The organism is Chromobacterium phragmitis, assembly GCF_003325475.1.
GTDB lineage: Bacteria > Pseudomonadota > Gammaproteobacteria > Burkholderiales > Chromobacteriaceae > Chromobacterium > Chromobacterium phragmitis.
The window spans coordinates 4,399,323-4,454,063 of record NZ_CP029495.1; the positions used below are offsets into that span (position 1 = coordinate 4,399,323).

61 protein-coding genes (2 of these 61 running past the window's edge) are annotated in these 54,741 nt (G+C 65.1%); 17 read left to right on the top strand and 44 right to left on the bottom strand.

The genetic code is table 11. The annotated features are described in order from the left end of the window. The 18 genes from trpA to leuC all read right to left on the bottom strand — a co-directional run. Window positions 1-563, bottom strand: partial view of a tryptophan synthase subunit alpha gene (gene trpA, locus DK842_RS20725; protein WP_114063167.1) — the 5' portion only. The gene continues 226 nt to the left of window position 1, outside the view; only the first 563 of its 789 coding nucleotides appear in the window; the start codon lies at window positions 561-563; its stop codon lies beyond the left edge, outside the window. An 11-nt stretch (window positions 564-574) separates the two neighbouring features. Beyond that, the gene (trpB, locus tag DK842_RS20730; protein WP_114063168.1) at window positions 575-1,777 is read right to left on the bottom strand and encodes a tryptophan synthase subunit beta; all 1,203 of its coding nucleotides are present in this window, start codon (window positions 1,775-1,777) and stop codon (window positions 575-577) included. Further along, window positions 1,764-2,384, bottom strand: a complete 621-nt coding sequence (locus tag DK842_RS20735) for a phosphoribosylanthranilate isomerase (RefSeq protein WP_114063169.1) — start codon at window positions 2,382-2,384, stop codon at window positions 1,764-1,766. Before DK842_RS20735 ends, trpB begins: the two co-directional genes overlap by 14 nt. 33 nt (window positions 2,385-2,417) lie before the next feature. Next, window positions 2,418-3,206 carry a tRNA pseudouridine(38-40) synthase TruA gene (gene truA, locus DK842_RS20740; RefSeq protein ID WP_114063170.1) on the bottom strand — a complete coding sequence of 263 codons (789 nt, stop codon included), beginning with the start codon at window positions 3,204-3,206 and terminating at the stop codon, window positions 2,418-2,420. Window positions 3,207-3,362: 156 nt separating this feature from the next. Continuing rightward, window positions 3,363-5,927, bottom strand: a complete 2,565-nt coding sequence (locus DK842_RS20745) for a type IV pilus assembly protein FimV (protein WP_114063171.1) — start codon at window positions 5,925-5,927, stop codon at window positions 3,363-3,365. Between the two features lie 404 nt (window positions 5,928-6,331). Then, a complete protein-coding gene (locus DK842_RS20750; protein ID WP_114063172.1) occupies window positions 6,332-8,572 on the bottom strand; it encodes a FimV/HubP family polar landmark protein in 2,241 nt (746 codons plus the stop codon). Between the two features lie 149 nt (window positions 8,573-8,721). Continuing rightward, window positions 8,722-9,732: an aspartate-semialdehyde dehydrogenase gene (locus DK842_RS20755; protein WP_114063173.1), complete on the bottom strand. Its 1,011-nt coding sequence runs from the start codon at window positions 9,730-9,732 to the stop codon at window positions 8,722-8,724. 130 nt (window positions 9,733-9,862) lie between these two features. Beyond that, a complete protein-coding gene (gene asd, locus DK842_RS20760) occupies window positions 9,863-10,969 on the bottom strand; it encodes an aspartate-semialdehyde dehydrogenase (protein WP_114063174.1) in 1,107 nt (368 codons plus the stop codon). Between the two features lie 313 nt (window positions 10,970-11,282). Continuing rightward, complete coding sequence (locus tag DK842_RS20765; RefSeq protein WP_114063175.1) at window positions 11,283-11,528, bottom strand: DUF3955 domain-containing protein; 246 nt, start codon at window positions 11,526-11,528, stop codon at window positions 11,283-11,285. A gap of 154 nt (window positions 11,529-11,682) precedes the next feature. After that, window positions 11,683-12,177 (bottom strand): methyl-accepting chemotaxis protein, encoded by a 495-nt coding sequence (locus DK842_RS20770; RefSeq protein WP_114063176.1) that lies wholly within the window; start codon window positions 12,175-12,177, stop codon window positions 11,683-11,685. Next, entirely contained in the window at window positions 12,155-12,385 is a 231-nt protein-coding gene (locus tag DK842_RS20775) for a hypothetical protein (protein ID WP_114063177.1), read from the bottom strand. The genes DK842_RS20770 and DK842_RS20775 overlap by 23 nt, the downstream gene beginning before the upstream one ends. A gap of 140 nt (window positions 12,386-12,525) precedes the next feature. Beyond that, window positions 12,526-13,602, bottom strand: a complete 1,077-nt coding sequence (gene leuB / locus DK842_RS20780; protein ID WP_114063178.1) for a 3-isopropylmalate dehydrogenase — start codon at window positions 13,600-13,602, stop codon at window positions 12,526-12,528. Window positions 13,603-13,612: 10 nt separating this feature from the next. Then, a complete protein-coding gene (locus tag DK842_RS20785) occupies window positions 13,613-13,912 on the bottom strand; it encodes a hypothetical protein (RefSeq protein WP_114063179.1) in 300 nt (99 codons plus the stop codon). After that, window positions 13,909-14,502, bottom strand: coding sequence for a pyridoxamine 5'-phosphate oxidase family protein (locus tag DK842_RS20790; protein ID WP_114063180.1), 594 nt, complete (start codon window positions 14,500-14,502; stop codon window positions 13,909-13,911). The genes DK842_RS20785 and DK842_RS20790 overlap by 4 nt, the downstream gene beginning before the upstream one ends. Window positions 14,503-14,551: 49 nt before the next feature. Beyond that, window positions 14,552-14,947, bottom strand: coding sequence for a GFA family protein (locus DK842_RS20795; protein WP_114063181.1), 396 nt, complete (start codon window positions 14,945-14,947; stop codon window positions 14,552-14,554). Between the two features lie 75 nt (window positions 14,948-15,022). Beyond that, window positions 15,023-15,661: a 3-isopropylmalate dehydratase small subunit gene (gene leuD / locus DK842_RS20800; RefSeq protein WP_114063182.1), complete on the bottom strand. Its 639-nt coding sequence runs from the start codon at window positions 15,659-15,661 to the stop codon at window positions 15,023-15,025. 30 nt (window positions 15,662-15,691) lie between these two features. Continuing rightward, window positions 15,692-15,877: an entericidin EcnAB gene (locus DK842_RS20805; protein WP_114063183.1), complete on the bottom strand. Its 186-nt coding sequence runs from the start codon at window positions 15,875-15,877 to the stop codon at window positions 15,692-15,694. Between the two features lie 114 nt (window positions 15,878-15,991). Beyond that, window positions 15,992-17,407: a 3-isopropylmalate dehydratase large subunit gene (gene leuC / locus DK842_RS20810; RefSeq protein ID WP_114063184.1), complete on the bottom strand. Its 1,416-nt coding sequence runs from the start codon at window positions 17,405-17,407 to the stop codon at window positions 15,992-15,994. A 101-nt stretch (window positions 17,408-17,508) separates the two neighbouring features. On the opposite strand from leuC, the gene DK842_RS20815 reads away from it, so the two are divergent. Continuing rightward, window positions 17,509-18,285: a helix-turn-helix transcriptional regulator gene (locus DK842_RS20815; RefSeq protein ID WP_114063185.1), complete on the top strand. Its 777-nt coding sequence runs from the start codon at window positions 17,509-17,511 to the stop codon at window positions 18,283-18,285. Here DK842_RS20815 and DK842_RS20820 read toward each other — a convergent pair. The 4 genes from DK842_RS20820 to DK842_RS20835 are packed head-to-tail and all read right to left on the bottom strand — an operon-like array spanning window position 18,280 to window position 20,912. Further along, a complete protein-coding gene (locus tag DK842_RS20820) occupies window positions 18,280-18,663 on the bottom strand; it encodes a nuclear transport factor 2 family protein (RefSeq protein ID WP_114063186.1) in 384 nt (127 codons plus the stop codon). The genes DK842_RS20815 and DK842_RS20820 overlap by 6 nt on opposite strands. Further along, window positions 18,660-19,808 carry an MFS transporter gene (locus tag DK842_RS20825; protein ID WP_114063187.1) on the bottom strand — a complete coding sequence of 383 codons (1,149 nt, stop codon included), beginning with the start codon at window positions 19,806-19,808 and terminating at the stop codon, window positions 18,660-18,662. Before DK842_RS20825 ends, DK842_RS20820 begins: the two co-directional genes overlap by 4 nt. A gap of 49 nt (window positions 19,809-19,857) precedes the next feature. Continuing rightward, window positions 19,858-20,262 carry an RNA-binding S4 domain-containing protein gene (locus DK842_RS20830; RefSeq protein WP_114063188.1) on the bottom strand — a complete coding sequence of 135 codons (405 nt, stop codon included), beginning with the start codon at window positions 20,260-20,262 and terminating at the stop codon, window positions 19,858-19,860. Continuing rightward, a complete protein-coding gene (locus DK842_RS20835; protein WP_114063189.1) occupies window positions 20,262-20,912 on the bottom strand; it encodes a fumarylacetoacetate hydrolase family protein in 651 nt (216 codons plus the stop codon). Before DK842_RS20835 ends, DK842_RS20830 begins: the two co-directional genes overlap by 1 nt. A gap of 329 nt (window positions 20,913-21,241) precedes the next feature. On the opposite strand from DK842_RS20835, the gene DK842_RS20840 reads away from it, so the two are divergent. Both DK842_RS20840 and DK842_RS20845 read left to right on the top strand, forming a co-directional pair. Further along, a complete protein-coding gene (locus DK842_RS20840) occupies window positions 21,242-22,948 on the top strand; it encodes a PHA/PHB synthase family protein (protein ID WP_408608694.1) in 1,707 nt (568 codons plus the stop codon). 93 nt (window positions 22,949-23,041) lie between these two features. Further along, window positions 23,042-24,220, top strand: a complete 1,179-nt coding sequence (locus tag DK842_RS20845) for an acetyl-CoA C-acetyltransferase (RefSeq protein ID WP_114063191.1) — start codon at window positions 23,042-23,044, stop codon at window positions 24,218-24,220. Between the two features lie 69 nt (window positions 24,221-24,289). On the opposite strand, the gene DK842_RS20850 is transcribed toward DK842_RS20845, so the two are convergent. Both DK842_RS20850 and DK842_RS20855 read right to left on the bottom strand, forming a co-directional pair. Further along, window positions 24,290-24,907, bottom strand: a complete 618-nt coding sequence (locus DK842_RS20850; RefSeq protein WP_114063192.1) for an HAD family hydrolase — start codon at window positions 24,905-24,907, stop codon at window positions 24,290-24,292. Beyond that, entirely contained in the window at window positions 24,907-25,704 is a 798-nt protein-coding gene (locus DK842_RS20855) for a PhzF family phenazine biosynthesis protein (protein ID WP_168194946.1), read from the bottom strand. Before DK842_RS20855 ends, DK842_RS20850 begins: the two co-directional genes overlap by 1 nt. 79 nt (window positions 25,705-25,783) lie before the next feature. Here DK842_RS20855 and DK842_RS20860 point away from each other — a divergent pair, with 79 nt between their 5' ends. Then, the gene (locus DK842_RS20860; RefSeq protein ID WP_114063194.1) at window positions 25,784-26,209 is read left to right on the top strand and encodes a GNAT family N-acetyltransferase; all 426 of its coding nucleotides are present in this window, start codon (window positions 25,784-25,786) and stop codon (window positions 26,207-26,209) included. Window positions 26,210-26,211: 2 nt separating this feature from the next. Here the strand turns inward: DK842_RS20860 and soxR are convergent, their stop codons facing one another. Next, the gene (gene soxR, locus DK842_RS20865; RefSeq protein WP_114063195.1) at window positions 26,212-26,655 is read right to left on the bottom strand and encodes a redox-sensitive transcriptional activator SoxR; all 444 of its coding nucleotides are present in this window, start codon (window positions 26,653-26,655) and stop codon (window positions 26,212-26,214) included. Between the two features lie 23 nt (window positions 26,656-26,678). On the opposite strand from soxR, the gene DK842_RS20870 reads away from it, so the two are divergent. Both DK842_RS20870 and DK842_RS20875 read left to right on the top strand, forming a co-directional pair. Next, complete coding sequence (locus DK842_RS20870; protein ID WP_232538547.1) at window positions 26,679-27,308, top strand: flavodoxin family protein; 630 nt, start codon at window positions 26,679-26,681, stop codon at window positions 27,306-27,308. Then, complete coding sequence (locus DK842_RS20875; RefSeq protein ID WP_114063197.1) at window positions 27,305-27,703, top strand: VOC family protein; 399 nt, start codon at window positions 27,305-27,307, stop codon at window positions 27,701-27,703. The genes DK842_RS20870 and DK842_RS20875 overlap by 4 nt, the downstream gene beginning before the upstream one ends. Window positions 27,704-27,828: 125 nt before the next feature. On the opposite strand, the gene DK842_RS24165 is transcribed toward DK842_RS20875, so the two are convergent. After that, the gene (locus tag DK842_RS24165) at window positions 27,829-27,954 is read right to left on the bottom strand and encodes a hypothetical protein (RefSeq protein WP_268877734.1); all 126 of its coding nucleotides are present in this window, start codon (window positions 27,952-27,954) and stop codon (window positions 27,829-27,831) included. 152 nt (window positions 27,955-28,106) lie between these two features. Beyond that, complete coding sequence (locus DK842_RS23180; protein ID WP_145964108.1) at window positions 28,107-28,328, bottom strand: hypothetical protein; 222 nt, start codon at window positions 28,326-28,328, stop codon at window positions 28,107-28,109. 63 nt (window positions 28,329-28,391) lie between these two features. On the opposite strand from DK842_RS23180, the gene DK842_RS20880 reads away from it, so the two are divergent. From DK842_RS20880 to DK842_RS20890, 3 genes are all read left to right on the top strand, one after another. Beyond that, on the top strand, window positions 28,392-30,176 hold the full coding sequence (locus DK842_RS20880) for an aminopeptidase P family protein (RefSeq protein ID WP_198414743.1): 1,785 nt from the start codon (window positions 28,392-28,394) through the stop codon (window positions 30,174-30,176). A 66-nt stretch (window positions 30,177-30,242) separates the two neighbouring features. Then, window positions 30,243-31,136 carry a LysR family transcriptional regulator gene (locus DK842_RS20885; protein ID WP_114063199.1) on the top strand — a complete coding sequence of 298 codons (894 nt, stop codon included), beginning with the start codon at window positions 30,243-30,245 and terminating at the stop codon, window positions 31,134-31,136. A 12-nt stretch (window positions 31,137-31,148) separates the two neighbouring features. Next, the gene (locus tag DK842_RS20890) at window positions 31,149-31,553 is read left to right on the top strand and encodes a nuclear transport factor 2 family protein (RefSeq protein ID WP_168194947.1); all 405 of its coding nucleotides are present in this window, start codon (window positions 31,149-31,151) and stop codon (window positions 31,551-31,553) included. On the opposite strand, the gene DK842_RS20895 is transcribed toward DK842_RS20890, so the two are convergent. Continuing rightward, complete coding sequence (locus DK842_RS20895) at window positions 31,517-32,356, bottom strand: substrate-binding periplasmic protein (protein ID WP_168194948.1); 840 nt, start codon at window positions 32,354-32,356, stop codon at window positions 31,517-31,519. The two genes, DK842_RS20890 and DK842_RS20895, sit on opposite strands and share 37 nt — an antisense overlap. 88 nt (window positions 32,357-32,444) lie before the next feature. Then, window positions 32,445-33,095, bottom strand: a complete 651-nt coding sequence (locus tag DK842_RS20900) for an ArsR/SmtB family transcription factor (RefSeq protein WP_114063202.1) — start codon at window positions 33,093-33,095, stop codon at window positions 32,445-32,447. A 126-nt stretch (window positions 33,096-33,221) separates the two neighbouring features. Between DK842_RS20900 and DK842_RS20905 the strand changes: the two genes are divergently transcribed. After that, the gene (locus DK842_RS20905; protein WP_114063203.1) at window positions 33,222-33,722 is read left to right on the top strand and encodes a DUF2938 domain-containing protein; all 501 of its coding nucleotides are present in this window, start codon (window positions 33,222-33,224) and stop codon (window positions 33,720-33,722) included. A 138-nt stretch (window positions 33,723-33,860) separates the two neighbouring features. After that, window positions 33,861-35,183 carry a D-alanyl-D-alanine-carboxypeptidase/endopeptidase AmpH gene (gene ampH, locus DK842_RS20910; RefSeq protein ID WP_114063204.1) on the top strand — a complete coding sequence of 441 codons (1,323 nt, stop codon included), beginning with the start codon at window positions 33,861-33,863 and terminating at the stop codon, window positions 35,181-35,183. Here the strand turns inward: ampH and DK842_RS20915 are convergent. From DK842_RS20915 to DK842_RS20925, 3 genes are read right to left on the bottom strand one after another with little or no spacing between them, the layout of a single operon-like run. After that, entirely contained in the window at window positions 35,155-36,129 is a 975-nt protein-coding gene (locus tag DK842_RS20915) for a polysaccharide deacetylase family protein (RefSeq protein ID WP_114063205.1), read from the bottom strand. The genes ampH and DK842_RS20915 overlap by 29 nt on opposite strands. A 12-nt stretch (window positions 36,130-36,141) precedes the next feature. Further along, window positions 36,142-36,840, bottom strand: coding sequence for an SDR family oxidoreductase (locus DK842_RS20920; protein ID WP_114063206.1), 699 nt, complete (start codon window positions 36,838-36,840; stop codon window positions 36,142-36,144). Then, window positions 36,837-37,364 carry an ester cyclase gene (locus tag DK842_RS20925; protein WP_114063207.1) on the bottom strand — a complete coding sequence of 176 codons (528 nt, stop codon included), beginning with the start codon at window positions 37,362-37,364 and terminating at the stop codon, window positions 36,837-36,839. Before DK842_RS20925 ends, DK842_RS20920 begins: the two co-directional genes overlap by 4 nt. Before the next feature lie 167 nt (window positions 37,365-37,531). Here DK842_RS20925 and DK842_RS23185 point away from each other — a divergent pair, with 167 nt between their 5' ends. Beyond that, window positions 37,532-37,813: a hypothetical protein gene (locus tag DK842_RS23185; RefSeq protein ID WP_145964109.1), complete on the top strand. Its 282-nt coding sequence runs from the start codon at window positions 37,532-37,534 to the stop codon at window positions 37,811-37,813. A 146-nt stretch (window positions 37,814-37,959) separates the two neighbouring features. Beyond that, window positions 37,960-38,175 (top strand): hypothetical protein, encoded by a 216-nt coding sequence (locus DK842_RS20935; RefSeq protein WP_114063209.1) that lies wholly within the window; start codon window positions 37,960-37,962, stop codon window positions 38,173-38,175. Between the two features lie 60 nt (window positions 38,176-38,235). Here the strand turns inward: DK842_RS20935 and DK842_RS20940 are convergent, their stop codons facing one another. After that, window positions 38,236-38,424 (bottom strand): putative motility protein, encoded by a 189-nt coding sequence (locus DK842_RS20940; protein ID WP_114063210.1) that lies wholly within the window; start codon window positions 38,422-38,424, stop codon window positions 38,236-38,238. Between the two features lie 128 nt (window positions 38,425-38,552). On the opposite strand from DK842_RS20940, the gene trxB reads away from it, so the two are divergent. From trxB to DK842_RS20960, 4 genes are all read left to right on the top strand, one after another. Beyond that, window positions 38,553-39,506 carry a thioredoxin-disulfide reductase gene (trxB, locus tag DK842_RS20945; protein ID WP_114063211.1) on the top strand — a complete coding sequence of 318 codons (954 nt, stop codon included), beginning with the start codon at window positions 38,553-38,555 and terminating at the stop codon, window positions 39,504-39,506. Window positions 39,507-39,522: 16 nt separating this feature from the next. Next, complete coding sequence (locus tag DK842_RS20950) at window positions 39,523-40,158, top strand: Smr/MutS family protein (RefSeq protein ID WP_114063212.1); 636 nt, start codon at window positions 39,523-39,525, stop codon at window positions 40,156-40,158. A 71-nt stretch (window positions 40,159-40,229) separates the two neighbouring features. Then, window positions 40,230-40,685, top strand: coding sequence for a peroxiredoxin (locus tag DK842_RS20955; protein WP_114063213.1), 456 nt, complete (start codon window positions 40,230-40,232; stop codon window positions 40,683-40,685). A 58-nt stretch (window positions 40,686-40,743) separates the two neighbouring features. Beyond that, window positions 40,744-42,147, top strand: coding sequence for a PhoH family protein (locus DK842_RS20960; protein WP_114063214.1), 1,404 nt, complete (start codon window positions 40,744-40,746; stop codon window positions 42,145-42,147). A gap of 84 nt (window positions 42,148-42,231) precedes the next feature. Here the strand turns inward: DK842_RS20960 and DK842_RS20965 are convergent, their stop codons facing one another. The 11 genes from DK842_RS20965 to DK842_RS21015 all read right to left on the bottom strand — a co-directional run. After that, window positions 42,232-42,531 (bottom strand): hypothetical protein, encoded by a 300-nt coding sequence (locus DK842_RS20965; RefSeq protein ID WP_145964110.1) that lies wholly within the window; start codon window positions 42,529-42,531, stop codon window positions 42,232-42,234. Between the two features lie 247 nt (window positions 42,532-42,778). Beyond that, window positions 42,779-43,639: a methionyl-tRNA formyltransferase gene (locus tag DK842_RS20970; RefSeq protein WP_114063216.1), complete on the bottom strand. Its 861-nt coding sequence runs from the start codon at window positions 43,637-43,639 to the stop codon at window positions 42,779-42,781. Window positions 43,640-43,854: 215 nt separating this feature from the next. After that, window positions 43,855-45,216 (bottom strand): aspartate aminotransferase family protein, encoded by a 1,362-nt coding sequence (locus DK842_RS20975; RefSeq protein ID WP_114063841.1) that lies wholly within the window; start codon window positions 45,214-45,216, stop codon window positions 43,855-43,857. A gap of 121 nt (window positions 45,217-45,337) precedes the next feature. Then, entirely contained in the window at window positions 45,338-45,553 is a 216-nt protein-coding gene (locus DK842_RS20980) for a sigma factor-like helix-turn-helix DNA-binding protein (RefSeq protein ID WP_114063217.1), read from the bottom strand. A gap of 614 nt (window positions 45,554-46,167) precedes the next feature. After that, entirely contained in the window at window positions 46,168-47,637 is a 1,470-nt protein-coding gene (locus tag DK842_RS20985; protein WP_114063218.1) for a CHASE3 domain-containing protein, read from the bottom strand. Between the two features lie 57 nt (window positions 47,638-47,694). Further along, on the bottom strand, window positions 47,695-48,081 hold the full coding sequence (locus DK842_RS20990) for a response regulator (protein ID WP_114063219.1): 387 nt from the start codon (window positions 48,079-48,081) through the stop codon (window positions 47,695-47,697). Continuing rightward, window positions 48,056-50,953 (bottom strand): response regulator, encoded by a 2,898-nt coding sequence (locus DK842_RS20995; RefSeq protein WP_114063220.1) that lies wholly within the window; start codon window positions 50,951-50,953, stop codon window positions 48,056-48,058. Before DK842_RS20995 ends, DK842_RS20990 begins: the two co-directional genes overlap by 26 nt. Further along, window positions 50,950-51,993 carry a chemotaxis-specific protein-glutamate methyltransferase CheB gene (gene cheB, locus DK842_RS21000; protein WP_114063221.1) on the bottom strand — a complete coding sequence of 348 codons (1,044 nt, stop codon included), beginning with the start codon at window positions 51,991-51,993 and terminating at the stop codon, window positions 50,950-50,952. Before cheB ends, DK842_RS20995 begins: the two co-directional genes overlap by 4 nt. Beyond that, complete coding sequence (locus DK842_RS21005) at window positions 51,990-53,987, bottom strand: response regulator (RefSeq protein ID WP_114063222.1); 1,998 nt, start codon at window positions 53,985-53,987, stop codon at window positions 51,990-51,992. The genes cheB and DK842_RS21005 overlap by 4 nt, the downstream gene beginning before the upstream one ends. A 42-nt stretch (window positions 53,988-54,029) precedes the next feature. Further along, a complete protein-coding gene (locus DK842_RS21010) occupies window positions 54,030-54,554 on the bottom strand; it encodes a chemotaxis protein CheW (RefSeq protein ID WP_114063223.1) in 525 nt (174 codons plus the stop codon). A 2-nt stretch (window positions 54,555-54,556) separates the two neighbouring features. Beyond that, window positions 54,557-54,741 carry the final stretch of a CheR family methyltransferase gene (locus DK842_RS21015; protein ID WP_114063224.1) on the bottom strand. The gene runs 1,309 nt beyond the window's last position, so 185 of the gene's 1,494 nt are visible here — the last part of the coding sequence; its start codon lies beyond the right edge, outside the window — the gene reads right to left on this strand; the stop codon is at window positions 54,557-54,559.

Here is a 54,741-nt window from a genome sequence, read left to right on the forward strand (position 1 = left end):
ATGTCCAGATGTCCGGCGCCGGTTACCCCCTTCAACGACACATAATAGACGTATCCGCGGGCCAATTTGGCGATTTCCGCCACACGGGAAGGCGGCGTGGTGGGCGCGATCAGGAAAACAGTGTCCAGCCCCTGGGCATCCAGCGCGGATTGAAGCTCGGCGGCCTCTTCCGGCGGGCAGTCCACCGTCAGCGCGCCATCCACGCCGGCCGCTTTGGCCCGGGCGGCAAATTCGGTATAGCCCATCGCGCACAGCGGATTGAGGTAGCCCATCAGCACCACCGGCGTCGTTGCGTTGTCGCGACGGAATTCGGCCACCATCTCCAACACATGGCGCAAACCCACCTTGTGCTTGAGCGCGCGCTCGGACGCGCGCTGGATCACTGGACCATCTGCCATCGGATCGGAAAACGGCACCCCCAGTTCAATGATGTCGGCGCCGCCCTCCACCAGTCCGTGCATCAGCGACACGGTCAGGCCGGGATGCGGGTCGCCGGCGGTGATGAACGGAATCAGGGCCTTCTTGCCCGCCAGCTCGGCGAATCGTTTTTCTATGCGTGACATGCGGCTTCTCCTTACAGCGTAATGCCGGAGAGGCCGGCAACGGTATTGATGTCCTTGTCGCCGCGGCCGGACAGGTTGACCAGAATGACCTGGTCCTTGCCCATCGTCGGCGCCACCTTGGCGGCCCAGGCCAGCGCGTGGCTGGACTCCAGCGCCGGAATGATGCCTTCCAGATGGCAACAGTCGTGGAAGGCGCGCAAGGCCTCGCCGTCGTCGATCGACACATACTCGGCGCGGCCGATGTCCTTCAGATGGCAATGCTCCGGCCCCACGCCCGGGTAGTCCAGACCGGCCGAGACGGAGTGGGTCTCGATGATCTGGCCGTCCGCGTCCTGCATCAGATAGCTCTTGGAGCCGTGCAGCACGCCCACCGGCGCGCCGGAGGAGATCGGCGCCGCGTGCTTGCCGCTGGCTACGCCGTGGCCGCCCGCCTCCACGCCCACCATGCGTACGCCCGGCACGTCGATATAAGGGTGGAACATCCCTATCGCATTGGAGCCGCCGCCCACGCAGGCCACCACGACATCCGGCTGGCGGCCTATCACTTCCGGCATCTGCACCTTGGCCTCCTGGCCGATCACCGATACGAAATCGCGCACCAGCATCGGGTACGGGTGCGGGCCGGCCGCCGTCCCCAGGATATAGAAAGTGGAATCGACATTGGTCACCCAGTCGCGCATCGCTTCGTTCAACGCGTCCTTCAGCGTCTTGGAGCCGGACTCCACCGGCACCACGGTGGCGCCCAGGAGCTTCATGCGGAACACATTGGGCGACTGGCGCTTAACATCCTCCGCGCCCATGTACACCACGCACTCCATGCCGTAGCGCGCGGCGACGGTGGCGGTGGCCACGCCGTGCTGGCCGGCGCCGGTCTCGGCGATCACGCGCTTCTTGCCCATGCGGCGGGCCAGCAAAGCCTGGCCGATGGCGTTGTTGATCTTGTGGGCGCCGGTGTGGTTCAGGTCTTCGCGCTTGAGCCAGATCTGCGCGCCGCCCAGTTGCTCGGACCAGCGCTTGGCGTGATACACCGGGCTGGGACGGCCGACGTAATGCTTGAGCTCGTGGTGGAACTCCTGCCAGAAGGAAGGATCGGCCTTCACGCGAGCGTATTCTGCTTTCAACTGATCCAACGCCACCATCAAGGTTTCGGCGACGTACACGCCGCCGTAAGGGCCGAAGTGGCCCTGCGCATCGGGGAAATCATACCGATCCATGTTTTGCTCCTGATATGAAGGCCGCCATCCTGGCGGCGTCTTTGATTCCTTTGTCCGCCTCCACGCCGCTGGAGACATCCACCGCCGCCGGCCTCACCCGGCGCACGGCTTCCTCTATGTTCTTTTCGTCCAGGCCGCCCGACAGAATCAACGGCAAGGACAGATCGTCCGGCAACAACGTCCAGTCAAACGTCGCGCCGGTACCGCCGTGCGCGCCTTCGACGAAGGCGTCGGTCAGCAAGCCGCGCGCGTCCGGATAAGCCTCGGCCAGTTGCCGCAGATCGACACGGGGCTTCATCCGCACCGCCTTCAGATATGGACGATGGAAAGATCGGCAGAATTCCGCGCTCTCCTCGCCGTGGAACTGAAGCAGGTCAATGGCGCAGCCCGCCAACACCTGCTCCACCCACTCGCGAGTCGGATTGACGAACAAAGCCGCCACCGTGACGAAAGGCGGCAGGGCCGCGATCACCGAACGCGCCTGTTCAATGGACACATTGCGCGGGCTCTTGTCGTAAAAGACCAGGCCGATGGCGTCGGCGCCGAGGCGAGCGGCTTCAACGCCGTCGCCAGGCCGGGTAATTCCGCAGATTTTTATTCTAACCATCGCCGCTGCCCATAAAATAATGACAAATAAATATTATCGCAACTTTAATCTTGCCTCGTTACAAGCCGAAGGTAGGCGGAAAATTTCCGGATAGCCCACCCCGGTCAAATACAGCCCGTCAGGCATGAAGGTGGGCGGCGCGCTGGTGCGATCGCGCGCGTGCATCAGCGCTTGCAGGTCGGCCGGACTCAGGGCTCCCTTGCCCACATACAACAACGCGCCGACGATATTGCGCACCATGTGATGCAGGAAGGCATCGGCGTGAAGATCGAAACGCAGCAGGCCATCGGCCTCTGCAATGTCCAGCCGCTGCAAATCCTTGACCGGGGACTTGGCCTGGCACTCAGAGGCGCGGAAGCTGGAGAAATCATGCCGCCCCAGCAGGCGCGAGGCGGCCTCGCGCATCGCGCCCACGTCCAGCGACTGGTGGTACCAACCCACCTTGCCCGCCAGCAGGCAAGAACGCACAGGATGCGTCAGCAGGAAGTAACTGTAACTGCGGGAAAAAGCGGAAAACCTGGCGTGAAACTCGTCGCTTACCTCGCGCGCCCACACCACGGCCACCTCGGGGGGCAACAGCGCGTTGACGCCTCTTACCCAAGCATTCATCGGGCGCGCCGCATCGGTATCGAAGTGCGCCACCTGCATCGCGGCATGCACGCCAGCATCGGTGCGGCCGGCGGCATGGGTGACGACCTGCCGGTTGCCGGCGATCTGGCCCAGCGCCTGATTCAACCTGTCCTGTACCGTATTGCCGTGCGGCTGACTCTGCCAGCCGGCGAACGCCCGACCGTCATACTCGATGCCGAGCGCGATTCTCATAACTGCCCATCCATTCATGCCGATTCCAAGCCCTTCGGCCTGGAACGATAAAACACTCACTTTATCCTATCCTGCCTGTTTTGCGCCATGTCTTGTCGCAATGCAAAAACAAATGGCACCGGCCTGGACCGGTGCCACTCTCCTCGCCCCAGGGGGTCACCTGCCCTGCTGAGCCTCGCGCATCAGCAATTCCGCGGTTTCCTTGTCGCCCATTTCCATATAGAGCTTGGCCAATTCCATTTTCTCCGCATCCTCGGCGCCAGCCCCGGCAGGGGTAACGGAAGGCGGCGCGGAGCGAGGCGCCGGTTCGAAACTCGGGGAAGGCTCCGCCGCAGCCTTGGGTGTGTCAGGAAGAGCTGGCGCCGGCTCCGCCGCAGCGAACAAAGGATGGTCCGGCAGTTCCGCCCGCCCCAATTCGCAAATACGCAGCCACATGGTGCTGTCCTTGCTGAACATGCCTTTGGCCGCGGTGGCCTCCTCGATGAATGCCTTCTTGTCCGGCTGGGACGCCAGCACTTCCAGCAGCTTGTGGCGCAAATCCTGCCGCAGCGGCTCCTTTTCCAGACCGTCGCGCAATATCAGCAAGGCTTGGTCATCGCGGCCATAAGCCAGATAAACCTCGGCTTCCGCCATCACGTCCACGGAATCCAGATCAATGCCGTCGTCCCTCTTCAACGAGCTCATTAGCGAGGTCAAAGGCTTCAACCGCATCTTGGCAGCCTGATCCGCCGCGCTTTCGTCCGCCGGCGCATCCGCCCCCCCCGCCCTCTTGCGCCGCATCAGCAATAGGGCGACCAGCCCCAACGCGGCAGCCGCTCCACCCAGCTTGATCAGCACATCCTTGTCGCTGAGCGCCGCCATAGCCTCGTCGACCATGCCGCTAGCCGGCAGGGACTTCGCTTCGCGGGGCATCATCGCCTCCGGCTTGTGCCCGGCCACCTGCGGAGCGGAGTGCGGCACCGAGGCCACAGGCTTGGCCGCGGCTGTCGCGGCAGGGTGCTCCTCCTTCCTGGCAACCTGCGGAGCAGCCTTGGCCGGCGTCTTCTCAGGCTCGCTCTGCGCAGGTTTGGCAACCTCCTGGCTGGGCGGCATGGACTTGGCGGATTCGCTGATGCCCAGCTTGCTGGCCAACGCCGCCACCGATGAGCTCGCGGAGGCCTCCTTGGCGGAATGCTCCAAAACAGGCGGCGGGACGGGCGGCGGGCTGGGCGCTTTGGCCTGTTCCTTCTCTTGCGCAGGGACGGCGGGCGCGTTCTGAGCGATCAATGGCATCGGGACTGGAGCGGGAGTCGGAGCAGGTTTGCTCTTCGCCTGCTGTATCGCCCGAATCTGCTCTTCAAGCGCCTTCGCCCGCTGCTCGGTCTGCTGCAATGCCTGATCCTGCTTCTGCAACATGTCCCGCATGCGGCGCTCCGCCGCCAGCGCCTCTGGCGAAGAAGCCGCTGAAGCCGCTTTGGCTGGAGCTTGATGTTTAGGCTCGGGCTTGATCTCGACCTTGGCTGCCGCCTTGCTCTCAGCCCGCGCCTCGGCCTTCGGCGCGGCCGCAACGCCTGCCTTGACATCAGCGTTGCGCCCCTCTTCCAGCAACTTTGCCATGCCGACCGGCTTCATCGCCTTCGACTCCGAGGACGCCGGCGCTTTGGCTGCGGTCTCCGTCCGCATCGTCCAGCTGGATGGGTAGCGCAATTCCGCTCCGGCCAGCAATCGGTTGGCGTCGCCGTTGATGAAAGCGTCCGGGTTGTCTAGCAGCAGTTTTCCCGACACGCTCTCGCCGCGAGCATGCCCGCTCATGCCCAGCGCGATGGCTGACAGCGTATCGCCCTTCTTCACTTTGTAAGACTTGAAACCCTCGGCCGCAGACGGCTTTTTCGCGTCTTGAGGGATAGGTCGGGCGGTTTCGTTTTTGGCCTGCTGCGCCAGTCCATCCAGTTGCAGGCTGTATGTCTTTTGCGCCTTGATGCTGCCGGCGGCGACCTCAAGACGGAATGAGAGCTTGGGCTGCGTCATCGGCTGCGACGACGACAAACGCAAAATGCGCCGCCCATCGATGGCGCGATCGATCTGATGGGAAATGGAAGCCAGCAACGGCAATTGTTCCTTGGCCAAGCCTCCCGAAATGGCATCCGGCAAGATGGCGACGTGCAATTGCTCTGTTTTGTCGAATGCGCCGCCCAATAGCGGCAACTCCGCCATTAACGGCTCTCCCAGCCGGGAACTGACACGGATGTCGCCCAACCCTGCGCCATCCAGCCTCGACCCCTGGTCTGGTCCCGCCGCATGGCGTTTGCCGTCATCTCCGCCGGCAGGAGCGGGCGCCTTGCGGCGCGGCCCGTCCCGCTTGTAGTCCACCTCGAATTCCCTGACCAGGCTGCCTGCCGGCCAACGCACTTCCACCGCGAATCGAAGCAAGGGCTCGGCGAAGCTGGCCGGACCTTTCACCAGCACCTTGCTGATATGGCCATCGCTGCCGCGGACAAGACTGAAATGTAAAATCGGAGCCGATCCGCTGTAGGGGGACAGCAAAGGATAGTCGTTGCGGTTGGCCAGATTCACCTGCGCGAGGTCTTCTATATTCTCCTTGACCACTGGAATTTCAGCGGAGAACGTGTCCCCATCCGCAGACAGCACCCGGATGGGGCCCAGTCCGGCATACGCCGCATACATGCTTCCCATTCCCGCCAGCAGCAGCGCCAAACCCGTCTTGCGAAAATTTGCAGCCATCGTCGATGTTCCCAATCTTCTTGCATGCATGATGCAGCCGGCTCGCATTAGAACCGCGCCCGTCCCGCCGCGCCCACGTTCTGAACGCCCCTATTCATCAAGACGAACCGCATTTTTGAAAATCGTATAATTAAACCTTATAGCACTTTCGTCTGGCAATCCCATGCCAAACGCAATCTGAGAGCCAGACGATTTCAAAACAGCCTGAAAGATTGAACTGACAATCTCCCGCCCCGCTCCAACCATCCGAAATATGAATTGCTGTTTGGCCCCGAATCCGGATCTCGCTCCCTCCCGATCAAGCGAGATTCGCTCCTTTCCAATAAACCGCGAAAGAGATTCGCGCCATGAAAAAAGCCGCCATCGCATCAAACGACAAGCGGCTCTCATCACTCAGCCCGAGTCTATGCGCTGATTTTGTCGAACAGCGCCTGGGCCTCTTCTTTGAGCGCGCCCTTCGCCTCGCTCAGCAAATCCTGCAAGACCTCTCGAGCGCCCTCCCTATCCCCCATGTCCAGATAGACCTTGGCCAGATCCAGCTTGGTGGATAGAGGATCGTCCATGACCGACACGCCCTCGGCTTCAGGCCCAACCGCTGCGCTCTCCGCAACCGGCTCTTCCACCTCCATATCTTGGTACAAGGACTCCAGGCCGCCGGCATCAGTCGTTTCCGGCGCTTCCGCCGCTGGGGGCGCCTCGACCGCCGCGTCGTCCAGCTTGAAATCGAAGTCAAGCATGTCGGCATCCGCCTCAGGGGCCTTATCTTCCGCGGCCGGCGCTTCCGTCGGCAGCATGGCATCCAGATCAAAATCCAGCGCGGGCTCTTGAGCCGGCGCCGGCGCGCCGGCAGGCTCCTCGAACAAGGCGGCCAACGGGTCCGCCACTTCCTCCATGGCGGCGGGCGGCTCGGAAGCCGGCTCCGATTGCGTGGCCGCAGGAACGTCCTCGCCGAACAACTCCTGATCCAGGTCGATGACAGCCTCTCCGGACGTCGCCGGCGCGAATTCCTGCTCGCCTTCTTCCATCTGGTACAGCGGATTCGGCGGGTCAATGGCGCGGCCCAACGCGGCCGCCTTCGCCCACATCACGCCCTTGCCATCGAAAGCGGCATGCATCTCTTTGGCCAGCCGCTCGAAGCTGGCGGCATCCGGACGTGCGGCATATACCTCCATCAGCTTCATCCTGACTTCATGGCGAGAGGGGTCTTTTTGCAGCGCGTCCTTCAGTATCTCCTCCGCTTGCTGATCTCGGCCGTAAGCGATGTAAACCTCGGCCTCGGCCACTGGATCCACTTCCGCCGCATCGATGGCCCCTGCCGCCTGGGTAAAGTTGCTCATGAAGGAATGGCTGCCGCCCGCGGTGCTGGGTCCGTGTCCGGTAACCGTGCTGCGGCCAAGAGTGGCGCTGCCGGAGTCATCCGCCGCGCCCTTGCGTCGCCGCGCCACCACGATGCCGAGCAAGCCAAGCAGACCGACACCTGCGATGCCGCCGCCGATCAAAGGCAAGTTGTCCAACACCTTATCCATCAGCGACGGCGCCGGCGGCGGCGGCATGGGATGAGGCGCCGGCTTGGCATGCGGTTTTTCCACCGGTTTGGCCAATGGCGCGCTGGCGGCGATGGCTGCATGCGAAGCGCTGGAGGCCTCCGGCGCGCTAGCCGGCATAGCCTGCTCAGGCTGCAACGGCTTGGCGCCGGAGGCCTGCAAGCTGCCCTGCAGGGCTTTCAGCTGTTGCTCCAGCGCCGCGATGCGCGCGGTGGCATCCTGCAGCGCCCTCTCCCGAGCGTTGATCTGTTGCTGCAGGTCTCCCAGCTTGGCGTTGTCCGCGGCGTCTCCCGGCACCAGCTTGAGCACATCGCCCCCCTTGCCGCCTGCCGCGGGAGGCTGGCCGCCAGGCGCTGCCGGAGCCTCTGGCGCTGGTTCGCCGAGTATGCTGGCCACCTGGGCGGCCGACAATGCCCGCATCTTCCGCGCTGAAGGCAATTGCAAGGTCGAACCCGCCTTGGGATGATTGACGTCGCCTTCGGCGAAGGCATCGGGATTGGCCTGCACCAGCGCCGCCATCGTCTGGCGCAGCGACGCGCCCTTTGGTTTGGCCTTCGCGGCCAAAGCCCGCAGCGTCGCGCCCTCTCTTACCTTCAGCGTGCGGGGAATGGCGGGAGCCGCCTTGATCGGAGAGGCCGGCTTGTAGCGCCCCGCCTGGTCGTTGTCGGCATAACTGGGCGCATCCTGGACAATGTTCTGCGAGGTGTAGTTGATAGGGTCCAGCAACACCGTGTATTCGCGGATCGAGCGGCCGGACGGCGCCTTGGCCTCAACCACGAAACGGAGATAAGGGTCATTGATGGGCTGGGTGGAGCTGACGCGTATCGTCGCGCCGCGGGTATTGGGATTCAGCGCGAAGCGCAACAGTGACAGCGAGCTGGAGTAATCTACGTTCAAAGCCTGGAAAGTATCGATGCCGGCCAGCCCCACCCTGACCGCGTCCAGCTCCGTCGGCTGCACCCCGGTCATTTCGATGTCGGCCTTCAGCAGCTCGCCCAGATTGGAGCGAACATGGATCCTCCCCAAACCGGCCCAGGCGCACGCGGAGCACGCCAGGCCGATCAACAACACGCCAAGCTTGAGTTTTCCCTGATTTCTCACTGTCTACCTTCCGACACTGTCGCATTATGTGATGTTATCGGCACCCATGCCGTTGGGCATGAGTGTGCAACTGTTGCAATCTTAGGCCTTGACGCGTCTTTTAGCCAGATTTCACAACCGTTGCAGGCTTGACATGCCGTGCGCGTCGCTTACATCATCGCGCCCTGTCCAGCCAGGATCTCGGCGATGCGCACGCAATGCAGCGCGGCGCCGGCCTTGACGTTGTCCGCCGACAGCCACAGGCCAAGCACATTGCCGTGCTTGCGCAGTCGGCTGACCCACACCATCTCGTTGCCGGTAGCCTCCATCGGCGTCACGTAGCCGCCATGCTGATCGCGGCCCACCACCTGCAATCCTGCGGCCTTGAGGCGTTTTCGCACTTGTTCGAGGTCAAACTCATTATGCAATTCGACTTGAACTGCCCAGGAATGGCCGAAAAACACCGGCACCCGCGCGCAGGTGGCTTCCAGCTGCTCCGGCTTCAGCCCCAGCAGGCGAGCGGTTTCGTCGCGCATCGAGCGCTCCTCTTCCGAATCGCCGTTGTCATCCACGTCGCCGATCTGCGGCAGCACGTTGAAGGCGATGCGCTTGGCGTAGACGCCGACCTCCGCGTCGCGCTGCGAAAACAGCGCGGTTGTCTGATCCGCCATTTCCTCCATCGCCTTCTGGCCGCTGCCTGACACCGCCTGGTAGGTAGCCACGGTCACGCGGGCGATGCCCAGCGGCGCGAGCGGCGCCAGCGCCAGCGCCAGCGGGGTCACCGTGCAGTTGGGCACGGACACCAGCGGCGCGCGGCCCAGTTCTTCCAGCTCGGAGGCATTGATGGCCGGGACCACCAGCGGCACGCCGGCGGCGTCGCGGAAGGCGGAGCTGAAATCCACCACCGCCGCGCCGGCGTCGCGCGCCTGGGGGACATATTGGCGAGAGAGGTCTCCGCCGGCGGCGAAAATGGCCAGGCCGACGTTCTCGAAGTTGAAATCGTCCACCGGATGCACGTCCAGCTCCAGATTGCCCAGCGACACGGTGCTGCCGTCTTGCTCGGCGCTGTCCACCGCGAATACGCGGGCGGCCGGAAATTTGCGTTCGGCCAGCAGCTCCAGCACGGCCTGGCCCACCAGGCTGGTGGCGCCCACTACGGCGATTTGCAGAGAAGTCGACATATCTTGTTCCTATCGTTACCGCCGGCGGCGGCGTTCGCGCCGGCATTGCAATGCGAAAAGGGCACCGAAGTGCCCTTGAATTCTACGGCGGCCGGTCAAACCGGCCGCAGGCTCCCGCCTATTCTACCCTTCAGCGCTCGATCAGGATACGCAGCATGCGGCGCAGCGGCTCGGCCGCGCCCCACAGCAGCTGGTCGCCGATCACGAAGGCGGACAGATACTCGCCGCCCATATTCATCTTGCGCACGCGGCCGACCCCCACCTCCAGCCCGCCGGTGATGGCGGCCGGCGTCAGCTCCTTGACCGAAATCTCGCGATCGTTCGGCACCCACTTCACCCAGTCGTTGCCAGACTTGATGATGGATTCGATCTCGGACAGCGGCAGGTCTTTCTTCAACTTCACGGTCAGCGCCAGGCTATGGCAGCGCATCGCGCCGATGCGCACGCACAGCCCGTCCACCGGCACCACGCTGGAAGTGCCCAGAATCTTGTTGACCTCGGCCTGGCCTTTCCACTCTTCCTTGGACTGGCCGTTGTCCAACTGCTTGTCGATCCAGGGGATCAGGCCGCCGGCCAGCGGCGCGCCGAAGTATTCGGTCGGCACGTCCTCGCGGATGGCCTTGGCCACCTTGCGGTCGATTTCCAGGATGGCGGACGACGGCGTGGCCAGCTCGTCGGCCACGGTGGAGTGGATCGCGCCCATGCCCTTCAGCAATTCGCGCATGTGGTTGGCGCCGCCGCCGGAAGCCGCCTGGTAGGTCATCGAGGACACCCAGTCGACCAGGCCTTCGCGGAACAGGCCGTTCATGCCCATCAGCATGATGGAGTTGGTGCAGTTGCCGCCGATGTAATCCTTGACGCCGTTAGCCACGCCCTTGTCGATCAGATCGCGGTTGACCGGGTCCAGCACGATGATGGAGTCTTCCTGCATGCGCAGCGTGGAGGCCGCGTCGATCCAGTAGCCCTTCCAGCCGGCGGCGCGCAGCTTGCCGTACACCTCGGTGGTGTAGTCGCCGCCCTGGCAAGTGACGATCACGTCCATCGCCTTCAGTTCGTCCACGCTGCCCGCGTCTTTCAACGCCGGCACGTCGCGACCGATGTCCGGCGCTTTGCCGCCGACGTTGGAGGTGGTGAAGAACACCGGCTCGTCAATGACGGCGAAATCGTTTTCCTCGCGCATGCGCTGCATCAGCACGGAACCCACCATGCCGCGCCAACCTACAAAGCCTACTCTCACTGTGAATCTCCCAGTCTGTCCTAAGTCCGAATCGTGGCCGCGGCGCAAGCAGACGCCGGCGCTGCGGTTAAATTTTTGTTACCTCATTGTGCAGCGCGCCAAGACGGCAGGCAATGGGGCAAATCGTTTTTATTGTGAAGTTCTGCAGAACAAATGATTAAGCGACGATGAACGGCTTACCGCTCTGATCCGAAGCTCTTGAAAACCCCTGCAAGCCAAGGCATCACCCATCGAGAGCGGGACAGCTCGGAAACCGCGATTGGACTTTGGGAAGCCTCGCTCAAGCGCGTCAAACGAGACCGCGGCATGCGACTCAGCCATAACGACTGCGCTTGCGGGCACAACAGGCCGCCAACCCTTTCCACAACAGGCAAGCGGCAGCGGCAACCGCGCTGGCGACCATCAGCAGGCTGCCGCCGGCGATCAGCGCGAAGGGCTCGCGCAGCACGCCGTTCGCGTCGACATGCGAGCCGATCAAACCTGCGGCGCCCAGGCAAGCCAAGCCGGCGGCAGCCAGCGGCGAGACCACTATCAGAAAAAACTTCAACGAGCGGGACATTGCGTATCCAAACCAGAGTCGCGGATACATCCTCTGGCCGGTTTTCCCGCTTCGAGTTCCATGATGAAAACGGCGAATCCCGTCGCATCTTTACGATGCCGCGCGCCGGCAAGCCAGCAGTCTTTAACTGCACGAAAGCCGAATCCTGTAGCAATCAGCTGGAGATTTTTCGGCTGCCAGAGTCTGGCGATGAGAGCGTGCTGGCTCGAGAAACGCCTTGCAGCCTTTCCAGCAGCTCGCTGGATTGGTTGGAGGCCTCCTTGCTGGACTGGGCCAGCCGCCTCGCATCGTCCGCCGCAACGGCGAAACGCTCCCCGCGCCGCCCAGCTTTCGCGGCCTCGATGGCGATATTGAGCGCCAGCAGATTCGCCTGGTCGGCGATATCTTTCATGGAGGCCACCACGCGGCGGATCTCGGCGTCGGAGGATGGCTCCGCAAAGAGCCGCATTTCGGCGCGCATCGCGCCAGGCTGGCCAGGGCCTGCGCCGCAGCCGGCTCCGCCCAATGCGTCCCGCTCCAGCCGCGCTCTGGCTCGAAACGCTAAGAATACCGCGGCAACCGCGACAAGCGCGGCCACTCCGGCAACCCCAAGAACAACAGCCCAGTAAACATTCATGGCATCCATCTCATCCACCTCGACCGGGCGCACGCGGGAAATCAATGAAATTATATAGCAAACAAATGCTTACCAACTCCAACAACAGATAAAACAGAAGGGCGCAAGCGGCATACGCCCCCCAGATGGCCGGAATCGTTTTCCCGTCAATCACATTCTTTGCTAAAGGAGCAATAGTAGCCGCCAACACCGCCAACGCCAGGTTGTCCATGACCTTAACGCCATGCTTGATAAATTCCATGCTTGCCCCTGCCGAACGTCGATTGCATCCATGATAAATCACGCCCCCATCAATGGAGCGCGAAGCCATACCCCCTGCTCATGAAAAAACGGCGCCAACCCAAAGGGTTCGCGCCGTTCGGCGGCAAAGCGTAACCGCGGCTAGAGAGGGGCTGACATCGCCGCCGCCACCGCGTCGCCCATGCCTGTGCAGCTGACTTTCTCGCAACCGGCCTCGTAGATGTCGGCGGTGCGGTAGCCTTGGGCCAGCACCTTCTTCACCGCGCCCTCGACGCGCAGGGCGGCTTCCTCCTGGCCGAAGCTGTAGCGCAGCATCATGGCGGCGGACAGGATGGTGGCCAGCGGGTTGGCCAGGTTCTGGCCGGCGATGTCCGGCGCTGAGCCGTGGCTGGGCTCGTACAGGCCCTTGTTGTTCTGGTCCAGCGAGGCGGACGGCAGCATGCCGATGGAGCCGGTCAGCATGGAGGCCTCGTCGGACAGGATGTCGCCGAAGATGTTGCCGGTGACCATCACGTCGAATTGCTTCGGGTTGCGCACCAGCTGCATCGCCGCGTTGTCGACGTACATGTGGCTGAGCTCCACTTGCGGATACTCCTTGGCCACCTCGATCATGATTTCTTTCCAGAATTCGGTGGTTTCCAGCACATTGGCCTTGTCCACCGAACAGAGCTTCTTATTGCGCTTCATCGCGATGCCGAAGGCGACATGGGCGATGCGGCGCACTTCGCTCTCGCTGTAGCGCATGGTGTTGAAGGCCTCGCGCTCGCCCTGGGCATTGACGCCCAATCCACGCGGCTGGCCGAAGTAGATGTCGCCGGTCAGCTCGCGGACGATCATGATGTCCAGCCCGGCCACCACTTCCGGCTTCAGCGTGGAGGCGTTGGCCAGCTCCGGGTAGAGAATGGCCGGCCGCAGGTTGGCGAACAGGTTCAAGTCCTTGCGGATGGCCAGCAAACCGCGCTCGGGACGCAACGGCCGGTCCAGCTTGTCGTATTGCGGACCGCCCACCGCGCCCAGCAGCACGGCGTCGGCTTCGCGCGCCAGCTTCTGCGTGGCCTCGGGATACGGCGCGCCGTACTGGTCGTAGGCGGCGCCGCCCAGCGGCGCATGCTCGGTTTCGATCTTCAAGCCGTCGCGGCGGAGCACGTCCAGCACGCGCTCGGCTTGGGCGATGATTTCCGGGCCGATGCCGTCACCGGGCAAAATGGCGATTTTCATGACTTATTCCTTATTTCCGTTTGTCTTCTTCGCGCCGGGTCAACCACTCCACCAGCGCCTTTTCGCAACATTTGAATATGATATAGGCCGCCATCGCGGCATAGCCGGACAGCAGCAACTCGCCCAACTGGCGCAAAGCGCCGTCCATCGCCGCCTGCCAGCCCGCCTCCAACCACAGTTTCAGGTTGAGTTGCAGCAACAGGGCCAAATTGATGGTGCCCAGCCCAAACAACAGGAAGCTCAGCCCCAGCAGCAGGAAGGCCGCCAGCGGGTGGCGATACAGCCAGGCCATCCAGCCGCGCGCGCTCATGGCATGTCCGCTTTCATTCCCGCCCCGGCCAGCGGGGCCAGCCCGCTTTTCTCCGCGATGCCTGTCGGCCGGCCATCCAGGCTCGCGTCGTTCCGGTTTCGCCAGTAATCCCGAATGCCCGGCTCGCCTTTGGCGCGGGCCCAGTCGTTCAACTGCTCCCGCTCTCCAAGGTATTGAAAGTACGGCACCGACATGCCGCAGGAAGCCTGCGCCAGCTCCACGTCCAGCACGAAGATCTGGCGCGCGCCCGGCAAGGGATCGAACAGACCATAGCAGTTCTCCCAATCCTCATCGCCGCGGTGCACCGCCCTCGCCTGGCCATACAGGCGCAGGATCAGCGGCTTGCCTTCAAAGGCGCAGAACATCAAGGTCATGCGCGGATCATGCTCGACATGGCTGGCCGTCTCATTGCCGCTGCCGGTGACGTTCAGCCAGGCCACCCGGTTCGGCCCCAGCACCCTTAGCGTGTCCATTCCCTTGGGCGACAAGTTGACATGGCCATCCGCCATGGCGGTGGCGACGAAGAACAGCTTTTGTTCGGCGATGAACGTTCGGTGCGAGTCCTGCAATTCCTGATAGCGCTGCCCCATGCCGCCCCTCCCTCAACAATGATTGTGGCTTCCCGGATGCCGGCTCTCCTCAGGCAAAATGCTCCGCCTCTTCCGGCACCGCCACCCACCCATGCTTTCTCTCCTCATAAACCGACACGCTAGGCGGCGGGAAGCCTGGGTCGGCGAATGCGCCCACCGGTATCGCCACAAACGCTTCCAGCCCTTCCGGCTCGTAGTACACGGTGGCGCCGCAAACCGGGCAGAAGTGGAATGCGACGCGCGAGCCTTCGTCGCCCACCCGGACGTAGACGGTGGACTGGCCGGCGATAGCGACGTCCTTGCGGTAGAACCGGGCCTGCTGGCCAAAGACGCTGCCGGTGCGGCGCTGGCAGGCCAGGCAATGGCAGATGGAGACGCGCACCGGCTCGCCTGCGACTTGAGCGGTGAGCTGGCCGCAGCTGCATGCGGCAAGACGGTTTGGCATGGAGTGGCTCTCCCAAACGTTCACGCGGGGTTGAACGGGGGCCGTCGCCAGGCGCAGCCCCGCAGCGATATCGCCTCAGGCAAACAACCAGGGTTGTTCGGCGCGGCGCTTGGCTTCGAAAGCCTTGATCTCGTCCGCGTGCCGCAGGGTCAGGCCGATCTCGTCCAGGCCGCCCAGCAGGCAGTGCTTGCGATGTTCGGTGATGTCGAACCCAAAGGTCTGGCCGGACGGGGTGGACACGGTCTGCGCCGCCAGGTCCACCGTCAGGCTGTAGCCCGGCGCCGCTTCGCACTCGCGGAACAGTTGATCGACGATGTCGGCCGCCAGCACGATGGGCAGCAGGCCGTTCTTGTAGCAGTTGTTGAAGAAGATGTCGGCGAAGCTGGGCGCGATCACCACGCGGAAGCCCTGGTCGTCCAGCGCCCACGGCGCGTGCTCGCGGCTGGAGCCGCAGCCGAAGTTCTCGCGCGCCAGTAGGATTTGCGCGCCCTGATAGCGCGGTTGGTTCAGCACAAAGTCCGGGTTCAGCGGACGCCGGCTGTTGTCCATGCCCGGCTCGCCATGGTCCAGGTAGCGCCATTCGTCGAACAGATTGGGGCCGAAGCCGGACCGCTTGATCGACTTCAGAAACTGCTTCGGGATAATGGCGTCGGTATCGACGTTGGCCCGGTCCAGCGGACAGACCAAGCCCTGCAAAGTGGTGAATGCTTTCATGCTGCGCTCCTTGTTCAGGATGGCGCGGGGTTACTCGGCGGTGCGCTTGATCGCTTCGCCGCCTTTTTCCACCGCGTTGCCGATCGCTTGTCCAGCCTTTTGCAAACCGTGGCCCACCGCCTGCCCGCCTTCCCTGGCGTCGGTTTTGATGCCTTGCACGGTGTTGCAGCCCCCCAGCAGCAGGGCCAGGCTCAGACAAACCATCTCTTTTTTCATGTGATGCGCTCCAGTGGGCGGCAACCGGGCCGCAGGTCTGACGAAAGGGACATTCTAAGCAATCCCCGCGTTTTCGTCAGACCCTCCGCGCCCGGATTGGCTCCACGCCGGCGTTCAGTTGGCGGCCAGGCCGCGCACGTCGACGAAATGGCCGGCCACCGCAGCCGCCGCCGCCATCGCCGGGCTCACCAGGTGGGTGCGCCCGCCCTGGCCCTGGCGGCCTTCGAAGTTGCGATTCGACGTGGAGGCGCAACGCTCGCCCGGCAGCAGCCGGTCGGCGTTCATCGCCAGACACATCGAACAGCCGGGCTCGCGCCACTCGAAACCGGCGGCGACGAAGATCTTGTCCAGCCCTTCGGCCTCGGCCTGCGCCTTGACCAAGCCGGAGCCCGGCACCACCAGCACCTGCTTGACGCTGGCGGCCTTGCTGCGGCCCTTGGCCACGGCGGCGGCTTCGCGCAGGTCTTCGATGCGGCTGTTGGTACAGGAGCCGATGAACACCACGTCCACCGCGATCTGGTCGATAGGCGTATCCGCCTGAAGGCCCATATAGGCCAGCGCGCGCTCGATGCCGGCTTTCTTCACCGGATCGTTCTCATTGGCCGGATTCGGCACCTTGCCGCCCACCGCCGTCACCATCTCCGGCGACGTGCCCCAAGTGACTTGCGGCTGGATGCCGGCGGCGTCCAGGACGATCACTTCGTCGAAATGCGCGCCATCGTCGGAATGCAGCGTGCGCCAGTAGGCGACGGCCTGCTCCCACTGCTCGGCCTTGGGCGCGTACGGCCGGCCCTTGACGTAGGCTATGGTCTTGTCGTCCACCGCCACCAGGCCGGAGCGCGCGCCGCCTTCGATCGCCATATTGCACAAGGTCATGCGGCCTTCCATGCTCAGGCCGCGAATGGCCTCGCCGCCAAACTCGATGGCGTAGCCGGTGCCGCCGGCGGTGCCGATCTTTCCAATGATCGCCAGCGCCACATCCTTGGCGGTTACGCCCGCCCCCAGCTGTCCATCGACGCGCACCAGCATGTTCCTGGACTTCTTGGCTACCAGGCATTGCGTGGCCATCACGTGTTCGACTTCGGAAGTGCCGATGCCATGCGCCAGCGCGCCGAACGCGCCGTGGGTGGAGGTGTGGCTGTCGCCGCACACCACGGTCATCCCCGGCAAGGTGGCGCCCTGCTCCGGCCCCATCACGTGGACGATGCCCTGGCCCTTGTCCTTGAACGGGAAGTAGGCCAGCGCGCCGAAGGCCTTGATGTTGGCGTCCAGCGTCTCCACCTGCTGGCGCGAGATCGGGTCCTGGATGCCTTGATCCCAATGGTCGGTCGGCGTGTTGTGGTCCGCGGTGGAGACTACGGAATCCACCCGCCACAGCTTGCGGCCGGCCAGCTTCAGGCCTTCGAAAGCCTGCGGGCTGGTCACTTCATGCACCAGGTGGCGGTCGATGTACAAAAGCGCGGTGCCGTCCGTCTCTTGGCGCACCACATGGCTGTTCCACAGTTTGTCGTACAAGGTTTGCGCGGTCATGTTGCGGTTCCTCGGGTCGTCGTTGAATGCATCTTCGACCAGCTTTGATCCTGTTACAAGATAAGCCGTTATACTGGTATGAAAACCAATAGGATCAGAACATGGAGTCCAGCGCTTCCACCCCGCTCGGCGCCTTTCTGCGCGCCCACCGCGAACGGCTGACGCCGCAGCAGGCCGGCCTGCCGTCAGGCACGCGCCGCCGCGCCAAGGGCCTGCGCCGCGAAGAAGTCGCGCAACTGGCCGGCATCAGCCCCACTTGGCTGACTTGGCTGGAGCAAGGGCGGACGGAGTCGGTATCGGCCCACACGCTGAGCCGCCTGGCTGCCGCGCTACAGCTGTCCGGCGCGGAAACCGATTATCTGTTTGATCTGGCGGGCCTGAAGAACCCCAAAGACAAGCGCGTCGAGGACAACCCTCAAGCGCGGGACATTCTGGCGGAAATGCTGCCGCACATCGCCATTCCAGCCTATGTGCTGGACCGCCATTGGCGGGCGGCGGCCTGGAACGAGGCCGCGGCGGAATTGTTTTGCGATTGGCTGGGCAAGCCTGACGCCAGCCGCAGCCAACTCGATTTCATTTTCCTGACGCCCGAGGCTCGGACTTTCATCGACAACTGGCCCGAGCGGGCGCGGCGCATCGTGGCGGAGTTGCGCGCCGACTTAGGCCAGCAACTGGACGATGCGGAAACGGCGGAGATGCTGGAACGGCTGCGCCGCGACAGCGCGGAATTCGACCGGCTGTGGAGACAGCAGGATGTGTTGGAGCGCGAAGGCGGCGAGCGCGCCTTCCATCATCCGGCCCTCGGCCAGATCAATAAACGGCAGATCACGCTCCGGCCGGCCAATGCGCCGGAATTCAAACTGGTGATGCTGCTATGACTCGGCCGGCGGTCCCAGGTGCTCCTGCAGCAACCGCCAGCCCCGCTCATCCTTGATCAGCGCGCAACTGCCGCGGCCGCGGCCCTCCGCCGGCTGGCCATCGACAAGCCCGCGCCAGGCAAACGCATAGACGCATGCCGCAAACGCGTCGCCGATATGAGTCCAGTGCAAATCGTCGATGCGGTAGTCCTCGCCGCGTATCGCTTCAAAAGTCTGGCGGATGGCCTCGCACACCGCCGGCTTGCCCTTGAAGGTGCCATCGGAGAACACAAAACAGGCGTCTTCGTGCAGCCAGGGCGCCACCTGGCGCCAGTCATGCGTGGCCAGCGCCAGCTTGTAGCCATCGAGCGCCTGCCGCGGCGTATCTGCGCGGATCATGCCCGCTCGCCCGGCGCGCGGCGCAGCCACCGCAGGCAAACGAATACGCCGATCAACGCCGCCGCGGCCGACATGGCGAAAGTCGGCATCACGCCGCCATGCGGCCACACCAGCCCGCCTATCAGACCGCCGCCGCTGCCGCCGATGCCAAAGGACGCGACGATGTACAGCCCCTGCGCGCGGCCGTGGTGCTGTTCTGCGAACATGCGGTTGATCAGGCCGATGGCCGACGCGTGGTGCAGCGCGTAAGTGAGCGCGTGCAGCGCCTGGGCGAAAGCTGCCACCGCCGGCGACGCCAGACTGACTGCGATCAGGCCGAAACGCAGCACCGCCGCCAGCAAGGACGCCAGCATCAGCGCTTCCAGGCCGAAGCGGCGCATGATGCGCGGCATCAGCATGAACACGCCCACCTCGAACACCACGCCCAGCGCCCACAACACGCCGACCGCCGCCTTGTCGTAGCCGAAGGCCTTCAGGCCCAGCGAATAGAAGGTGTAATAAGGCCCATGGGCGAAAGCTTGCAAAAAGCAGCAAGCGAACAACGCCATCACCGCCGGCTTCTTCAGCGTGTCCCAGATCGGCCCCGCAGGCTTGGTTTTGCCCTGCGGCGCCACTTCCGGCACCTTGAACGCCGCCAGCGCCACGCCTATCAGCAGCGCCGACACGATCCACGGCGTGGCGGCGATGCCCAGCCAGTCCAGCAGATAGCCGCCGGTCATCGCCAGGCAGACGAAGCCTATCGAGCCCCATACCCGCACCCGGCTGTAGCGGCCGGGGTTTTCGCGCGTCAGGTACGCGGTGCTGGCCTCGACCAGCGGCAGCGCCGCGGCCCAGAAGAAGTGCGACACCGCCAGGCTGACGAATATCCACCAGAAGCCGTTGTGCAGGCCTACCAGGCAGAAACTGGCGGCGGACAAGATGGACGTGGTGACGATGATATTGCGGCGGCGGCCGCTGCGGTCGGCGAGCCAGCCCCAGAAGCCGGGCGCGACGATCCGCGCCAGCGTGGACAGCGCCATCAGCACCGATATCTGCCAGGCACTGAACGACAGCGATTGCAGGTACAGGCCCCAGAACGGGCTGAACATGCCCTGGAAGGTGAAATAGGTGAAGTAGAACGAAGCGAACGGCAACAGCGACTGCATGATTCTCTTTCTTCTGAAGATAGGCTGGGCCCGGCGCCGCGCGGCCAGGCTAGAACGAGGACTTGAAGCGGGAAATCTCGCGCCTGGCCTTCTTGGTGGGCCGCCCCTCGCCGTGCGGGAAGCTGGCGTGCTCCGCCTTCAGCAGTAACGCCCTTTCCTCGCGCGCAGCGATGGACGCCTCGTCCTCGCGGTACATCAGCACCGCCTCCTTGGCAGGGCGGCGCTGGGTGGCCAGCTGCAGCACCTCCACGTTGTACTCCAGTTGATTGAGGCGCAAAAACAGCTTGTCGCCCGCCTTCACCACCCGCGACGCCTTGACCCGGTCGCCGTTGACCAGCACCCGGCCCAGTTCCAGCGCCTCATGCGCCAGCTGGCGCGTCTTGAAGAAGCGCGCCGCCCACAGCCACTTGTCCAGACGCACCTTGCCGTCGTCCTGCTCGTCCATTTTCGCCATCACGCCACCTCCCAATGCGCGGCCGCCAGCCCATGCAGGCTGAGGTCCAGCCGATCGCCCGAAGCCAGCCGCGCCACGCCTTCCGGCGTGCCGGTGAAGATCAGGTCGCCGTCGGACAGGCCATAAATCCGGGACAGATAACTGATCTGATCGGCCAGCGAGAACAGCATCAAGCCGGCGTCGCCTTGCTGGCGCAGCTGGCCGTTGACGCGCAGTTCGAATGTCAGCCGCTGGGGATCGGCCACGCTCGCCGCCGGCGCCAGCGCCGACACGCAGGCCGCGCCGCGGAACCCTTTGGCCTTGGTCCAGGGATGGCCGTTGCGCTTGGCGTCGGCCTGCACGTCGCGCGCGGTCAAGTCCAGGCCGACGCCGTAGCCGGCCACATGGCTCAGCGCCCTCTCCAGCGGAATATCGTTGCCACCCTTGCCTATCAGCGCCACCAACTCGCATTCGTGGTGCACATCGCGGGAGTAGTCCGGCAAGCGGATGGGCTCGCTCTCGTCAAGCAGCGCCGACGTGGGCTTGAGAAACACCAGCGGCTCCGTCTCCACCCGGTTGCCCAGCTCCGCCGCGTGAGCGGCATAATTACGCCCGATGCAGAAAATATTGCCGACCCTGATGGCATGTAAGCCCAGTTTTACACTCGACATTGCAATTCCCCTTGAATTTCAGGGTCGATTATCCCACAAGCGATGCCAAACCCATACCAACCCGGATTTGGCGCATAATCATGGTTTGTGCGTTGCAGCAACAAAACGCCGGCCCATCCCCGCCTTCCGGCGGATTTGAGCCCGGACCGCGTGAAAATGTCATGCAAGCCTGTTACAGTCGCAGGTACATTCGCTTGACCATGCAGTCCAGACATTCAGACAGGCTTCGACAACGATTTGCACGTTTCAGGAGATTCATCTTGTCCCAGAATAGTACCGCCGCGCTGGAAGGCTTCTTCGCCAGCCTCTCCGAGGCCAACCAGCAATGGATGCAGCAGTTCGTCAATTCCCTGTCGCAGGCGCCCGCCCCCGACGCCGCCAGCCATCCTCTCGCCGGCGCCTGGACCCAGCTGATGAACCAGACCAACCAGCTGTTCTCGCTCCAATCCAGCCTCTACCAGCAACAGCTGAACTTGTGGTCGCAATTCCTGGGCCACGCCTCCGGCGACCAGCCCGCCGCCGCGCCGGGCGCCAAGCCGGCCGACCGGCGCTTCGCCTCGCCGGAGTGGAGCGAGCATCCGTTCTACAGTTTCCTCAAGCAGAGCTACCTGCAAACCTCCAAGTGGATGCTGGAACTGGTGGACAAGACCCAGATCGACGAAGAGGCCAAAGACAAGCTGGCCTTCGCCACCCGCCAGTACCTGGACGCGATGTCGCCCAGCAACTTCATGCTGACCAATCCGGACGTGGTCAAGCGCGCGATCGAGACCAAGGGTGAGAGCCTGGTCGAAGGCATGAAGAACATGCTGGACGACATCCAGAAGGGCCACATCTCGATGTCGGACGAAAGCAAGTTCGAAATCGGCCAGAACCTGGTGGTCACGCCGGGCCAAGTGGTGTTCCGCAACGAGCTGATCGAGCTGATCCAGTACACCCCCACCACCGACAAGGTATACGAAAAGCCCCTGCTGTTCGTGCCGCCCTGCATCAACAAGTACTATCTGATGGACCTGCAGCCGGACAACTCCATGGTGCGCCACTTCGTCGCGCAGGGTTACCGCGTGTTCTTGATCAGCTGGCGCTCTGCGGTGGCCGAGATGAAGCATTTCACCTGGGAAACCTATATCGAGAAGGGCGTGTTCGAAGCGGCGGAAGCGGTGCAGAAAATCACCAAGCAGCCGACGATGAACGCGCTGGGCTTCTGCGTGGGCGGCGTCATCCTCACCACCGCGCTGTGCGTGGCCCAGGCCAAGGGGTTGAAATACTTCGACTCCGCCACCTTCATGACCTCGCTGATCGACCATGCCGAGCCGGGCGAGATCTCCTTCTTCATCGATGAGAACGTGGTGGCCGGCCGCGAGGCCAAAATGGCAGCCGGCGGCATCATCAGCGGCAAGGAAATCGGCCGCACCTTCGCCAGCCTGCGCGCCAACGACCTGGTGTGGAACTACGTGGTCAACAACTATCTGCTGGGCAAAACGCCGGCGCCGTTCGACCTCCTGTTCTGGAACAACGACGCGGTGGACCTGCCGCTGCCGATGCATACCTTCCTGCTGCGCCAGTTCTACATGAACAACGCGCTGGTGCGTCCGGGCGCCATCACGCTGTGCGGCGTGCCCATCGACATCTCCAGGATCGACGTGCCGGTCTACATGTTCGCCGCGCGGGACGACCACATCGTGCTGTGGGACTCCGCATTTTCCGGCCTGAAATACCTGAGCGGCGCGCCCAGCCGCCGCTTCGTGCTGGGCGCGTCCGGCCATATCGCCGGCTCGATCAACCCAGTCACCAAGGACAAGCGCAATTACTGGGTCAACGACAAGCTGCCGCTGCAGGCGGACGAATGGCTGGAAGGCGCGGAAAGCCTGCCCGGCAGCTGGTGGAAGGACTGGGACGCCTGGCTGGCGCCGCAATCCGGCAAGCAGGTGGCCACGCCCAAGAGCCTGGGCAGCAAGGAGTTCCCGCCGCTGTTGCCGGCCCCGGGCAGCTACGTGCTGGCCAAGGCGATGCCCAGCGTCGCCGCCAGCCTGCAATAAGATTCAGGACGATAGGCCACTGACAGGTTCACTCGCCCGTACAGGGCGGCATGGCCCGCCGCCGCGCGGGCCGCAAGCAAAAGGAGAAGAAACATGGAAGTCGCAATCGTAGCGGCGCAACGCACCGCCATCGGCAGTTTCGGCGGCGCGCTGGCCAAGGTGCCGGCGCCGGAGCTGGGCGCCACCGTGATCAAGGCGCTGCTGGAAAAAACCGGCGTCAAACCCGAAGACGTCAGCGAAGTGATCCTGGGCCAGGTTCTGACCGCCGGCAGCGGCCAGAATCCGGCGCGCCAGGCGCTGATCAAGGCCGGCCTGCCGGTCGCCACCCCGGCCTCCACTTTGAACGTGGTATGCGGCTCCGGGCTGCGCGCCGTCCACCTGGGCGTGCAAGCGATTCTGGCCGGCGACGCCGACATCGTCATCGCCGGCGGCCAGGAAAGCATGTCGCTGTCGCCGCACATCCTGCCCGGCTCACGCGACGGTTTCCGCATGGGCAATGCCCAACTGGTGGACACCATGGTCAACGACGGCCTGACCGACGCCTACAACGCCTACCACATGGGCATCACCGCCGAAAACGTGGCGGCCAAGTACGGCATCGGCCGCGAAGAGCAGGACGCGCTGGCGCTGCAATCGCAGCAGCGCGCCGCCGCCGCCCAGAAAGCCGGCAAGTTCAAGGACGAGATCGTCCCAGTGCTGGTGCCGCAGCGAAAAGGCGATCCGCTGGCTTTCGACGCCGACGAGTTCATCAAGCATGACGCCAGCGCGGAAGGCATGGCCAAGCTGCGCGCGGCCTTCAAGAAGGACGGCACCGTCACCGCCGGCAATGCCTCCGGCATCAACGACGGCGCCGCCGCCGTGCTCTTGATGTCCACGCAAAAGGCTGACCAGTTGGGCCTGAAGCCGCTGGCCATCGTCAAAGGCTACGCGCTGACCGGCTGCGAACCGGAAATCATGGGCATCGGCCCCGTGTCCGCCACCCGCAAGGCGCTGTCCAAGGCCGGCTGGAAGCTGGAAGACCTGGACCTGGTGGAGGCCAACGAAGCCTTCGCCGCCCAGGCGCTGGGCGTGGCCAAGGAGCTCGGCTGGGGCCCGGACAAGGTCAACGTCAACGGCGGCGCCATCGCGCTGGGCCACCCCATCGGCGCGTCCGGCTGCCGCGTGCTGGTGACTCTGCTGCACGAAATGCAGCGCCGCGGCTCGAAGAAGGGCCTGGCCACGCTGTGCATCGGCGGCGGCATGGGCGTGGCGCTGGCGGTCGAGCGCCCGTAAGCGCGCATCCCGCCAAGAAAAACCCGCCGGCGCGCCGGCGGGTTTTGTTTTGTCCCATGCCGGCGGGCATCAAGCCAACCAGCTCGCGCCCAGCCTCCGCTCAAGCGCTCCCCGCAACGCGGCCATATCGTTGCGCGCGTCGTCGTGGCACAGCGTCGCCAGGCCCGCGGCGGCGGCCGTATCCAGATTGCGCCGGCTGTTGTCGATGAGCAGGCACTGCGCCGGCCGCAAGCCCGCCAGCCGGCAAGCATGCTCGAAAATAGCCGCGCCCGCCTTGCTCACGCCCGCCTCCGCCGACACCACGATGGGGTCGAACCATGCATCCAGCCCATGCATCCGGCGCAGGCAATCCATGCGGTCCGCCTTGTTGTCGGTGATGATGCCCAGCCGGACGCGGACACGCAGCCGCCGCGCCAGCGCCAGCACGCCTTTGTTCATCGGCGTGCTGCGGAAAGCGGCGTCCAGCAAACCATAATCGATATCCTGCCCCAGTTCGCGGCACACCTCCGGCCACACGTCCGCATGCGTCAGCCGTCCCAACAATAGGGCATCGTTATGCCGCTCCAGTGCCTGATCGACGTGCGCGAATCCCAGCCCGGTCGCCTCTCCCAAATAACGGTTGGTGGTGTCGGAGCCGTGCTTGTCGGTGGTCAACACGCCATCGAAGTCGAAAAACACTGCCTCCATCACGCCGCCTCCCGGCACACCCCGCCTACCGCCACCCATTGTTCCGCCCAGCGCGCGCTCAACTCGCAGGGGTTGCCCAATGGGCCCCCTTGCAACAGGAGCAAGTCTCGACGCAAATGCAGGCTCAGCGCCGCCGCGGCGACGCCGGTGGCAGCATCCTCCAGCGCCGGATCCAGATGGTTGAAGTTGCGCCCCTGATAACGGCCTTCGCCAAGCCGCGCGTAGACATAGCAGCCGTTGACGCCCGTCGAGCGTCCCCATTCGACGATGCGGGCCAGATTCGGCGACAAGCGGTTCAAATCCTCTGTCGCGGCCAGCTCGACCAGCAGCTTGGGGCTGCCCGCCGACGCCAACGCCGGCGGCGAGACGATGCGCTCCGCTTCGCAACCCAGCGCGCCGGCGAGCCAATCGCGCGGCGGCGCGGCCGCCAAAACGGCTTGCGCCTGAAGATGGAACAGGATGCGCCCCTCTTCCCTCTCCAATTTCAGCCTTTGCCCGCCGGCGGTCCGAAGCGAGGCTGGCAACACGCCGTCGCGCTTCTCCAGCCAGGCCGCGGCAGCCAGCGAGGCATGCAGGCACAGCGCGCTGCGGGCGTGGGGATAGTAATAGTCCAGCGTCGCCGCCTCGTCCGGCGTGGATCCGGGCCCGACGAACACGCAGGCCGGCGCGCCCAACTCCCGCGCCGCCTGCTGCCTTTGCGCCACGCTTAGCCTCTCCGCCGCCTTGCCATGGCATACCAAAGCCAGATTGCCGCTATCCGGCCCGGTTCCGAAACAACGAAATGCCTGAATCTCCAACGCGATGCCCTCTCCTGCCCATTGCCGACAACCTGCCGGCCAGTCAAAATGTCAAGATCATAAAAAACCCAAGCATGCCATGTCCGTCCCGGAAATCATCGTCTGCGATCGCGCGCATCCGGAAGCCGAGGCGGCTATCGCCGCCGGCCTCAATCAATACAACGACCAGCAAGCCGGCTACGCCGATCGCCAGCCGCTGTCGGTGCTGGTGCGGGACCCCGCCAGCGGCGAAGTGCTGGGCGGCGCGTACGGCCGTTCCTCGTTGGGATTGCTGTTTCTGGAGTTGTTCCATCTGCCGCCAGCGTTGCGCGGCCAGGGGCTGGGCAGCCGCGTCCTCCAGGCTTTCGAAGCCGAAGGCCGCAAGCGCGGGTGCCGCCACGCGGTGCTGTACACCATGCGCCTGCAGGCGCCGGGCTTTTACCAAAGCCGCGGCTGGCAGGTGTTCGGCGAAATTCCGTGCGAGCCGCCCGGCAACAGCAGAGTCTTCCTGCGCAAGGCCCTGTAGCCTCAACCGCCATCCAGCAGAAAACGGGGCCCGCTGCCGCGCTCGCCCGCCGCATCCTCCGGGTTGTACAGCCGGCAACGCTCCAGGGATAGACAGCCGCAGCCGATGCAACTGTCCAGCTGATCGCGCAGGCGGCACAGCGCGTCTATGCGCGCCTGCAATAAAGGCCGCCAGTTCCGGGATATCCGCGCCCAATCATCCGCGGTGGGCGTGCGTTGCTGCGGCAGCCCCGCCAACGCCGCGCCGATGTCCTGCAGACTCATCCCCATCGCCTGCGCCACGCGGATGAAAGACACCCTGCGCATCGCGTCGCGCCGGTAGCGGCGGGTCTTGCCCGCCTCTCCGACGCTATGGATCAATCCTTTCGACTCGTAAAAACGCAATGCGCTGGCCGCCACGCCGGTGCGCTTGGCCAGCCGGCCTATGCTGATGGTGAACGTTTCCATTTGCTCATTGACTTCAAGTTCACTTGAACTTTGATACTAACATCGCCACCACTCATTACGCGAACGACATGAGCCATATCCAGATCGTCTATTACTCCAGCAACGAAAGCACCCACCTGTTGGCCGAGGCCATCCAGCAAGGCGCCGCCGAACATGGCCGCGCCCGCCTGCTGCGCATACTGCCTCAACACATCCAGCACGGCCGCTACCCGATCCAGGCCTTCTCCGACGAGTTGCAAGACGCCAGCGCCATCATTTTCGGCAGCCCCACCTTCATGGGCGGCCCCGCCGCTCAGTTCAAGGCCTTCGCCGACGCCAGCAGCGCCGGCTGGTGCCGACAGGCCTGGGCCGACAAAGTCGCCGCCGGCTTCACCATCGGCGGCAACCTCAACGGCGATCAGCAATGCACGCTGGCCTACTTCGCCACCTTGGCCGCGCAGCACGGCATGCTGTGGTGCGGACTGGACATCGCCGCCGGCCATCATCCGGACGGCTTGAATCGCCTGGGATGCCAATTGGGCGCCACGGCGCACAGCCCCGACGGCAAGCTGCATCCGGCCGATCTGGCCACCGCCCGCCATTTGGGCCAACGCGTCGCCAAGCTGGCGCGACGCATGCAAGTCCCTTCGCAGACACAGGAGAAAACGACATGACGCCAGATATCCAAGGCGTGGACCACATCCACGTCTACGCGCGCGACCGCGCCGCCGCCGAAGCCTGGTACCGCCGCGTGCTCGGCCTCGTCCGCGTGCCCGAGCTGGCGTTCTGGAGCCCCGGCCGCGGACCGCTGACGCTGGCCAATGCCGCCGGCACGCTCAAGCTGGCGCTGTTCGAACGCGCCGACGCCGCCGCCGGCTCCGTGATCGCGCTGGGCGTGGACGCGGCCGGCTTCCTGCGCTGGCGCGAACATCTGGGGCTTGAACTGGGCAAATGCCCGGACGCGGTCGACCACGACGTTTCCTGGTCCATGTATTTCACCGACCCCGACGGCAACGGCTACGAGATCACCAGCCATGATTACGCCGAACTAGCGAAAAGTCTGCCCTAAAGAAACGGCCGCGCATGAAAAAACCTCCTGTCCGTGCCTGGCAGGAGGTTTTTCGCCTCTCCGACCCGATGGCCGGCAGTCTCGGCCTCGCGGGCCGCGGTTGGGAGCGTCAGCGCGAGCGACGCCTAGTGGGGCACGATGATGGGCGCTTCCGGCGCATGCTTCTTCTGATGCTTGGCCGCCCGTTTTTCCTTCGGCGTCAACAACGGCTGTTTTTTCGACTCCTTGTTGCTGTGTCTGGATTTACTCATGATTCGCTCCTGATTGGTCGAGCGTCGGCATGACCGACACCGGTCTCAGTATAGGTAGGAATCGATGGGGATGCCGCGGGCGCAACAAAAATGCCCTGGACATGGCGATTCAATGGAGAAAAGTTGCCAAATCAATAAATGCCATTATCATGTCAATTCCACGCTTGCCTCCATGCCGGCAAGACGATAAAACGACAAGGAAAACCACGATGAAGCATTTTTTGATCACTTTCGCCCAGCTGTGCAATGTCGCCGGCCGCCCCGGCCATCGCCGCGCCAAGCATCGCTGAAGCCGCACGTTCCACGCCAGGCCGCGCCAGCGGATGAGCATGCCAGCCATGAGCGGCGCTCATCCACTTGCGCGGCTTTTCCATTGCTTACAGAATGCATGGAATCACCCCACCGGAGCCGGCATGAATACCCTAGCATCCCCGCAACTGGACACCATTCCGCAACGCATCGCCTCGCTGCGCGCCGCCATGGCGCGCGCCGGCGCGGACGCCTGTCTGGTGCCTTCGTCCGATCCACATCTTTCCGAATACCTTCCCCATCGCTGGCAGGCCCGCCAGTGGCTGTCCGGCTTCACGGGATCGATGGGCACGCTGATCGTCACCGCCGGCTTCGCCGGCGTCTGGGCCGACAGCCGTTATTGGGTGCAGGCGGAGCAAGAGCTGGCCGGCAGCGGCGTGCAGCTGATGAAGATAGACACCGCCGCCAGCAGCCTGCATCTGCAATGGCTGGCCGACAACCTTCAACCCGGCCAGACCCTGGCCGTGGACGGCGATGTGCTGGGACTGGCCGCGGCCAAGGCGCTGCAGGCCGCCCTGGAGCCGCGCGGCGTCGCGATCCGCTCCGACATCGACCTGATCGACGCGGTCTACCCCGGCCGGCCGGCGCTTCCCGCGGCCGCCGTTTACCCGCATGGCGCGGCCCACGCGCCGGAAAGCCGCGCCGCCAAGCTCGCCCGCGTGCGCGAAGACATGGCCAAAGCCGGCGCCGAGCGCCACTTCATTTCCACGCTGGACGACATCGCCTGGCTGTTCAATCTGCGCGGCGCCGATGTCAGCTACAACCCGGTGTTCATCGCCCACGCGCTGATCGAAGCCGACCAGACCACGCTATTCGTAGCGCCGGGCAAGATTGACGCCGCGTTGGCCGCCCAGCTGGCGGCCGACGGCGTCAAGGTGGCCGACTACGCCGCCGCCAAGCCGGCCCTCGCCGCGCTGCCCGCCGGCGCCTTGCTGATCGATCCGCGCCGCGTCACGCTGGGTCTGCGCCAGGCCGTGGCCGAAACCGTGCGCGTCATCGAGGCGATCAATCCCAGCACGCTGATGAAGTCGCGCAAATCCGCGGCCGAAGCCGAGCACGTGCGCCGCGCCATGGAACAGGACGGCGCGGCCCTGGCCGAGTTCTTCGCCTGGTTCGAAGCCAACGTCAACCAGAGCCGCATCACCGAGCTGACCATAGACGAACAGATCACCGCCGCCCGCGCGCGCCGCCCCGGCTTCGTCTCGCCCAGCTTCGGCACCATCGCCGGCTTCAACGCCAACGGGGCGCTGCCCCACTACCACGCCACGCCCGAAGCGCACAGCGAGATCCAGGGCGACGGCCTGCTGCTGATCGACTCCGGCGGCCAATACCTGGGCGGCACCACCGACATTACCCGCGTACTGGCTGTCGGCAGCCCATCCGCCGAACAGAAGCGCGACTTCACCCTGGTGCTGAAAGGCACGCTGGCCTTGTCCATGGCCCATTTTCCGCGCGGCACCCTGTCGCCGATGCTGGACGCGCTGGCCCGCGCGCCGCTGTGGCAGCAGGACATCGACTTCGGCCACGGCACCGGCCACGGCGTAGGCTATTTCCTCAACGTGCATGAAGGTCCGCAAAGCATCTCGCGCGCGGTGCCGGAGCCGCACATGGCGATGCAGGAAGGCATGATCACGTCCATCGAGCCCGGCGTGTACCGCGCCGGCCAATGGGGCGTGCGCATCGAAAACCTGGTGCTGAATGTGGCGTCGGATAAAAACCAGTTCGGCGACTTCCTGAAGTTTGAAACGCTGACGCTGTGTCCGATAGACCGGCGCTGCATCGACATGTCCCTGCTCGCCCAGCCGGAAATCGACTGGCTGAACGGTTATCACGCCGAGGTGCGCGCCCGCCTGCTGCCGCTGGTGGACGGCGCGGCGCGAGATTGGCTGCTGGCCAATACCGAAGCGCTGTAAACTGCGGCTTTGCTGACCACAGGCCATGCTGCGCGGCATGGCCTGTTTGTTTTCAAGGAAGCACCCATGCCGTTCGACCGCCTGAATGATCTGCGCCTGTTCCAGGACGCCGCGCAGCTAGGCAGCTTCTCCGCCGCCGGCCGCAAGCACGGCCTGTCGCCGGCGGCCGCCAGCGCCTGCATCCTGCGCATGGAAGACGCGCTGCGCGTCCGCCTGTTCGAGCGCACCACCCGCAAGCTGCGGCTCACCGAATCCGGCGAAACCTATCTCGCCTACTGCCGCCAGGCGCTCGACTTGCTGGAGGAAGGAGAGCACAGACTGCAGCAGGCGCAGCGCGAACTCAGCGGCCTGATCCGCCTGTCGGCGCCATCCGACCTGGGGCGAAACCGGCTGCTGGAATGCCTGGACGGCTTCGCCGCGGAATATCCCGGCGTGCATTTCTCGCTGGCGCTCAACGATACGCCGGCCAACTTGATCGGCGACGACATCGACCTGGCCATCCGCTACGGCCAACCGGCCGACAGCAGCCTGGTCGCGCGGCAATTGGCCGCCAGTCGCCGCGTGGTGTGCGCCGCGCCGTCTCTGCTGGAGAGAATGGGCGCGCCCGTCCATCCGCAAGATCTCGCGCAGTTGCCTACGCTGACGCTGACCACCGGCCTCGGTCCGATGAACGAATGGCGCTACCGCGAACGCGGAGAACACAAAACGCTGCGGCTGGAGCGCGCGCGGCAGAGCAACGACGGCGAGGTGCTGCGCCGCTGGGCGATCCAGGGGCACGGCTTCGCCTACAAGTCGCAGCTGGACATCGCGGCCGACCTCGCCGCCGGCCGGCTGGCCACGGTGCTGGACGATTACTTCACCGAGCCGGCCCCGCTGCATCTGCTCTTCCCCGGCCACCGGCTGCAGCCGGCCCGCATTCGCCGCCTGATTGATTATCTGCTGGATCACTTCACCCGCTAGGAAAGGATGGACATGGCTGAAACCCGCCAGTCGGATGGCCTGTTAACGCTGCTGCGCGGCAAGGAAGCCGCGCTGCATCGATTCGATGTCCGCCGCGATCCCGACCTGCTCGACGCGCTGCTGAACGACGGTTTCCATGAAATCGGCCGTTCCGGCCGGGAGTACGGGAAACAGTCCATCATCGCGTCTTTGTTGCAAGAATCCGCGGACGACGCGCCAGAAATCCGCTCGCAGGACTACCGACTCACGCTGCTGGCGGACAATGTCGCCCTGTTGAATTACCGCTCCGCCCACCTCCATGCCGACGGCCGTGTGGAAAATCACGCGCTGCGCGCATCCATCTGGAAGAAAACGAACGGCGTGTGGCGGCTGGCGCATCATCAAGGCACGCCAACCGACCGCTTCCCGGTCGCCTGAGCCGCCGCAGGCTCGCCCTGGGCCGCCCCGCGCAGTCCATATCCAAGCAGGATCGCGTCAAACTCTCCGGAACGGGCGAGGCGCTGGATGCCCTTGTCGAAAATGCCTATCCACTTGGGCGTCTGCGGGTTCTTCTTCGAAAATCCGGTGTACTGAGGCAGCCTTCCCAGCACGCCGGCGGCGGAAAATCTGCCGCGCAAATGGCGCTGGCCGACCATGTAATCGACGGTGAACGCATCCTCGTTGAAGACATCCACGCGCCCGGCGTCTATCAATTTGAGCATGTTCAGCACGGAGTCGCCGGAGGCGATGGATACCACGGATCCGTCGCTCGCCTGTTTCCCGGCCACCAGATAGTTTTCGTATTCCGGCGACACGCTGCCGTAGTTGTAGCCTGCGATGGTGCCGACCACCCGTCCGTGAAGGGAATCGAGGCCTCGATACCGCCAGCGCTTGCCGCGCTTCACGTAAAAGGTTTGAACCAGGCTGATCCATGACTCGCCCGACAAGGCTATGCTCCTGGAGTTGTTCGGGTTCAGCATCGGAATCACGTCGAATGAGCCTTCCTCCACGCTGAGCAAAGCACGCTTGAAATTCGAGCGGCGGAAAGACAATTTGTAGCCCAACGGCTGGTAAATCGCCTTCAGCACTTCCACCGCGATGCCCTGTTTGCCTCCTTCTGCCGCCGGGTCGCATACATAGGGACAGTAATCGAACAACGCCACCCGAATCTCGCCGCCGGCCTCCGCTTGCGCGCCGAAACTTCCCAACAGGAAAAGCGCGAACACAGCATGTCGTCTCATGGGAAAGCATCCTCTCGGCCGACCGCGGACCGCCCGCGCCGTCCCGCCGCGTTTTGCATGATAGCCATCGCAGCGCCGTCCGCGTCCCTCATCCCGCCGCGGCCGCCCCTCCCAGGGCAACCGGCAAGCCCGCCGCCTTCCAGTCTGGATAGCCATTCACCAGATGGCGCGCGCGACGCCCTGCCGCATGCAGCATGGCGGCCGCCTGCGCCGACAGCGCGCAATACGGCCCGCGGCAGTAGGCGACGATCTCCAAGTCGGCCGGCAAGCACCCCAGCCCGCTCTCCAATTGCTCCAGCGTCAGATTCACCGCGCCAGGCAGATGGCCTTGGGCATACTCCTCGCTCGGGCGCACATCCAGCAGCAGCACATCGCCGACACGCATGCGCGCCAGCAACTCCTCGCGGGAGATGCTTTCCGCCCCGCCCGCTCCCGCCAAGCCCGCCGCCAAACTGGCCAGCTCCGCGCGCCGATGCTCGACGCATTGCCGCAAGGCCGCCAGCAACGGGATCACCGGACCGCCGCCCAACCGGTAACGCACATGCTTGCCATCCCGCCGCGACTGCACGAAACCCGAACGCTTCAGTTGCTGCAGATGCTGGGACGCGTTGGCCACGCTCAGCGCCGCCTGCTCGGCCAGCGCCTCCACGCTCCACTCGCCCTGCGCCGCCAACTCCAGCAGCAGCAAGCGATGCGGACTGCCCAGCGTGCGGGCCAGCTCGGCGAACTCATCCAGCATTCCATGCGATCGAATATCCGTCCGCATTGACAGTCGCCCCTTTATCATATCATCATTCAAATAATAAATTGAATGTTAGTTTAGCAAACCCCATCCTCATCCGCGAGCGGAAAGAAAGGAATCCAGATGAACCTTAACTGGCAACTGCTGATTTTCGCTGTGCCGCTGGGCACAGGCGCCACGCTGGCCATGGATCTGTGGGCGCTGCTGCTGAAAAAGGCTTGCGGCATTCCTTCCCTGGATTACGCGATGGTCGGCCGCTGGCTGGGGCATTTGCCGCGCGGCCGCTTCCGCCATGCCGGCATAGGCCGCGCCGAACCCATCGCCGGCGAGAAGGCGCTGGGCTGGTTCGCCCACTACCTGACAGGCATAGCTTTCGCGGCAGCGCTGCTGGCCTTGCAGGGGCATGCATGGCTAGCCCGCCCCACGCTCGGTCCTGCGCTGATTTTCGGACTGGCCAGCGTGGCCGCGCCCTTTTTGATATTGCAGCCCGGCATGGGCGCCGGCCTCGCCGCTCGCAACACGCCCAATCCTGGCGGCGCCCGCCTGCGCAGCCTGTCCGCCCACGCGTCCTTCGGCCTGGGGCTGTATCTGGCCGCCTGGCCGCTGGCGCTTTGCCTGCGCTGACAACGGGGAAACCCGTCCCGAAGTCCGCCGTTAGCGGTTATTAGCAATCTTTCCGTACCGCTCGCGCCCAAGCGGCAATACAATGCAGCCGAAATGCTTCATCGGCGCGACGCGCGCCCAACGCGACACGGAACAATAATGAGAATTCTCCCCCTGCTCAGCCTCGGCCTGCCCCTGTTTTCCACCCTGGCCCGGGCAGCCGAGCCCGCGGCCGAATCCCCGATAGACCGCTATGGTCAGCAGATATTCAAAAGCAGCAGAGCCATCGGCATGACCATGGTGGTGATAGACAAACATCAGACCCAGATGCGTTTCTACGGCGAGACCCGATCCGGCAGCCGCCAGCCGCCCAACGCCGATTCCTTGGTCCGCATCGCCAGCATCAGCAAGGCCATGACCGGCGAAGTGCTCACTTCATTGGCGCTGGAGCGCAAAGTGAGGCTGGACGACCCGTTGCAGAAATACGCGCCGGCCGGCTTGGCGCTGCCCGCCGCGGCCCAGCCCATCACCCTGCTGAACCTGGCCACCCACACCAGCGGCGTGCCGCGCGAAATGCCGGGCGAAAAGCCGCAGGACACGCCGGTTTTCGTCTGGCCCAATGTCCAGCAACGCTGGAGCTGGCTGGCCGGCACCAAGAACAAGCTCGCTCCCGGCCAGCGCGCGCAATACTCCAATCTCGGCTTCGACCTGCTGGCCGACGCGCTGTCCCGCGCCGCCGGCAAGCCCTATCCCATGCTGTTCCAGGAAAAGATCACCACCCCGCTGGGCATGAAGGACACCACCTTCCACCCGAGCGCCGCCCAATGCGCGCGGTTGATGGAGGGCTACGGCGCCAGTCCCTGCGTCGACACCACGGCCGCGATAGGCAGCGGCGGCATCTACTCCACCCCGCGCGACATGCAGCGCTGGCTGCAGGAGCTGCTCTACCCGCAAAACGAGGCCCGCCGCCAGCTGCGCGACCAGACCCTGCGCATGCATATCCAACGCGCCGCCCTCGGCAGCCTGCGCGGCATGGACGTGGCAGGCCAGGCCGACCAGCTAGGCCTGGCCTGGATACGGATGGAGCCCAGCCCCGACTCGCCGGAAATCATCCAGAAAACGGCTGGCGGCGGCGGCTTCCTGGGCTATGCCGCGCTGGCGCCGCGCAACGAAGTGGCGGTATGGGTGGGCCTCACCCGCAGCGGCGGCACCCGCTACCAGCACCTGAGCAACGGCGTGAACCGGCTGGTGGCGGAACTGAGCGGCTACAAGCCGGCGGCCGCTCCCGTCCCCGCGCCCAAACCTGTCTCCGCCAAAGTCAAATCCGCCCGCGCCAAGACGGCGGCCGCCCACGCCAAACCCGCGGCAGCCCATGCGAAAAAGGACGCGCGGAAAACCGCCGGCCCCAAAGCCGACGCGGCCAAGGCCGGCGGCAAACAGAAGACGCACACCGTCAAGACGTCGGCACATCGGCCGCAGTGAGCGCGAAGCGCGCGATCTCGTCCTTGCGCATGAAATGCACGCCCGGATGGCTCTGGGCGTAACGGATGAAGGTCTCCAGCGCCCGCACCCGCGCCGGCGTGCCGGAAATGCGGTCGTGGGTGCTGATCGACATCATCCGCCGGCGATGGCCGGCCTCCTGGTACAGCAGGTCGAATTCCGCCTTCAGATCGGCCAGGTAGGCATCCACCGTCAATGCCGGCGCATCGTAACGGACAATGTCATTGTTGCGCAGCGTGTACGGCACCACCATGAAGGGCTTGCCGTTCACCGGCACCGTGAACGGCTCGTCGCGGCTGATGTCGTCGATGTGGTAGACGAAGCCAAGTTCCTGCAGGATGCCCAGCGTGTTGGGCGTGCCCCGCAGCCAGAAGGCGTTGAAGCCTGTCGGCCGCGTGCCGGTGGCGCGCTCGATGCTGGCGATGCTGGCCAGGTAGCCGGCCCGCTCCTGCGCCGGCGTCATCGAGAACTGCGGCTCCCAGGTCTGGCCGTGCCCGGCCGCCTCGTGCCCGCGTTCGACGATCTCGCGCGCCAGTTGCGGATGGCGGTCCACCGCCTGGCCCACCATGTGCGAGGTCACCTTAACGCCGGTGCGCTCCCACAAGTCCAGCATCCGGGGAATGCCCTCCTTCACGCCGTAGTCGTACCAAGTCTGCATCGGCAGGTCCGGATACTTCGGATCCAGCGGCGAGAATGGGCCGCTGGCGCCGCGCTCCGGCTGCGCGCCGGCTTCGAACTGCATGGAAATGGAAATCACCAGCCGGGCATCGCCTGGCCAGAACCCGGTGCGCTCAAGCTTGCCGTTCGCCATCTGTCCCGCTCCCTGCTTGGCCGCCCAGGCCGGCCCCTGCGCCATCGCCAGGCTGGCGCCGCCTGCCGTAGCGCCTGCCAGAAACTGGCGGCGGTTGATCGGTAAGGTTTTCTTCATCTCATCCTCCGGCTACAACAGGCCGCCGCCATCCACGTCCAGCACCGCGCCGGTGAGAAAAACGTTGCCCATCGCAAACAAATACGCCTGGGCCAGATCCTGCGGCCGGCCCACCCGGCCCAGCGGCAAGCCTGAAGCGATGCGCGCCATCGCCGCCTTGCGGCTTTCTGCGTCCGCCTCGCCCCACAGCTCGGTATCCACCACGCCCGGGCTCACCGCGTTGACGCGGCGCGGCGCCAGCTCCTTGGCCAGATTCCGGGCAGCCGCTTCCAGCGCGGCGTTGACCGTGCTCTTGAGCAGGCCGCCCGCGCCATACTTGCGCGAGAGCAGGCCGGTGGTGAAGGTGATGGATGCGTCGGCGGACAAGTAAGGCAGCGCTTGCTGAACCGCCAGCAAGTTGCCGAACAGCTTCACGTCGAAAGCATGGCGAAGATCGTCGCGGGTCGCGTCCGCCAGTTTGGGCGAACCCACCCGCGCCCCTGCGGTCAGCACCAAGTGGTCGACCTGGCCGATGCTGGCGAAGGCGTTGCACAAGCTGTACAGGTCGGTGACATCGGCGTGCACGCTCTGCCACGGACCAGGCTGAGCCGACGAGCGGCCCAGCACGTAAACCTGCGCCCCCGCTTCGGCGGCCGCCAACGCCACCGCCCTGCCGATGCCGGAGGTGCCGCCCAGCACCGCCACCGTCTTTTGTCGCAGAAACCCGCTCATGGCTTCAACGCTCCTAATTGCTTCAGCAAGGTCAGGTTGTCTTCCAGATGCCAGTTTTCGGCGATGCGCCCGTTCTTCACCCGGTACAGGTCGAAAGCCTGGAAATCCACCGACTGGCCATTGCCCTGGATATCGCCGAACTTGCCGCTGAAGTGGCCGGTGAAATGCAGGCGTAGCGCCACCCGGTCGGCGGCCAGCACCATATCGGTGACCTCCACCTTCAGATCCGGCACCGCGGCGCGGAAAGTCTGCGAGGCCTGCAGCGGGCCGGCCGTGCCCTGGCGACGGCCTTCCGGCAGGGTCCGATCGAGAAAGTCCGGATCCAGCGCCAATTCGGCGTAGCGCGGATCGCCGGTATTCCAGAACGCGGCGTAACGCAAGGCGGCCAACTTCACCGCCGCGGCGCTTCCGCCGTTGCGCTCGGAAAACACCCGAGCCGGTTGCGGCAGCGCATCGGCGGCCATCGCGGCGCCGGCGGCAAAAGCCAGCAGACCGGCGGAGATCAGATGGGAAAGACGGTTCATGTCGACTCCTGTTGGTGTGTGGGAGTCGATTATCGAGCCGGTCTAGCTGATTGATAATTGGCCAATCAATTGGATAATTATCTTGTTGAATTTGAAAATAACACCCAAATCGCTTCCATGGCGACCCATCGCGCTACACTTCCGGCCATTCCCTCCAGGCAAACGCCATGCCCTCACTCGACACCGCCCTGGAACACGTCTATCAGGTTTTCTCCGCTGCCGGCAAACCGCGCGCCATTCCGGCCTGCCCCTGTTGTCTGAGCCTTGACGAAACGCGGGCCTTGCTTGCCATGCCGCTGAAAACGCGGACGCCGGCGCAACTATCGGGCTATGCGAAAAAGTCTTTCTCGCCTGCGGCGGACAGGACGATTACCGCAACCTGCTGCCCCGCATTCTGGATATCGCCGTTTGTGACGGCGAATGGTGGCCGGATCGGGAAATCGTCTTGAGAAGTCTGGGACTCGCCAACTGGCAATCGTGGGAAAGCGAAGAAATACAGGCCATTGAAGCGCTGCTCCATGCAGCTTTCGACCGCTTGCCAAGTGACCGGGAAAAACAGGGACGACGGATCGATGCATGGATTTGCGGGCTAGCCATGGCGGGAATCGATGTCCAACCCTATCTGCGCAAACTGAACGCGCCTGCCGCCGCCGAAGCGCTGCTGGCCTATTTCGAACACAACGCCCAGCAACTGGCCAAAGGCAGGCTGGCCAATAGCGATGGGAAGAGCGGCGCCGGCCAATCCGTCATCGCCTGGCTCGAATCCGCCGAGATCCAGGACAGAATCTGGCGCCATTACGGCTCAGCCTGAGCGCAAATGCAAAAGGCGACCGCGGGGTCGCCTTTCCAGAGGGTGACGCGATGCGCGAACTCAGGCGCGCACGTCTATGTTCCGCCCCAGATGGGCGGGATTGGAAGCCTGAATCTGCTGGGCGGACTGCTCCGCCCCCTGCAGCAGCGTCAGCGTAGACTGCGCATCCGCCTGCATGGCTTTCTTCAATGCGAACACCTGAGCGCCGCCGCTGACATTTTGCGCGTTGACTTGACTTACCGCATTCATATCCCCACCTCCTGCAAAAGCTGCAAAGTGCATCACTAATCCGCAGTTTAGCGCCATGCCCGTCAGCGGCAAAGCAAAACTGTTAGAATGTGATCCAATTCCCACTTCTTGACGACAGGAAAACACACATGAGCGCACCCCGTCACAGCCCTCTGCTGATTCTTGGCTCCGGCCCGGCCGGCTACACCGCAGCCGTCTACGCCGCGCGCGCGAACCTGAATCCGGTAGTCATCACCGGCATGGCTCAGGGCGGCCAGCTGATGACCACCACCGACGTCGACAACTGGCCTGCCGACGCGGAAGGCGTGCAGGGTCCGGAGCTGATGCAGCGCTTCCAGCAGCACGCCGAGCGCTTCGGCACTGAAATCCTGTTCGACCACATCCACACCACCCACCTGAGCGAGAAGCCGATCCGCCTGGTGGGCGACGCCGGCGAATACACCTGCGACGCGCTGATCATCGCCACCGGTGCCTCCGCCCAGTACTTGGGCCTGCCGTCGGAAGAGGCCTTCTCCGGCAAAGGCGTGTCCGCCTGCGCCACCTGCGATGGCTTCTTCTACCGCAACCAGGATGTGGCGGTGGTCGGCGGCGGCAACACCGCGGTCGAGGAAGCGCTGTACCTGGCCAACATCGCCAAGCATGTCACCCTGATTCACCGCCGCGACACCTTCCGCGCCGAGAAAATCCTGGTAGACAAGCTGATGAGCCGCGTCGCCGAAGGCAAGATCAGCCTGAAGCTGAACGCCACGCTGGACGAAGTGCTCGGCGACAACACCGGCGTGACCGGCGTGCGCGTCAAGCTGAACGACGGCGGCAGCGAAAACCTGGCGCTGACCGGCGTATTCATCGCCATCGGCCACAAGCCCAACACCGACATCTTCAAGGGTCAGCTGGAAATGGACGCCACCGGCTACCTGATCACCAAGGGCGGCCGCGACGGCAACGCCACGCTGACCAGCATCGACGGCGTCTTCGCCGCCGGCGACGTGCAGGACCACATCTACCGCCAGGCCGTGACCAGCGCCGCCTCCGGCTGCCAGGCCGCCCTGGACGCCGAGCGCTACCTCGACAGCCTGAAGTAAACGCCGGCCCTGCATCATGAAGACCTTCAAGGACTCTCTGAAGGGCCTTCGCCAGACGCTGCGCCAGGCCACCCCGCCGCGGGCGGCCTGGCCGCAGCCTGCAGTGCCCGAGGAAGCCGATTTCCGCCAATCGGTCGGCAAGGTCAAGCCGCTGAAGCCTGACGACCGTCACCATCCTCAGACCCCCAAGCCCAGTCCCCGTCCGCGCAAGCCCAGCCAGGGCCCGGCGCTGCACGCCGCCGCCTGCCAGGAAATCCTGCAGCATCAGATAGGCTGGTTCGAACCCACCCACCAGCTGCAACAGTACGCCCGCCCGGGCATGCCGTCGGCCACGCTGAAGCGGCTGCGCCAAGGCAATTGGCCGGTCTGCGCCCAGCTGGACCTGCACGGCTACACCCGCCATCAGGCGCAAGACGCGCTGGCGCTGTTCATCCACCGCGCCCGCCACCGCGGCCAATGCGTGAAGGTGATACACGGCAAGGGCTTCGGCTCCCCGCAGGGAGAGCCGGTGCTGAAAAAGCTGGTGCGCAGTTGGCTTCAGCACCACCCCGACGTCCTGGCTTTTTGCGAGGCGGAAGCCGGCAGCGGCGCGGGCTCCTTGCTGGTGCTGCTGCGCCGCCCTCCGCCCGGAGACATCGGCGATCAAGGATAACGTGACAACCGCCAGGCGAATCCGCTAAGCTCAAACCAAGGCGGACCCCTGCACACTACCAGGAGTTATGCATGACAGGCACACCCTGCCCCGACTTCACCCTGCCCGGCACCGCCGGCGCCGACTTCCAACTCTCTTCCAGCCGCAAGCCGCTGGTGATCTACTTCTACCCCAAGGACAACACGCCCGGCTGCACCAACGAAAGCATGGCCTTCCGCGACCTGCATCCGGAATTCGCCGCGCTGGACGCCGAAGTCGTCGGCATCTCCCGCGACAGCCTGAAGTCCCACCACAACTTCAAGGCCAAGCTGGAGCTGCCGTTCGAGCTGCTGTCCGACGCCGAGGAAACCGCCTGCAACCTGTTCGGCGTCATCAAGATGAAAAACATGTACGGCAAACAGGTAAGGGGCATCGAGCGCAGCACTTTCGTCATCGATGCCGCCGGCAAGGTGTCGCGCGAATGGCGCGGCGTGAAAGTGCCCGGTCACGCAGAGGAGGTGCTGGCGTACGTCAAGACGCTGAAGTAGCAAGCCGTATCCGCCCGGCCGCCCGGCCGGGCCAGAACATGAACAAGGGGACTCCATCATGGCCGGCCGCAAAAAGACCACCGCGTGCAAGGTGTTCGTACTGGACACCAACGTACTGTTGCACGACCCCACCTGTCTGTACCGCTTCGAAGAACACGATGTGTTCATCCCCATCATCACGCTGGAAGAGCTGGACACCCACAAGAAGGGCATGTCCGAAGTGGCGCGCAACGCCCGCCAGGCCAGCCGCTTCCTTGACGACATCATCAGCGGCAACGAGCTGAACATCTCCGAAGGCATCCCGCTCAAACACGCCAGCCGCGACGCCGCCAGCGGCAAGCTGATCCTGCAAACCCAGGCCATCAACGGCGTGCTGCCCTCGTCCCTGCCCATGGGCAAAGCGGACAATCAGATCCTCGGCATCGTGATGGCGCTGAAAGGCCATTACCAGGGCCGCTCCGTCATTCTGGTGTCCAAAGACATCAATATGCGCATCAAGGCCCGCGCGCTGGGCCTGGAGGCGGAAGACTACTTCAACGACAAGGTGCTGGAAGACACCGACGTGCTGTACACCGGCACGCGCGAAATCGACCAGAATTTCTGGGAGCGCAACAGCAAGGACATCAAGTCCTGGCAGGATCACGGCCGCAGCTACTACCAGCTGTCCGGCTCGGACTGCGCCAACCTGTACGTCAACCAGTTGCTGTGGCAAGAAGGCGAGAAGCCGTTCCAGGCCCGGGTGATCAAGGTGGAAGGCAAGACCGCGGTCCTGGAAACGCTGAAAGACTACAGCCACAACAAGAACAACGTCTGGGGCATCACCGCGCGCAACCGCGAACAGAATTTCGCGCTGAACATGCTGATGGATCCCAACGTCGACTTCATCACCCTGCTGGGCCAGGCCGGCACCGGCAAGACGCTGCTGACGCTGGCCGCAGGATTGGCGATGACGCTGGAGCAGAAGATCTACAGCGAAATCATCATGACCCGCGTCACCGTGCCGGTGGGCGAGGACATCGGCTTCCTGCCCGGCACCGAAGAAGAAAAGATGGCGCCGTGGATGGGCGCGCTGGAAGACAACCTGGACGTGCTGAACAAGAGCGACGACGACGGCGGAGACTGGGGGCGCGCCGCCACCCGCGACCTGATCCGCAGCCGCATCAAGGTGAAAAGCCTCAATTTCATGCGCGGCCGCACCTTCCTCAACAAGTACCTGATCATCGACGAGGCGCAGAACCTGACGCCGAAACAGATGAAGACGCTGATCACCCGCGCCGGCCCGGGCACCAAGGTGGTGTGCCTGGGCAACGTCAGCCAGATCGACACCCCTTACCTGACCGAGGGCAGCTCCGGCCTGACCTACGTGGTGGACCGCTTCAAGGGCTGGGGCCACTCCGCCCACATCACGCTGCAGCGCGGCGAGCGCTCCAGGCTGGCGGATTACGCCGGCGAAGTGCTGTAAACGCGAAAAAGCGCGGCGGAGCCTGTCGCCCCGCCGCGCTTTCATGCCTCGCACGCCCGCGTGCCAACGCCAGGCCCCGGCCGCCTATAACTCTTCCTGCTCGCGCATCCTGCGAAGATAGCCAAGCAGGCATAGCACCGCCGCGCCCAGGACCAACAAATCCAGCGCGAACCATTTTTTCGCGTCACGCATGCTCTCGCTGCGCGACATCAGCTCCGCCGCCAACGCCAGCCGCTCCACGCCGTCCCGCGGCTCCCGCGCAGGCAGCGCCTCGGCAGACGACTTCACGCATACCACGCAGGCGCGGGGGGGCGGCGGCTCGCTCTCCAGCTCATGCCAACTTGCCGCCAGCACCGCGGCGCAGAACGCGCCAAACAATAACAAAAACCTGATCATTCCTGCCCGGCGGCATCACACCCCCGGCCTCATCCACGCGTACACAAAAACAATCGCCGCCAGGCGCATGCCCGTGCGGCGATTTCCGGCAAACGCCTCGCGCTCCGCCAGTCACTTCCTGCAACTGTTCACATTTTTTAACACTGCGGCATCACGGTCAATTCCCTGCCGGTCGCCAGGACAATCCCGCAACATTCGCGCCACAAAAATGCAAAAAACATACAGCCACCCCACATCAACGCCGCGCCCGCCCGGTCACCGCGTCCGGCCCGTACAGGCTCCATTCGCTGATCAGCAGCATGCCGTCCGCCGTGGCCACCAGCAACTGCTCGGACTGGGAATAGATCAGGCTGCCCGGCGCGAAATTGTGCGTCTCGGTCCAGCCCTCGGCGCGGTGGACAAAGAAGGTGATCTTGTTGACCACCGCCGCGCACTCGAAGTCGCCGAAGGCCCGCACCTGGCGCAGCAGCTCCGCCGTGGTGCGGCTGAAATCCAGCATCCGGTCGTGATCGGTCCACAACGGCCAGTAGCTGCCGCCCTCGCCCTGCGGCCTGGCCTCGCGCCACAGCCGATCGAAATCATGCGCCAGCCTGTGGCTCAGCCGGTGCAGGGCCAGCTGCAGCTTGATGTCCAGCACCTGGAGGCTGTCGGCCTCGCCCAGCGGAAACCGCTCCTGATCCAGGATGTCCCCGGCGTCGAAATCCGGCCCCACCTTGTGGCAGGTGCAGGCCCACTCCCTATGCCCGTCCAGCAGCGCGCGCACCTGCGGATACGGCCCGCGGCCCAGCGGCAATGGCGAAGGATGGAAATTGACCGCGTACTTCAGGTAGGGCGTCCAATCGGGAATGCGCCAGTTGTAGCTGCCCACCAGCAGCGCCTCGCAGCCCTGTTCGGCCAGCTCGGCCAGATCATGTGTCCGCAGCGGCGACAGCTGCAGCGGCAGCTTGCGCTGCTCGGCAAAGGCCACCGACAGCTTGTTGTGATGCATCCGGTGGTCAACCGGGGTGCAGAACACCTTCAGCGGCTGCCAGCCGGCCTGCAGGAACACGTCCAGCACCGGTTTGAAACGATCGGAAAGCGTAATCGCGAAACGCATGGCATCCACTCGCGGCAAGCGGGCCCTCCCGGCCCGGTGCCTTGTTTATACCATCCGCGCCTGCCGCCTCCGCGGCGATGACACGCAAATTAACAGAAGGCGCCATCCTCTCACACACTCGGGCAAAGCAGCTGAGCCCAGGCGCGCCGACGCAGACAGCGCAAGCCGCGCGGCAAGGAGGCGCAACGCAGGACCAGGGGTTTTCTCAGCGGCGCTCAGGCCCTCGCCTGCTCCAGCCACTCGCCGAATACCTCCAGCAGGCGCTGCGCGTCGGCATCCTCGGTATGCGGGCTGAGCAGCAGCATATTGTGGAAGGGCGTGATCAGCAGGCCGCGGTTCAGCAAGTAAAGATGAATATAGCGCTCCAGCTCCACGTCCTGCCCCGCGCCGGCCTCGCTGCCGTTGCGCGGCGGCCTGGCGGCGAACTGGAACTCGCAGCGCGCGCCCAGCTGCGTCACGCACCAGGGCAAGGCGAAGCGGGCGAACAGCTCGCGCAGGCCCTGCGCCAGCCGGCCGGCGCGCTCCAGCATGATGCGGTAGTTGTCGTCCGTCATCACCTGGGACAGGTTGGCGCGCATCGCCGCGCAGGCCAGCCGGTTGGCGCTCAGCGTGGTGCCGATGCCGGAATGGCCGGGCGGCGCGGCGCGCTTGGCCTGCTGCGCCCGCGCAGCCAGATCGGCGCTGAAGCCGTAGGCGGCGGCCGGCAAGCCGCCGGCCAATGGCTTGCCCAGCACCAGCATGTCCGGCCGCAAGCCGTGCGCGGCGGCGTAACCGCCCGGGCCGCAGCTGATGGTATGGGTTTCGTCCAGCAGCAACAGGCTGCCGTGGCGGCGGATGATGGCCTGCGCCTGCTCCCAGTAGCCCGGATCGGGCAGCACCATGCCGATATTGGTCATCGCCGGCTCGGCCAGCACGCAGGCGACGCGGCCATCGGCCAGCGCCGCCTCCAGCCCCGCCAGGTCGTTGAACTCCGCCACCCGGGTATGCTCGGTCAGATCGTAGACCTGGCCCAGCAGGCTGGCGCGCGGCCTCGCCTCCCCGTCCGCCAGGTCGACGAAGACATCGTCCACCGTGCCGTGGTAGCAGCCGTTGAACACCAGGATGCGGTCGCGGCCGGTGACCGCCCGCGCCCAGCGGATGGCGAAGCGGTTGGCGTCGCTGGCCGACAGCGCGAACTGCCACACCGGCAGGCCGAAGCGCTTGGCCAGCTCCCCCGCCACCCACAGCGCGTCCTCGCCCGGCAGCATCGCCGTCATGCCGCGCGCCGCCTCGCGGGCGATAGCCTCCGCCACCGGCGCCGGCGAGTGGCCGAACATCGCGCCCGTATCGCCCAGGCAAAAGTCCGCGTAGACATGGCCGTCGACATCGGTCAACCGCGCGCCGCAGGCCTCCGCCAGATACAAAGAGGCTGGCGTCGGCCAATCATCCATCCAGTGCAGCGGCACCCCGAACAACAGGTGCTCGTCCGCCCGCTGCGCCAGCGACAGCGAGCGCGGGCGCGACGCCAAAAAGTCCGCCGTCTCGCGCGCATGCAGCGCGCGCGCCTTGTCCAGATCGATGCCATGCCGAGTCGCCATGCTCGCCGCTCCGCCTGTGATGGGATGCGGCCAGTATGCCAAAGCCGACGGCCGGCGATCCACCATGACAAAAGGCCCGGGGGAAAACCCTCCGGGCCAATGTGCTGCAATGAACGGTTATTCAGCGCAGGGGCAGATGCCCCGACAAAGTATTGAGCTGGCTCACCGCGCGCCGGAAGCGCGCGTGGGCGCGGGATACGGTGGACTCGCTGATGTCCATCTGCTGAGCGGCGAAGTAGCCTGTCATGCCTTCCACCTCCATCAGCCACACCGCTTCACGCGAACGTTTCTTCATGCCGATCAGGTCAGCCACCACATTGAAATCGTCCAACTTCATATTATGCCTCCCCATGCAGTCTCGATTCCCGGCTTGCGCCAGGGAGCAAACATGTCCTTCCCTTTACAGCATAGATGCTTGCAGAAAAAATGCAGGCATCGGGGAGGCGCTGGCAGTTACGTCGACGTGTTTATTGAAGTATCTGACGCTGCCACAAGAAGTGAGCAGCATGGCTGCGTCGTAGCTTCTCACCGAACTACGTGCCAAGACGTGCTTTTTCTTTGCCCCCTATCTACGCAAATATATGGTGGCAAATGCACGTTCCAATCTGAATCGGGTCGAATTTAGTGTCAGTCTCGAGTACAAGTGAGGGCATTCTTCTGCCGGGGACCGTGAGGATCTCCTAACCCTTCCATCGAGCGGGCGTCTTCCAGCAGGCTTTGAGCTTGAGCCATCGCAACTAGAATCCGCTGTCAAAATCCCTTGGATGTAGCGCCATGTCGGCTAACAATTCCGTCGAGAGGGACGACCACAGCCCGCCATCACCGCCCCCTCACATCCAGTCACACCGCCTTCAAAGCACAACGCTGATAAAGGCTCATCCGCAAATGCCTGCTCAAAGCGAGTGAGCGTTCAAATGCCTTGCGAACAAGGGATATCCAGAACCCGGCCACTCAAACTGCCCGCGGATGCACCAGGCGCCTCAGGTCCATCGACAGCCCGGCCAGCTGCGAAGCGGTTTGCAGGGTCTGGGTCGAACTGGTCTCGGTTTCCTGCGTCGCCTGCGCCACTTCGGATACGGCGGAGCGCACCTGATCGGCCGCCGTGGCCTGCTGCTTGGTCGACAGCTCGATCTCGCGCACTGCTTCGGTGGTGGTGAGGACCAGGTCGGCGATCTGCTTGAACGCCATGGCCACATCGGCGAACTGGCGCGCGCCCAGATCCACGGCTTTTGCGCCGCTTTCGGTGGCCATCACCGTGGTATTGACCGCGCCGCGCACATCGTCGATCTGAGTGCGGATGCCCTTGGTCGACGCGGCCACCCGGTCGGCCAGCTTGCGAATTTCCTCCGCCACCACGGCGAAGCGGCGGCCCGCCTCTCCGGCGCCGCTGGCCTCGATGGTAGCGTTGATGGCCAGGATATTGGTCTGTTCCGCCAACTCGGACACGATGTCGAGCACCGCGCCGATCTCCTGCGATTTGCGGCCGAGATCCAGCATGTGGCTGACCACCAGATCGGTCTGCCGGCGGATGCCGCTTATGGATTCCTGCCCTCGCGCCACCGTACCCTCCCCGTTGCGCGCGGCCGTCGCGGTTTGCTCGGCGATCTGAGCCACTCTCTGCGCGCTCTCGGCGATCTGGCGCGAGGTGACGCCCAGCTCGCTGATGGTGGTGCTGATCTCGCTCATCGCGCTGGCTTGCTCCCGGGCGCCGGACGCCTGTTGGGTGGCGGCGGCCTGCAGCTCAGCGGACGAACTCTGCACATGCCCCACCGCCGCCCCCAGCCGCTCCGTCAGCGAACGCGTGATGGCGATGCCCGCCCCCACCACGAACAACAGGCACAAGATGGTGCCGGTTACGATGGTGATCTTGGCGTTGCCGGAAGAGGCCTCCGCCTCCGCCTCGCGCTTGCTCAGCAACGCGCGCTCGTCGCGGCGGATCTGGTCGCACACGGCGCGCAGCGCGTCCATGTACTTTTTGCCCTCTCCGCCCAGGACGATCTTCAGCGCCTCATTGCCATGGCCGGCCTTGCGCAAGTCGATGGTGCGCTTGAGCTCATTGAACTTGGTGCCGACCAGCGCCTCGGCTTGGTTGATCCTGGCTTGCTGCCCGGCGTTGTCGGCGCTGAGGGCGCGCAGCTCGGACAGCACCACCGGCACGCCGGCCACGGCCGCCCGGAACGGCTCCAGATAGGCAGGCTCCCCGGTCAGCAGATAACCGCGCTGGCCGGTTTCCGCGTCCTTCATCAGGCTGACCAGGCTGGAAACGCGCTCCAGCACCTTTTGCGTGTGGGTGACCGAGCCGGCGGTGGCGATCAGCACGCTGATGCTCCAATACGCCGCGATGCCGATTGCGATCAGAAAGGCAGACGATACCGCGAAGCCGAACGCCAGCTTCCGGCCAAAAGTCCAGTTTTGGTTCATGATGACGCTCCCTTATGCAGGTGATTGGGTCGGCCTTGCCTTTTCTCTTTTCCCCAGCTACTTCCGTTTCGATGCCTGATCCGGCCCGACCAGACGCCGGACCTCGGCCAGGAAATTGACATAGTCGACAGGCTTTTCGATATAGCCGTCGAAACCGGCCGCCAGCAGCCGCTCGCGGTCGCCCTTCATCGCGCAGGCCGTCAGGGCCACCACCGGTATGGCCTGCGTTTCCGGGTCGCCCTTAAGGATGGACACCGCCTCGATGCCGTCCATTTCCGGCATCTGCACATCCATCAGCACCAGGTCCGGCAGCTCCCGCCGGGCGATGTCTATGCCCTCGCGCGCGCGGTCGGCGCAAAACATCGCGTGGCCTTCGCTTTCCAGCATCATGCTGGTCAGCACCATATTGCCCGGCGTGTCATCGACTATCAGTATGCGCGCCATCGCCCACCTCGCTGGTCCGGTCCGCCGAGGCCGTCCGACGCCGCGCGGCCTGCTGCAACGCGCGGCCGACCTCGAACAAAAACTGCCGCCGGTCAAAACTGTCTTTCTCCATGATCCGCAGCGCCTGACTGCTCAGACGACGCCGCTCCTCCATGCCGACGACGCCCTCGCTCAGCACCAGGATGGGAACCGCGGCGGCGGCGTGGTTGCGCAGCGCCGCGAGCACTTCGAAGCCGCAGATGTCCGGCAGCGCCAAACCAATGATCAGCAGGTCCGGCCTGGCATCCGGCAAGGCCGCGAGGGCGCTGGCGCCGTCGGAATAGCACTGCGGCTTGCAGTTCATCGCGGCCAGGTCGGCGCTTAACTCATAGCAGCTGGCCGCATCGTCGATGATCATCACGGAAGGCGCCCGCTCGCGCTCCTTGCCCAGACCCAACGCGTGCACCGCATCGCGCAGGCGCTGGCTGGATACTGGCTTTTGCAGCAATTGCGCCGCGCCCATCGCGCAAGCCTTCATGTCCTCCGCCACGATGGCGACGATCACAACCGGCACGTTTGCCAGCTGGGGATTGCGCATAACTTCGTCCAGCACGGCCCAGCCGCTGGACTCAGGCGCCAACAGATCTATCGTGATCAGGTCTGGCGCGCCGCCGCGCGCCAGCTCCAGCGCCATCCCGGCATCGCGCGCGGCGGCGACCGCAAAGCCTATCCGCTCCAGATGCGCCTGCAACTGACCCGCGGCCTGGTCGTTGTCCACCACCACCAGCGCCCGGCGCGCCGAGCCGGCCGGCAATGACGCCGGCGCTTCAGGCCGCAGAGGCAGCCAGAACGAGAACTGCGAGCCAAGGCCCGTCTCGCTGCATACGCCCACCGTGCCGCCGTGAAGTTCGGCCAGCCGGCTGACCAGGGCCAGCCCCAGTCCGCTGCCTTCATGCTGTCGGGAATTGGAGGCGTCAAGCTGGCTGAAGGTTTGGAACAGCGCGGATAAATCGGCTGCGGCTATCCCGCAGCCGCTGTCCCGCACCCTCACTTCAAAAAACTCCGGCTCAGGGCCATCCGGCAAGGGCAGCAAGCGATGAGCGCGGGCTTCGTTCTCGCCGTATCCCACCTCGCTGCGCCGCGCGCGGTGCAGCGACAAGGTCACGCCGCCGCCGTCGCGGCTGAATTTGACGGCGTTCGACAGCAGGTTGTAGACCATCTGCTTGAATTTGCGCAGGTCCACCAGCGCCGGCTCCATCCGCGGGCAGGGCTGGAACTCAAGCGAAATGCCGCGCCGCGCCGCGCTGTCCTGCACGATGGACAGGCAGGCCCGCAACGCGGCGTTGACGTCGACGGGCTCCAACCCCAGTTCCATCTTGCCCGCTTCTACCTTGGACAAATCCAGGATGTCGTTGATCAGGCTCAGCAGGTGGCGGCCGCTGGCCAGCACATGGCCGACGCAGGTGCTCTGCTTGGGACTGAGCGGACCGATGGCGCCGCGCGCCAGCAAATCGGAAAAGCCGATGATGGCGTTGAGCGGGGTGCGCAGTTCGTGCGACATGTTGGACAGGAACTCGGACTTGAGCCTATTAGCCTGCTCCAGGTCCCGGTTTTTCTGCTCCAGCTCGGCCAGCAGGATGGCGCGGCTTTCCGCCAGTTCGCGCGCCGCCCGCATCTCCGCCGCCTCCAGCTCCTTGCCCATCATCTCGGCGCGGATGCGGCGGTTTTCGTCCTCGAACTGCTTGCGCCGCAACTGGGCGCGCACGCGCGCCTTGAGCACGTCGAACTCGCTCGACTTCAGGACGTAGTCGTCGGCTCCGCTCGACAACCCCTCGATCATCGCGGTCCGATCCTCCATCGCCGTCAGCATGATCAGCGGAATGTCGCGCGTAGCCGGGTCGCCCTTCAGCCGGCTGCAGGTCTCGCTGCCAGACAGCCCGGGCATCTGGCGGTCCAGCAACACGCAATCTACGCTTTGCACCTTCAGCCATTCCAGCGCCTGCTCGCCCGACTCGGCCAGGATCATGTCGTAGCCTTCATCGCCAAGCACTTCGGCCAGTTGGTGCAGATAGGTCTGGCTGTCGTCCACCGCCAGGATGCGACGGCCAGCCTGCGGCGGCGCCATCCCGGCCGCGTCGTCGACGTTGCGCAACACCGCCGCCAGCCTCGCCAGCAACATGCCGGCGTCGCCGTCCTTGCGGACAAAGGCGTCGGCGCCGGCATCCAGGGCGCTCAGCTCGGCGCCGTCTTCGTCATCGCCGGTCAGCAGAATGCAGGGAACGGTGCGCAATGCCGGGTCCAGCCGCAGCTTGCGCACCACGGCGGCGCCGTCGATGCCGGGCAGCACGCGGTCCACCACCAGCGCCGCCGGGCGGCGCGATTCCATCGCGCGCAACCCCTCCTCCCCGGTATGCGCCAGCGCCACCTGATAGCCCTGCTCGCGCAGCAGCGTCGCCAGTTGCTCCCGGTAGGTCAGGCTGTCGTCTATCACCTGCACCAGCGGCGCGGCGTCGGCCGGCTCGCCGATCTCGCCCAGCAGTTGCACCGCGCGCGCCACCAGCCGGTCCCGATCATAGGGCTTGCCGACATAGTCGTTGGACCCGGTCAGCATGCCGCGGATGCGGTCGCGCACCTGGGCCTCGCTTGACAGCATCAACACCGGCAGGCCGGCGCCGGCTGGCGTGGCGCGGACTTCTCTCAGCAAGTCGACGCCATCGCCGTCCGGCAGCATGACGTCCAGCACCATCAGTCCGATGTCCCGCTGCGCCAGCGCGGCGCGCGCATCCGCCAGCGCGGAACAGGAGATGGTGGCGATCCCGCGTTCCGCGAACGCCTCCTCCAGGTCGGCCCGCACGGTCAGGCTGTCGTCGACGATAAGCACCGGGGCGGTCATGACGCTCGCTCCACGCCCAAAGCGGCCAGGGCCGGGCCGATCTCGGCCAGCGGCAGAATGCGCTGCGCCGCGTTCAGCAACGCCGCCTCGCGCGGCATGCCGTACACCACGCAACTGGCTTCATCTTGGGCGATGGTCAATCCGCCTGCGGCACGCACGGCCAGCATGCCGCGCGCCCCATCCTGCCCCATGCCGGTCAACAGCACGGCGGCGGCTTCCGCGCCGCACTCCTGCGCCACCGATTCAAACAGCACATCCACTGACGGCCGGCACGACAAGCGCTCCGGTCCCGCTTCGCAAACCAGTCTCCCGCCTCGCAGCTGCATGTGCAGACCGGGCGCCGCCAGCACCACCCCGCGCGCCGGAAGCGACTGGCCGTGCCGCGCCATCCGCACGTCCAGCGCGCAATGGTCGTCCAGCCAGTCGACGAAGGCGTGGCCGAAGGGCTCGGCGATATGAATGACCACCAGCAGCGGCAGCGGAAAGTCGGCGGGCAGCCCGCCCAGCACGTCCACCAAAGCGCTGGGTCCTCCGGTAGATGCGCCCAAGGCCGCCAGCCGCATGCGCCGCCGCGCGGCGGCCGGCGCCAAGGGCTCCGCAGCCGGCGCGCCCTGCGCGGCGCGGCGGCCCCGCAAATGCGTCACCACCTTGATTTTCGCCACCAGCTTGAGCATGGCCAGGTAGCTTTCTCCCCAGAGGTTCTGTCCGGGCAACGGCTTTTCGATCACATCCAATGCCCCGGCGGCCAGCGCCTCGTAAGTGCGGAACAATTCGCCGCGATTGACCGAGGACGACACCACCAGAATCGGGGTCGGGCAATAGGCCATGATGTACTCGGTGGCTGCCAGTCCGGTCATGACGGGCATCATCATGTCCATCGAGATGACATCCGGGCGCAGGACCTGGCACAGCTCGATCGCCTGCTTGCCGTCTTCGGCGAGTCCTGCCAGCTCGAAGGCCGGGTCGCTTTCCAGCAGCTCGCGCAGATACATGCGCACCGTAAGCGAATCCTCCACCACCAGCACCCGCACTCTCGTCATTGCCGCACCAGTTCCCCGATCCGCCCCAGAAAGGCGGCCTGATCGAATTCATTCTTGACGATATAGCCGTTGGCTCCGGCATCGCTGCCGCGCCGCTTGTGCTCGGCAGTGTCCAGCGAGGTCACCAGAAGCGCCGGAATGTCGCTGAGTTGCGGATCGGCACGCACCTCGGTGATGAAGCCGAATCCATCCATGCCCGGCATCTCGACATCGACCAGAAACAACGCGTAGCGATTCTGCCGCGCCAGCTCCAGCCCCTCCTCTGCGGACGCCGCCAGCTCAACCTGATAGCCGGCGGACTCCAGAATGCTGCTTTCCAGCATCCGGGTCGTCAGGGAATCATCGACGATCAGAATCGGCGGACGCGGCGGCGCCGCTTCGCCGGCGCCGCCGCGCCGGGCCAGCGCGCGGCCCAGCTCCTCAGGATCAAGCACCATGCGCGGCTCGCCTTCCATATCCAGATATAGCCCCAACACCATCGGATCGGTCGCCGCCAGAGGGGGAAGCGCGCGCAAGACAACGCTGTCCACCCCTCCCAGCCTGGCGATCGACAAAGCCAGCAGCCGGCCTTGGCTGCGGACCACCACGGCGGTCATCGCGCGCGGCGACAGTGGGCGGGCGGCGGCCCGCTCCGCCCCGCCGATGGCCAGCGGCAGCAAAGGCAGCATTTGCCCCTCGTACACGATGCCGCCGCCGTCCGCCGAATGCACCACATGTTCCGGCGACACCCGCAGCGTGCCTTGCACCGCGTCCAGAGGCAGCGCCATGATCTGGTTGTCGGCCTCGACCAGCAACACGTCCAGCGCAGCCAGGGACAGCGGCACGCATAGCTCGAACGTAGCGCCGGAAGCGTCGCTGCTGACATGGGCCTTGCCACCCAGCTTGGCCATCGCCGCGCGCACCACGTCCATGCCGATGCCGCGGCCGGACAGCTCGGTCACCACGCCGCTGGTGCTGACGCCGCCTTCCAGCAACCTGGCCAGCAAGGCGGCGTCATCGGCCGGCGCCGGCTGGCCTCGCTTCGCCAGCGCCGCCCTCAGCGCGGCCAAGTCGACGCCGCGTCCATCATCCTTCAGACGGAACCACGCCATGTAGCCGCGCCGCGAGACCTCCAGGGTGATCCGGCCTGCCGCGCTCTTGCCGGACGCGAGGCGCCGGTCCGGCGTTTCTATGCCGTGCGCCACCGCGTTGCGCACCAATTGCAGCAGCGCGCCCAGCACCACGTCCAGCACCTCGCCGTCTATCCGCAGCTGGCTGCCGCTGGCATCGAACGCCACTTGCTTGCCGCTGCTGTGGGCGGCGTCGCGCGCGCAGCGCTCCAGCGCGGTGAAAACCCCTCCCGCCGGGAGCAGACGCAACCGCTCCGCCGCGTCGCGGGTTTGGCGCAGCTCGCGGTCTATCCGCTCGGCTCCGCCAGCCATCCTGCGCTCCAGCGCGTCCAATTGCGCCGCCAGCGCCCTCCCGCCTTGCTGCGCCGAGCCCGCGGTCAGCGCCAGCTCTCGCAGAGCGTCCAGCGTGCCGATGGCGCGCCGCATGCCCGCCAGCTCAGCGCCGATCTCGCCCAAGCCTTCCAGCAAGACATCCACTTCCAGCACATCCGCCCTGACGATGCGCTGCGGCGCGTCCTCCGCCGGCGCGGCCGGGCCGGCTGCGCCTGGGCTGCCCTCGCCGTCGGCGTCTGTCGAGGGCAACTGGTCCAGCAGCTTGCTCACTTGGTCGCAAGCTGCCAGCAACTGGTCAATGGCGCCGCGCGGCACCGCTCCGCCGGACGACCTGAACGGCGCCAGCAACTCTTCCGCGCCATGCAGCAGATCGGCTATCTGCGCCTGGCGCACCACCCGCGCCGCGCCTTTCAGCGTGTGGGCCCAGCGCAGCAGCAGGGATATCCGCTCTTCGTCTCCTCCGCTCTGCTCAAGCGCCAGCACGCCCTTGCTCAACTGCTCGATGAGCTCGCGCGCCTCGATTCTGAAATAGCGATAGGGATCTTTAGCCATGAGGGGCTCGCAGACGGTTTCGAAGCGGACCGCCGGGCGCGCTCATGGCGTCAGCCCCGACAGAGAATGGGCGGCGCGTGCCTCGACCTGCGCGGCCAGCACGCCGATATCCAATAGCGGCACCACGCCGCTTGCGGTGCGCACCCCGCCCTGGCCGGCGGCGTCGGCCGGCGAGATGATCTCGTCGTCCAGGACGCAGATATGGGAATCAAAGGCTTCGAAGGCAAGCGCAAGCGGCGCACTAGCCTGCACCAGCACTATCCAGCGGGGCGCCGCGCCAGGACACTTGCCCAACAACGCGGCCAGTTGAAACACCGGCACGATCTGTCCGCGGAAATTCGTCACACCCAGCAACTCCGGCATGGGCCCCGGCAGGTCCAGGATGCGCCGGTCGGCATGCAAGCCACGGATATCGGCCAGACGAATGGCATAGGGCTCCGCGCCTATTCGTATCGTCAGCAGATTCACGCTGCCAGCGGCCGGCAGGGCCGGAGCCGATGCGAATGAGAGGTCGAACTGTTCGCGCAGGCGGTCCGCGCTGTCAATCGATGCCTGGTCGGAATCCATGGCTAGGCTCCCAAGGCCGCCAGTTCGGCGCGGCAAAGATTGATCAGGGCGCTGCGCGGAAAGCCGCCGCCAAACAGCAGCAGACGCGACGGATCCTCATGCTGCAACAGAAGCAGGGCTTGAGCCAGGTCGCGCCGCGCCGCCTCCGGGTCGGCCATCCGCCGCTCGAGCACGCCGACATGCAGGC

Bases quoted from the DNA above. Each gene is read 5' to 3' on its own strand.
- DK842_RS20980 (WP_114063217.1), bottom strand. From the start codon at position 45,553: ATGAAGTTGGACGATTTCAATGTGGTGGCTGACCTGATCGGCATGAAG.
- DK842_RS20875 (WP_114063197.1), top strand. From the start codon at position 27,305: ATGACGCCAGATATCCAAGGCGTGGACCACATCCACGTCTACGCGCGC.
- leuD (WP_114063182.1), bottom strand. From the start codon at position 15,661: ATGAAAGCATTCACCACTTTGCAGGGCTTGGTCTGTCCGCTGGACCGG.
- DK842_RS20745 (WP_114063171.1), bottom strand. From the start codon at position 5,927: ATGGCTGCAAATTTTCGCAAGACGGGTTTGGCGCTGCTGCTGGCGGGA.
- trpB (WP_114063168.1), bottom strand. From the start codon at position 1,777: ATGGATCGGTATGATTTCCCCGATGCGCAGGGCCACTTCGGCCCTTAC.
- DK842_RS20805 (WP_114063183.1), bottom strand. From the start codon at position 15,877: ATGAAAAAAGAGATGGTTTGTCTGAGCCTGGCCCTGCTGCTGGGGGGC.
- DK842_RS20985 (WP_114063218.1), bottom strand. From the start codon at position 47,637: ATGAACCAAAACTGGACTTTTGGCCGGAAGCTGGCGTTCGGCTTCGCG.
- DK842_RS20890 (WP_168194947.1), top strand. From the start codon at position 31,149: ATGGCTGAAACCCGCCAGTCGGATGGCCTGTTAACGCTGCTGCGCGGC.
- DK842_RS20920 (WP_114063206.1), bottom strand. From the start codon at position 36,840: ATGAGCGGGTTTCTGCGACAAAAGACGGTGGCGGTGCTGGGCGGCACC.
- DK842_RS20835 (WP_114063189.1), bottom strand. From the start codon at position 20,912: ATGTCGAGTGTAAAACTGGGCTTACATGCCATCAGGGTCGGCAATATT.
- DK842_RS20735 (WP_114063169.1), bottom strand. From the start codon at position 2,384: ATGGTTAGAATAAAAATCTGCGGAATTACCCGGCCTGGCGACGGCGTT.
- cheB (WP_114063221.1), bottom strand. From the start codon at position 51,993: ATGACGAGAGTGCGGGTGCTGGTGGTGGAGGATTCGCTTACGGTGCGC.
- DK842_RS20915 (WP_114063205.1), bottom strand. From the start codon at position 36,129: ATGAAGAAAACCTTACCGATCAACCGCCGCCAGTTTCTGGCAGGCGCT.
- DK842_RS20900 (WP_114063202.1), bottom strand. From the start codon at position 33,095: ATGCTGGATGAGTTCGCCGAGCTGGCCCGCACGCTGGGCAGTCCGCAT.
- DK842_RS23185 (WP_145964109.1), top strand. From the start codon at position 37,532: ATGCCCTCACTCGACACCGCCCTGGAACACGTCTATCAGGTTTTCTCC.
- DK842_RS24165 (WP_268877734.1), bottom strand. From the start codon at position 27,954: ATGAGTAAATCCAGACACAGCAACAAGGAGTCGAAAAAACAGCCGTTG.
- DK842_RS20895 (WP_168194948.1), bottom strand. From the start codon at position 32,356: ATGAGACGACATGCTGTGTTCGCGCTTTTCCTGTTGGGAAGTTTCGGC.
- trxB (WP_114063211.1), top strand. From the start codon at position 38,553: ATGAGCGCACCCCGTCACAGCCCTCTGCTGATTCTTGGCTCCGGCCCG.
- DK842_RS21005 (WP_114063222.1), bottom strand. From the start codon at position 53,987: ATGGCTAAAGATCCCTATCGCTATTTCAGAATCGAGGCGCGCGAGCTC.
- leuB (WP_114063178.1), bottom strand. From the start codon at position 13,602: ATGAAAATCGCCATTTTGCCCGGTGACGGCATCGGCCCGGAAATCATC.
- DK842_RS20765 (WP_114063175.1), bottom strand. From the start codon at position 11,528: ATGTCCCGCTCGTTGAAGTTTTTTCTGATAGTGGTCTCGCCGCTGGCT.
- DK842_RS20935 (WP_114063209.1), top strand. From the start codon at position 37,960: ATGGCGGGAATCGATGTCCAACCCTATCTGCGCAAACTGAACGCGCCT.
- DK842_RS23180 (WP_145964108.1), bottom strand. From the start codon at position 28,328: ATGGAAAAGCCGCGCAAGTGGATGAGCGCCGCTCATGGCTGGCATGCT.
- DK842_RS20815 (WP_114063185.1), top strand. From the start codon at position 17,509: ATGGAGTCCAGCGCTTCCACCCCGCTCGGCGCCTTTCTGCGCGCCCAC.
- leuC (WP_114063184.1), bottom strand. From the start codon at position 17,407: ATGACCGCGCAAACCTTGTACGACAAACTGTGGAACAGCCATGTGGTG.
- DK842_RS20975 (WP_114063841.1), bottom strand. From the start codon at position 45,216: ATGGCGACTCGGCATGGCATCGATCTGGACAAGGCGCGCGCGCTGCAT.
- DK842_RS20960 (WP_114063214.1), top strand. From the start codon at position 40,744: ATGGCCGGCCGCAAAAAGACCACCGCGTGCAAGGTGTTCGTACTGGAC.
- DK842_RS20860 (WP_114063194.1), top strand. From the start codon at position 25,784: ATGTCCGTCCCGGAAATCATCGTCTGCGATCGCGCGCATCCGGAAGCC.
- DK842_RS20850 (WP_114063192.1), bottom strand. From the start codon at position 24,907: ATGGAGGCAGTGTTTTTCGACTTCGATGGCGTGTTGACCACCGACAAG.
- DK842_RS20795 (WP_114063181.1), bottom strand. From the start codon at position 14,947: ATGCCAAACCGTCTTGCCGCATGCAGCTGCGGCCAGCTCACCGCTCAA.
- DK842_RS20950 (WP_114063212.1), top strand. From the start codon at position 39,523: ATGAAGACCTTCAAGGACTCTCTGAAGGGCCTTCGCCAGACGCTGCGC.
- DK842_RS21010 (WP_114063223.1), bottom strand. From the start codon at position 54,554: ATGGATTCCGACCAGGCATCGATTGACAGCGCGGACCGCCTGCGCGAA.
- DK842_RS20995 (WP_114063220.1), bottom strand. From the start codon at position 50,953: ATGACCGCCCCGGTGCTTATCGTCGACGACAGCCTGACCGTGCGGGCC.
- DK842_RS20825 (WP_114063187.1), bottom strand. From the start codon at position 19,808: ATGCAGTCGCTGTTGCCGTTCGCTTCGTTCTACTTCACCTATTTCACC.
- DK842_RS20840 (WP_408608694.1), top strand. From the start codon at position 21,242: ATGCAGCAGTTCGTCAATTCCCTGTCGCAGGCGCCCGCCCCCGACGCC.
- DK842_RS20885 (WP_114063199.1), top strand. From the start codon at position 30,243: ATGCCGTTCGACCGCCTGAATGATCTGCGCCTGTTCCAGGACGCCGCG.
- DK842_RS20845 (WP_114063191.1), top strand. From the start codon at position 23,042: ATGGAAGTCGCAATCGTAGCGGCGCAACGCACCGCCATCGGCAGTTTC.
- DK842_RS20755 (WP_114063173.1), bottom strand. From the start codon at position 9,732: ATGTCGACTTCTCTGCAAATCGCCGTAGTGGGCGCCACCAGCCTGGTG.
- ampH (WP_114063204.1), top strand. From the start codon at position 33,861: ATGAGAATTCTCCCCCTGCTCAGCCTCGGCCTGCCCCTGTTTTCCACC.
- DK842_RS20790 (WP_114063180.1), bottom strand. From the start codon at position 14,502: ATGGGGCAGCGCTATCAGGAATTGCAGGACTCGCACCGAACGTTCATC.
- DK842_RS20955 (WP_114063213.1), top strand. From the start codon at position 40,230: ATGACAGGCACACCCTGCCCCGACTTCACCCTGCCCGGCACCGCCGGC.
- DK842_RS20830 (WP_114063188.1), bottom strand. From the start codon at position 20,262: ATGGCGAAAATGGACGAGCAGGACGACGGCAAGGTGCGTCTGGACAAG.
- truA (WP_114063170.1), bottom strand. From the start codon at position 3,206: ATGAGAATCGCGCTCGGCATCGAGTATGACGGTCGGGCGTTCGCCGGC.
- DK842_RS20775 (WP_114063177.1), bottom strand. From the start codon at position 12,385: ATGGAATTTATCAAGCATGGCGTTAAGGTCATGGACAACCTGGCGTTG.
- DK842_RS20905 (WP_114063203.1), top strand. From the start codon at position 33,222: ATGAACCTTAACTGGCAACTGCTGATTTTCGCTGTGCCGCTGGGCACA.
- soxR (WP_114063195.1), bottom strand. From the start codon at position 26,655: ATGGAAACGTTCACCATCAGCATAGGCCGGCTGGCCAAGCGCACCGGC.
- DK842_RS20940 (WP_114063210.1), bottom strand. From the start codon at position 38,424: ATGAATGCGGTAAGTCAAGTCAACGCGCAAAATGTCAGCGGCGGCGCT.
- DK842_RS20785 (WP_114063179.1), bottom strand. From the start codon at position 13,912: ATGAGCGCGCGCGGCTGGATGGCCTGGCTGTATCGCCACCCGCTGGCG.
- DK842_RS20925 (WP_114063207.1), bottom strand. From the start codon at position 37,364: ATGAACCGTCTTTCCCATCTGATCTCCGCCGGTCTGCTGGCTTTTGCC.
- DK842_RS20990 (WP_114063219.1), bottom strand. From the start codon at position 48,081: ATGGCGCGCATACTGATAGTCGATGACACGCCGGGCAATATGGTGCTG.
- DK842_RS20970 (WP_114063216.1), bottom strand. From the start codon at position 43,639: ATGCGTTTCGCGATTACGCTTTCCGATCGTTTCAAACCGGTGCTGGAC.
- DK842_RS20820 (WP_114063186.1), bottom strand. From the start codon at position 18,663: ATGATCCGCGCAGATACGCCGCGGCAGGCGCTCGATGGCTACAAGCTG.